This window comes from Tsukamurella sp. USMM236, from assembly GCF_037148755.1.
In the GTDB taxonomy this organism is placed as follows: Bacteria; Actinomycetota; Actinomycetes; order Mycobacteriales; family Mycobacteriaceae; genus Tsukamurella.
The window spans coordinates 224891-280111 of the sequence record NZ_JBBCSS010000003.1 but is presented as its reverse complement, the minus strand read 5'-3'; the positions used below and the strand labels follow the sequence as shown (position 1 = coordinate 280111).

Sequence of the window (55221 nt, the reverse complement as noted above, 5' to 3'; positions counted from 1 at the left end):
TCATCGCGACCGACGCGATCGAGGTCGGCGTCTCGTGCGGCGTCGAATCCATGAGCCGCATCCCGCTGGGCGCGAACCGGCCGGAGGGCCTCGGCACCTCCCGGCCCCCGTCGTGGACCATCGACATGCCCAACCAGTTCCTCGCCGCAGAGCGGATCGCCGAGCGCCGCGGCCTCACCCGCGAGGACATCGACGCCTTCGGCCTCGCCTCCCAGCGCAAGGCCCTGCAGGCCTGGCAGGAGGGTCGGTTCGACCGCGAGGTCGTCTCGCTCAAGGCGCCCGCCATGGCCGACGGTGCGCCCACCGGCGAGACAATCGAGGTCTCCCGCGACCAGGGCCCGCGCGAGAGCACCGCGGAGGGGCTCGCCAAGCTCAAGCCCATGCTCGACGGGGGCAGGCACACCGCGGGAACCTCCTCCCAGGTCTCCGACGGTGCCGCCGCCGTTCTGCTCATGGACTCCGACCGCGCTGCCGCGCTCGGCCTGACCCCGCGCGCCCGGATCGTCTCGCAGGCCCTCGTCGGCGGAGAGCCGTACTACCACCTCGACGGCCCGATCCGCGCCACCGAGCGCGTGCTCGAGCGCTCCGGCCGCTCGCTGAGCGACATCGACCTGTTCGAGGTCAACGAGGCCTTCGCCTCCGTCGTCCTGTCCTGGCAGCAGGTCATCGGCCCCGACCCGGACAAGGTCAACGTCAACGGCGGCGCCATCGCGCTCGGCCATCCGGTGGGCTCCACCGGCGCGCGCCTCATCACCACCGCGCTGCACGAGCTGGAGCGCCGCGACGCGTCGACGGCCCTCATCGCGATGTGCTGCGGCGGCGCGATGGCGACCGGCACCATCATCGAGCGGATCTGAGCCGATGCGCGTAGCAGTCACCGGCGCGGCCGGATTCGTGGGCGGGAACCTCCTGCAGCAGCTCGTCGAGCAGGGGCACGAGGTCGTCGCGATCGACCGCACCAGCTCGCCGCACGCTCCGGAGGGCGTGCGCTGGGTGCAGGCCAGCGTGCTCGAGCCCACGGAGATGCGTGCGGCGTTCGAGGGCGTGGAGGTGGTCTACCACCTGGTCGCCATGATCACCCTGCGGATGCAGGACGAGGCCGCGTGGCGCCTGAACACGGAGGGTGTGCGCGTTGTCGCGCGCGCGGCGCTGGACGCGGGCGTGCGGAAGATGGTGCACCTGAGCTCCATCCACGCCTTCGACCAGGATCTCGTCGACGTCATCGACGAGACGGCGCCGCGGTCCGAGCGCCCCGAGATCCCCGTCTACGACCGGTCCAAGTGGGCGGGCGAGCAGGAGCTCCGCAAGGTCATCGACGACGGCCTGGACGCCACCGTCTGCAACCCCACCGGTGTGTGGGGGCCCGCCGATCACGGTGCCGCGCTCTCGCGCCTGAACCGCCTCGCGCACACCGCGGCCCGCGGCCGGATGCCCGCCTTCGTCTCCAAGGCCGGCTTCGACCTGGTCGACGTGCGCGACGTGGCGACGGGCGTGATGCTCGCGGCCGAGAAGGGCCGCACGGGCGAGAACTACCTCCTGGGCGGCGAATTCGCGCCGATCATCGATGCGATGCGGCTCTCGGCGCAGGCCGCCGGCAAGTCCGGGCCGAGGGTCGCGGTGCCGATCGGGGCGCTCGCCGCGATCATGCCCGTCCTGGAGCCGATCAACGCCCGGCTCGGGTCGGACGTGCTGTCCAAGGCGGCCCTCGGCCCGCTCTTCGCGTCGCCGCTGGTCGATATCAGCAAGGCCCGCAACGAACTCGGCTACGCACCGCGCACGATGGCGACCACCGCCACCGAATTGGTGCGGTTCTTCGCGGAGTCCGGCCGGCTCGACTGACCCCACAGACTCGGCACACCCCCTCGCCGAGACGCGGCCGGCCGCGCGGAGATCCCCTCCCGCGCGGCCGGCATCGTCGTTTCCGGGGCTCAGGCCCCGTACACGGGCTCCGGCGCCGGCCCCTCGGCGATCAGCTCGCGCACGACGGTACCCAGCTCCGACGGCGCCCAACGGGCGCCCTTGTCGCGCTGCGGGCCGTGCCGCCAGGCCTGCGCGACGGACACCTTGCCGCCCTCGACCTCGAACACCCGGCCCGTGACATCGGCGGACTCGACGCTGCCGAGCCACACCACCAGCGGCGAGATGTTCTCGGGCGCCATCGCGTCGAAACCGCCCTCGGGCGCGGCCATGTCGTCGGCGAAGGTCACCTCGGTCATGCGGGTGCGCGCGGCGGGCGCGATCGCGTTGACGGTGATGCCGTAGCGCCCCATCTCGGCGGCGGCCTGGATCGTCATCTCGGCGATGCCCGCCTTGGCGGCGGCGTAGTTGCCCTGGCCCACACTGCCGAGCAGGCCGGCGCCGGAACTGGTGTTGATCACCCGGGCGTCGGGCTGCCGCCCCGCCTTGGACTCGTCGCGCCAGTAGCCCGCCGCGTGGCGCAGCATGGCGAAGTGCCCCTTGAGGTGCACCCGGGTCACCGCGTCCCACTCCGCCTCGGACATGTTCACCAGCATCCGGTCGCGGAGGAAGCCCGCGTTGTTCACCAGCACGTCCAGCCGGCCGAACTCGTCGATCGCGCTGCGCACCAGCGCCTGCGCGCCGTCCCAGTCCGCGACGTCGGAAGCGTTCGCGATCGCGCGGCCGCCCGCGGCACGGATCTCATCCACGACCTGCTGGGCGGGGCCCGACGAGGCGTCCGCGCCGTCGAGCCCGACGCCGTAGTCGTTGACCACCACGGCCGCGCCCTCCGCGGCGTAGGCGAGCGCGTGTGCGCGGCCGATGCCGCGGCCCGCGCCGGTGACGATGACGACACGACCGTCGACGATTCCTGTCATTGTTCTTCTCCTCGTTCGTGGTTCGGATCTACCGCGCGTCGCGCTCGGCGTTCGCCGCGGCCAGGAAAGCGGGGCGCTCGCCGCCGCCGTGGACGAGCAGTGTCGCGCCGGTGACGTAGGACGCGAGCGCCGAAGCCAGGAAGGCGGCGCACGCCCCCACCTCCTCGGGGTCGGCGAGCCGGCCCAGGGGCACGGTTGCGCCGATCGCCGCGATCCCGGCGTCGTCGCCGTAATGCTGCTCGGCCGCCTCGGTGCGCACCATGCCCACGTCGAGCGCGTTCACCCGCACGGCGGGCGCCCACTCCACCGCGAGGCTCGCGGTGAGGGAGTCGAGACCGGCCTTCGCCGCCCCGTAGGCGGCGGTGCCGGGCGACGGGCGCGTGGCGCTGACGCTCGAGACGTTGACGATCGCCCCGCTGCCGGCCTCCTGCATCACCGCGTTCGCTCGCTGCGCGACCAGCAACGGGGACAGCAGATTGAGCCCGACGACCTTCTCGTGGAACCGGGGCGACGCCGTGGCCGCGTCCGAGAAGGGCGCTCCCCCGGCGTTGTTGACGAGCACGTCGAGCCGGCCGTGCCGCTCGACGATGCCCGCGATCAGGGCGTCGACCTGCTCGGGCTCGCGGACGTCGGCGGCCACGAATTCGGCGACGGCACCGTCGGCCTCGACCGGGCTCTCGGGTTCCCTGCGTGCGCACACCACCACCGTGGCGCCCTGCCGGAGGAAGACACGGGCGATGCCCGCGCCGATCCCCCGGACGCCGCCGGTGACCAGCACCACCGCGCCGTCGAGTCCGAGATCGCGCCCCGCAGGTGCGTTCGCCACAAGATTCACCACTTCCCATTCCGGTCGGCCGGGCTTCGGTGGTAGCGTACCAAGCAATTGCTAGGTTTAGATCACGTTCTACCTGCCTACCTCGAAGGAGTCGGTGTGCCTTCACCGATCACGACCACCGTCGACGAGCCCGGGATCCACACGATCACCGTCGACGCACCCCCCGTCAACGCCCTCACCGTGCAGGGCTGGTTCGACCTCGCGAGCGCCATCACCGAGGCCGGACGCGACCCGTCGTGCCACGTCGTGGTGGTCCGCGCGGAGGGCCGCGGCTTCAACGCCGGCGTCGACATCAAGGAGATCGACGCGGCGCAGGCCGCCGGCGACGGCTACGGCGCCCTCATCGGTGCGAACCAGGGCTGCGCCGCGGCCTTCTCCGCGGTCTACGACTGCGCGGTGCCCGTGATCATCGCCGTGAACGGCTTCTGCCTCGGCGGCGGCATCGGCCTCGTCGGCAACGCGGATGTCGTGGTCGCCTCCGACGATGCGACCTTCGGCCTGCCCGAGGTGGACCGCGGCGCGCTCGGCGCCGCGACGCACCTCGCCCGGCTCGTGCCGCAGCACCTGATGCGCACCCTGTACTTCACCGCCGGGACGATCACCGCCCAGCAGCTACATCATTTCGGCTCGGTGTACCGCGTGGTGCCCCGCGCCGAGCTCGACGGCGCCGCCCTCGAGGTGGCACGGGCCATCGCCGCCAAGGACACCCGCGTGATCCGCAAGGCGAAGGAGGCGATCAACGGGATCGACCCGGTGAACGTCCACACCAGCTACCGGTTCGAGCAGGGCTTCACCTTCGAACTCAATCTCGCGGGCTACTCGGACGAGCACCGCCGCGAGTTCGTCTCCACCGGCCGCACGGTCGGCGAGGCGTCCAGCGCCGGGAGCGAAGCGAGCGGGCGACCTGTTTCCGACGACGCAGCACAGGAGAACGCATGACCGACAAGACCATGACCGCCGAGCAGGTGGTCGCCGAACTCGAGGACGGCATGACGCTCGGCATCGGCGGCTGGGGCTCGCGGCGCAAGCCGATGGCCCTGGTGCGCGCGATCCTGCGCTCCGACCTCAAGGACCTGACCGTGGTGTCCTACGGCGGGCCCGACGTGGGCCTGCTCGCGGCGGCGGGGAAGATCCGGAAGCTGGTGTTCGGCTTCGTCACCCTCGATACGGTGCCCATCGACCCGAACTTCGCGCGCGCCCGGCAGTCCGGCGCGATCGAGGTCGCCGAGTGGGACGAGGGCATGTTCGCCGCCGGCCTCAAGGCGGCGGTGCAGCGCCTGCCCTTCCTGCCGATCCGCGCCGGCCTCGGCTCGTCGGTCATGGACGTCAATCCGGACCTGCGCACCATCGTCTCCCCCTACGCCGACGGCGAAGAGCTGGTGGCGGTTCCGGCATTGCGGCTCGACGCCGCACTCGTGCACATGAACCGCGCCGATGCCCGGGGGAACGCCCAGTACCTGGGCCCCGACCCGTACTTCGACGACGACTTCGCGCTCGCCGCCGACCGTTGCTACGTCTCGTGCGAGCGGATCGTGACCACCGAGGAGCTGGTGGCCGGCGGGCCCGTGCAGTCGCTGATCATCAACCGCAGCGCCGTGGCCGGCGTGGTGGAGACGCCGAACGGCGCGCACTTCACCACCGCCGCCCCCGATTACGGGCGGGACGAGAAGTTCCAGCGGCACTACGCCGCCAGCGCCAAGGATCCCGCCGCGTGGGCCGCGTTCGAGCAGCGCTTCCTCTCCGGCGACGAGGCGCACTACCAGGCTGAAGTGGCCGCGTGGGCGGCGGAGGAGACGACCAAATGACCGACATCACCCGCGCCGAGGTGTGCGTGACCGCGATCGCCGACCTGTTCCGCGGCGACGGCGAGATCACCGCCAGCCCGATGGGCCTGATCCCGTCTCTGGGTGGGCGCCTCGCCCGATTGACCTTCGCCCCCGACCTTCTGCTCTCCGACGGCGAGGCCTACCTCGTCGCCGACGCGGCGAACCCGTCCGCCGGCATCGAGGGCTGGCAGCCCTTCAAGAAGGTGCTCGACGTGGTGGTCCCGAACGGTAAGCGCCACGTCATCATGGGCGCCAGCCAGATCGACCGGTACGGCAACCAGAACATCTCCGCGATCGGCGAGCACCGGGCACCGTCGCGCCAGTTGCTGGGCGTGCGCGGCGGACCCGGCAACACCGTGAACAACCGGACCTCGTACTGGATTCCGAAGCACTCGACGCGCGTCTTCGTGGACGCCGTCGACGTCGTCAGCGGCGTGGGCTACGACCGCGCCCGGGCGGCCGGGCCATCGGCATCGCGGTTCCACGACATCCACCGCGTGGTCACAGATCTCGCCGTCCTCGGCTTCGGTGACGACGGTGCGATGACGCTGCTGTCGGTGCATCCGGGCGTCACGGAGGACCAGGTGCGCGAGGCCACGGGCTTCGCGCTGGCCGGCTCCGACGTGCCGGAGACCAGGGTGCCCACCGCCGAGGAGCTCGACCTCATCCGCACCGTGGTGGACCCGAAGGACCTGCGCAGCAAGGAGGTCCCGGCATGACGCTGCGGACCCCGTTCACCGAGCTGGTCGGCGTCGAGCACCCCGTCGTCCAGACCGGCATGGGCTGGGTCTCCGGGGCCCACCTGACCGCGGCCACCGCGAACGCCGGCGGGCTGGGGATCCTCGCCTCCGCGACGATGACCTACCCCGAGCTCGAGTCCGCGATCCTCAAGACCAAGGAACGCACCGACAAGCCCTTCGGCGTCAACCTGCGCGCGGACGCGGAGGACGCGCAGCAGCGCGTGGATCTCCTCATCCGCGAGGGGGTCAGGGTGGCCTCGTTCGCGCTCGCGCCGAAGCGGGACATGATCGCGAAGCTCAAGGACGCCGGGCTCGTCGTGATCCCGTCGGTGGGCGCGGCGCGACACGCGGAGAAGGTGGCTTCCTGGGGCGCCGACGCCGTGGTCGTGCAGGGCGGCGAGGGCGGCGGCCACACCGGTGGCGTCGCCACCACGCTGCTCCTGCCGTCGGTCCTCGATGCCGTGGACACCCCGGTGGTCGCCGCCGGCGGCTTCTTCGACGGCCGCGGCCTCGCCGCGGCGCTCGCGTACGGTGCGTCCGGCGTCGCCATGGGCACCCGCTTCCTGCTCACCCGGGACAGCCGGGTCCCCGAGTCCGTCAAGGCCGAGTACCTGCAGCGCGGGCTCGGCGACACCGTGGTCACCACCAAGGTCGACGGGATGCCGCACCGGGTCCTGCGCACCGCGCTGGTGGACGCGCTCGAGCGCTCGCACGGCGTGGCGACGCTCGCGCATGCCGCCCTGAACACCGTCCGCTTCCAGGCGCTGACCGGCGTCTCCTGGAAGGGCCTGGTCGGCGAGGGGCTCGCGATGAAGAAGAGCGGCGACCGCTCGTGGAGCCAGCTCATGATGTCGGCGAACACGCCGATGCTGTTGCGCGCCGGCCTCGTCGAGGGCAACACCGACGCCGGGGTCCTCGCCTCGGGCCAGGTGGCCGGGATCATCGACGATCTCCCGACGGTGGCCGACCTCATCGAGCGCATCGTCGCCGACGCGGAGTCGCGGCTCGACGAGCTCGCGCGACTGCGCGCCTGATCCCGCCCCGGCCGCAGCGACGCGGCCGGGGAACGGAACCCGGGCCGGCGGCGGATTCTGCGGAGGACCCCCGCCGCCGGCCCGGTCTCGACATCAGGCGAAGCGCATGACCTCGCTGTAGACGGTCTTGGAGTCGTCGAAGGTCCGCGACGAGACCTTGAGCGTCGCGTACGCGACCGCGTCGACGCTGCCGATGCAGCCCTCGATGCTCACCCGCTTCTCCCCGAACCGCACGCCGAACGTCTCCCCGGCCTTCGGCTTGTCGATATCCTTGGTGCCCACCGGCAGGTAGACGATCGCGCCCGGCGCGGTCTTGATGACCTGGTTCTGGGTCAGGCCCAGCGACCCGCCGACACCGACGAGGGCCGCGCCCGCCGCCGGGATACTGCCCGCGAGTGCGCCCGCGGCGCCGATGGTCTGATTGCTCCCGATCCACGACTCGAAGCCGCCGTCCTTGACGCCGCACGCGACGACGTACCCGACCTCGACGGACGCGGCATCGGAACTGCCCGCCTGGATCGTGCCCTCCGCCTTGCCGTCCACGTACGCGAGCCGCGACTTGTTGTCGCCCGCGAGCGGCGGGAACAGCTTCGCCTTCAGATCCTTCAGGGCGATCTTCGCGCGCAGCCCCTCCGGCGAGCTCAGGCTCTGGGTCGCGCCCTTCACCGGCCCGGACGGGTTCTGCGGGGTGATCTGGGCTGCGGCCTGGCCGGCGACGGCCGCCGACATCATCGCGGTCACCGTGACGGCCCCCGCTGCGACGACGCTGAAACGTCTCACTCTTCGACTCCTTCGTGTCCACTCGTTCGAGATGACTCACCGAAGCACGCCGTCGAACTATTCACCAACACGAATCTTTACTATCGCCGCCGCTTGCGACAGAAGTCGGCGGCCCGCGGCCGTTCTGCAACAATCTTCACGCGCTCGACACCGGAACCGCCATCTCGCCATGAACGGCCTGTCCTGTGCGAATCAGGCAGCCTTTCGAGAACATCCGTTCACTTGGCGTCAGGGTCGCTTCTCCGCCGGAATCCATCCGAGCAACCTCGGGCGACCACCCCGTCGAACCATGACATCGCGTAGCAAAGGGGAACATGGGTATAGTCACTTTGCTATCTCGCACTGATCGAGGAGGTTGCCCAGTGCAGATCCTGTACCTCACGCCGACACCCGGGGACCGAGTTCGGCGAGGCGGTGACTCCCTTCGCGCACTCGGGCATCAGGTCACGGAATCGGCGCTGGCATCGCCGCTCCCCGCACCCGCCCTCGCGGCCACGGATGCCGTCATCGTCGCCGCGGACGGCGCGGCGGGGACCGACGCGTGCCGCGATGTCCGGCGCGCGACGGGCGTCCCCCTACTCGTCCTCGCCTCCCGGCACGACGAGGTCGACACCGTCGCCGACCTCGCCGTCGGCGCGGACGACGTGGTCGCGCTGCCGGTCACCGGCCGGGAGATCGACGCGCGGCTCCGAGCGATCCTGCGCCGTTCGCGGACGGCCGGCGCCGTCTGCTCACTCAGTTGCGATACGCACGAGGGGTCCGGTTCGGAGATCGTGGTCGAGCCCAGCGGGCTCCGCATCGACGTCCGCCGGCAGACCGTCAGCCGGGACGGGCAGCCGATCCCGCTCACCGCCACCGAGTTCCGACTGCTGATCGCGCTCGCCGAGCGGCGCGGCGTGCCCCAGTCGCGCGAATCGCTCCTGACGCTCGCGGGGGGGCACGGCTTCCACGGCAAGTCGCGGATCGTGGACAACGCGGTCCAACGCCTGCGCGGGAAGATCGACACCCCGGGGTGGTGCCATGTGCACAGCGTGCGCGGGTTCGGCTACGTGCTCCGCTAGATCCGTTCGATGATGGTGACGTTGGCGGTGCCACCGCCCTCGCACATCGTCTGCAGGCCGTACCGGCCGCCGCGGCGCTCGAGCTCGTGCAACAGCGTGGTCATCAGCTTCGCCCCGGTGGCGCCCAGCGGGTGCCCCAGAGCGATCCCACCGCCGTTGACGTTCACCTTGTCGTGCGGGATGCCCAGCTCGTCCATCCAGGCCAGCGGCACGGAGGCGAAGGCCTCGTTGCACTCGAAGAGGTCGATGTCGGCGACGGTCAGCCCCGTCTTCTGCAGTGCGTACTGCGTGGCGGGGATCGGGCCCGTGAGCATCCACACCGGGTCCGCGGCGCGCACCGAGATGTGGTGGATCCGCGCCCGGGGCCGCAGGCCGTGGCGCTGGACGAAGTCGGCGGAGGCCACCATGACGGCGGCCGCGCCGTCGGCGATCTGGCTGGCGACGGCGGCCGTGATCGCCGATCCCTCCGCGAGCGGGGCGAGACCGGCCATCTTCTCCAGCGTGGTCCCCCGACGGGGCGTCTCATCGATGGCGAAGTCCCCGACGGGGGCGATCTCCGCCTCGAACCGGCCCGCGTCGGTAGCGGCGATGGCACGCTCGTGGCTGGCGAGCGCGAACTCCTCCATCCGGGTGCGGGAGACGCCCCACTTCGTGGCGATCATGTCGGCGCTGGTGAACTGCGAGACCTCGACGTCGCCGTAGCGCTCGCGCCAGCCGACCGAGCCGGAGAACGGATCGTCGAACCCGTACTCGCGGCCCGCGAGCATCGCCGCACTGATCGGGATCGCGCTCATGTTCTGCACACCGGCGGCCACGACGGCGTCCGCGGTGCCGGAGAGGATCGCCTGCGCCGCGAAGTGGACGGACTGCTGGCTCGAGCCGCACTGCCGGTCGACCGTGACCCCGGGGACGTGCTCCGGCAAGCCGGCGGCGAGCCAGGACGTGCGGGCGATGTTGCCGGACTGCGGGCCGATGGTGTCGCAGCAGCCCATGATCACGTCGTCGACGAGCTGCGGGTCGACGCCGGAGCGCAGCACGGAGGCGCGCAGCACGTGTGCGCCGAGGTCGGCGGAGTGCACCGTCGACAGGGAACCGCCGCGCTTGCCGGACGGGGTGCGCACCGCGTCCAGGATGTAGGCGCCGGGGGCGAGATCGGTCATGACTGCTCCTTGTCAGGGCTGGCGATCCCGTGCTCCAGGATCGTGAGGTACTGGTCGGCGACCGCGCCCACGGACAGCTGCCCGCCGGGTCGGTACCAGCGGACCGCGACCCAGACGGTGTCGCGGAGGAAGCGGTAGGTGACGTCGACGTCGAGATCCGCTCGGAAGTCACCGGATTCGATACCACGCGTGATGATGCCGCGCCACATGGAGCGGAACTCCTGCAGGAAGTCGGCGATGTACGCGAAGCGCTCCTGCTGCGCGAGGCCGCGCGCCTCCGCCTGGTAGATCGCCACGGCGTCGGGACTCGCGTCGATCGCCGCGAAGGAGGCGATGACGCAGCCGCGCAGCTGGTCCCGCGGGGCCAGGGTGGTCGCCAGCACGGCGCGGTACTCGCCGAAGAGGCGGTCGAGGAAGTCCCGGAGGATCTCGTCGAGCATCGACTCCTTGGAGTCGAAGTGGTGGTACAGGCTCCCCGAGAGGATCCCCGCGGCGTCGGCGATGTCGCGCACGGTCGTCGCGCGGTAGCCGTTCTCCGCGAACAGCTTCGCGCTCAGGGACAGGACCTCCGCGCGGCGCGCGGACGGGTCCGGCTTAGGCATGCTGACTGCTCACCGAGACCACCTCGAGGGGCATGGAGGGAGGACACGGACTACGCATGCTGACTGCTCACCGAGACCACCTCGCCGGTCATATAAGAACTGTAATCGGAGGCGAGGAAGACGATCACGTTCGCGACCTCCCAGGGCTCGGCGGCGCGCCCGAAGACCTCGCGGCGAGAGAGCTCGTCGAGCAGCTCGTCGGAGGTGACCTTCGCGAGGAAGGCGTGCATCGCGATGCTGGGCGAGACGGCGTTGATCCGGACGCCGTGCGGCGCCGCGTCGACCGCGGAGCAGCGGGTCAGAGCCATCACGCCCGCCTTCGCGGCGGCGTAGTGCGCCTGCTCGGCCTGCGCGCGCCAGCCGATCACGGAGGCGTTGTTGACGATGACCCCGCCCCCGCCCTGCGCGATGAACCGGTTGATGGCGGCGCGGGTGGCGCGGAAGGTGCCGGTGAGGGTCACGTCGAGCACGCGCGACCACTGCTCGTCGGTCATGTCCTGCACGGCGACGCTGCCGCCGAGGCCGGCGTTGTTGACCAGCACGTCGATCCGGCCGTAGCGCTCGGCGGCACCGTCGAGCAGGGCCTGCACCTGCTCCTCGACAGTGACGTCGCAGGTGATCGCGTGCACCCGGTCGCCGAACTCGGCGGCGAGCTCGTCGCGCTTCTCGCCCAGTCGCCGCTCGTGCCAGTCGGAGATGACGACGCGGGCGCCCTCCTCGAGGCAGCGCCGCGCGGTCGCGGAGCCGATGCCGGTGCCGGCGGCCGCGGTGACGACGACGACCTTGTCCTCGACGAGGTTGCGTCCCTGGGGGTACGGGGGTGCGGGGATGGCACTCACGGGCGGGCCTCTCTCGGCAGGCCGAGCACGCGCTCGGCGATGATGTTGCGCTGGATCTCGTTGGAGCCGCCGTAGATCGTGTCGGCTCGGGTGAACAGGTAGAGGCGCTGCCAGTCGTCGAGCTCGGGGTCGGCGAGCAGTCCGGCGGCGCCGCGCACCGTCATCGCGATCTCGCCGAGCCGGCGGTGCCAGTTGGCCCACAGCAGTTTCGCGACCTCGGCGGTGCCGGTCTCGGCGGAGCCGAGCGTGCGGAGGGCGTGCGCCCGCATCACGTCGAGCTCGGTCCACGCGCGACGCAGGGCGTCGGCGACCTCGGGGCGGTCGGCCGCGCCGGTGTCGAGGGCGAGGTCGGTGAGGGTCTGCAGCTCGCGGCGGAAGCCGATCTGCTGGCCCAGGGTGGCAACGCCGCGCTCGAAGGCGAGCGTCCCCATGGCGACCCGCCAGCCCTCGCCGGGCTCGCCGACCACGTTGGCGGCGGCGGTGCGGGCACCGTCGAAGAAGACCTCGTTGAACTCCGAGGTGCCGGTGAGCTGGACGATCGGCCGGACCTCGACGCCCGGCTGGTCCATCGGGACGAGCAGGTAGGACAGGCCCTTGTGGCGGGCGGAGCCGGGCTCGGTGCGGGCGACCACGAAGCACCAGTCGGCGACGTGCGCGAGGGAGGTCCAGACCTTCTGTCCGGAGATGACCCATTCGTCGCCCTCGAGGCGCGCCGTGGTGCTGACGTTCGCCAGGTCGGAGCCGGCGCCGGGCTCGGAGTAGCCCTGGCACCACAGCTCGCGGACGTCGCGGATGGCGGGCAGGAAGCGCGCCTTCTGCTCGTCGGAGCCGAAGGCGATGAGCGTGGGCCCCAGGAGCTCCTGGCCGAGGTGCGAGACCTTGGCGGGCGCGCCGGCGCGGGCGTACTCCTCGTGGAAGATCACCTGCTGCGCGATGCTGGCCCCGCCGCCGCCGTTCTCGGCCGGCCAGCCGATGCAGTTCAGCCCGGCGGCGGCCAGGTGGCGTTCCCAGGCGACGCGCTCGTCGAAGAACTCGTGCTCGCGCCCCGGGCCGCCCGCGCCGCGGAGTCCGGCGAACTCGCCGGACAGGTTGGTCGCGAGCCAGTCGCGGATCCGCGCCCGGAATTCCGCGTCCGTCTCGCCGCTCGCCGTGGCCACGGCACTCCCTTCGCCATTCCACCAAGCAATTGCTTGGTGGAATCAGGTTACACAGACTCGACTCGCACTGTAACGTGTTCTACCAAGCACTTGCTAGGCAGAAGGGTTTGCGCATGTCACGCACCATCGCAGCGGCGCTGCGCGACGCCGCGGAGCGCTTCGGCGAGCACACCGCCGTGGTCGACGGAGACCTGCGGATCAGCTACGCGGATCTGCACCGTCGCGCCCGCGACGTCGCCCGGGCGTTCCTCGCGGAGGGGATCCGACGGGGCGACCGCGTCGCCGTCTGCGCGCCGAACGGACACGAGTGGATCGAGGCGGCGCTCGGCGCCGCGTACATCGGCGCCGTCCTGGTCCCCGTCAACACCCGCTACACGGGTCCGGAGATCGTCGACCTGCTGGTGCGCACGCGGGCACGGGGCCTCGTCGTGGCGGGCCCGTTCCTCGGAGTGGACCGGCTCGAGCTCGTCATCGCGACCGCCGGCGGCCTCCCCGGCGACATCGCCGCCGTCCTCCGCCTGCCGGAGTGGGACGGTGTCGCGGCACGGGGTGCACGGATCGCCGACACCGAGCTCGACGGTGCCGCCGCCGCGGTCACACCCGACGACCCGTCGGACATCTTCTTCACCTCCGGCACCTCCGGCCGCAGCAAGGGCGCGATGAGCACCCACGCGCAGACCCTGGCGAACGCCGCGAACTGGGCGGAACTGGTGGGCGTCACGGAGGCGGACCGCTACCTCATCGCGAGCCCGTTCTTCCACATCTTCGGCTACAAGGCCGGGGTGCTCGCCGCGCTCCAGTTCGGCGCGACCATCTACCCGGCGCAGACCTTCGACGTCACGGCGGCCTTCGATCTCATCCAGCGGGAACGGATCTCGATCCTGCCCGGCGTGCCCACCGTGCACCAGATGCTGCTCGACCACCCGGATCGCGCGCAATACGACCTGTCGAGCCTGCGCGCCGCCACCACCGGCGCGGCCACGATCCCCGTCGTCCTGATCGAGCGCATGCGCGCCGAACTGTACGAGCGCGTGCTCACCGCCTACGGCCTCTCGGAGGCCCCCGTCGTGACGATGTGCCGGGCGGACGACGGCCCGGAGGTGATCGCCACGACCTCCGGCCGGGCGGTGCGCGACATGGAGGTGCGGATCGCGGACGACGGGGAGATCCTGGTGCGCGGCCCCAACGTGATCGCCGAGTACTTCGAGGATCCCGAGGCGACGGCCAAGGCCTTCGACGCCGACGGCTGGTTCCACACCGGCGACGCCGGATCGATGGACGATGCGGGGAACCTGCGGATCACCGACCGCATCAAGGACATGTTCACCAACGGCGGGTTCAACGTCTACCCGGCGGAGATCGAGCAGGTGATCGCCCGGATCCCGGGCGTCGCCGAGAGCGCCGTGGTCGGCGTCCCCGAGCCGCGCCTCGGCGAGGTCGGCAAGGCCTTCGTCGTGCTCACCGCCGGACGTGAGCTGACCGAGGACGCCGTGATCGAGCACTGCCGGGAGTTCCTGGCCAACTTCAAAGTCCCCCGCAGCGTGGAGTTCGTGAGCGAGCTACCGCGCAACGCGACCGGAAAGGTGCTCAAGCGCGTCCTGCGCGGCGAGCCCGCCCCTGCAGCAGGAGAGAAGCGATGACCGACAGCACGCCCGCCCCCGACGCGAACACCGAGGCGGAGGTGGTGACCTATGAGGTGCGCGGCCCCGTCGCCGTGGTCACCCTGAACCGTCCCGAGTACCGCAACGCGCAGAACTCGGCCATGACCTACGCGCTCGACGCCGCCTTCGTGCGCGCGGTGGAGGACCCGGCGGTCAAGGTGATCGTGCTGGCGGGCAACGGGAAGCACTTCTCGGCCGGGCATGACATCGGCACGCCGGGCCGCGACGTCGACCAGCACTTCGAGAACAAGGCCGTGCTCTGGTGGGATCACGTGGGTCGCGAGGGCGGCGACCAGCGCTTCGCGCGCGAGTCCGAGGTGTACCTCGGCATGTGCCGGCGGTGGCGGGAGATCCCGAAGCCCGTGATCGCCTCGGTGCAGGGGGCCTGCATCGCGGGCGCGCTGATGCTGGCGTGGAGCTGCGACCTCATCGTCGCCTCGGACGACGCCTTCTTCTCGGACCCGGTGGTGCGCATGGGTATCCCCGGCGTCGAGTACTTCGCGCACCCGTGGGTCATGGGTCCGCGGGCCGCCAAGGAGTTCCTGTTCACGGGTGACCGCTTCTCGGCGCAGCAGGCCAAGGAGTGGGGCATGGTCAACCGCGTCGTGCCCCGCAGCGAGCTCGAGGAGGAGACGCTCGCGCTCGCCGAGCGGATCGCGGACATGCCGAGTTTCGGCCTGGCACTGACAAAGAAGGCCGTCAACCAGTGCGAGGACCTCATGGGCATGCGGGCCGGCATGGACTCGGTGTTCGGCCTGCACCACTTCGCGCACGCGCACAACGCCGAGGTCTCCGGCGGCGACTCCCTCGGCGGACAGAGCGCCAAATCGATGGCGTCCGGAGCGCGCAGCGCGACCGGCGACTCCGCGCGGAAGGCCGAATAGTGGACCTCGAGTTCGACGACGCCGACGTCGCCTTCCGCGACGAGGTGCGCGCCTGGCTCGCCGCGAACGTGCCGGCCGAGCCCCTCCCCTCCTTCGACACCACCGAGGGCTTCGCCGCGCATCGCGCGTGGGAGGCGAAGCTCGCCGACGCCGGGCTGGCCGCGGTCTCCTGGCCGGCCGAGTTCGGCGGGCGCGACGCGACGATGCTGCAGTGGGTGATCTTCGAGGAGGAGTACTACGCCGCGGGTGCACCGCTGCGGGTGAACCAGAACGGCCTGTTCATGCTGGCGCCCACCCTCTTCAGTCACGGCACCGACGAGCAGCGCGCCCGGATCCTTCCGGCGATGGCCCGCTCGGAGCGGGTGTGGGCGCAGGCCTGGTCGGAGCCGGAGGCGGGCAGCGACATCGCCTCGCTGCGCTCGACCGCGACGCGCGTCGACGGGGGCTGGAAGCTCTCGGGTCAGAAGACGTGGAGCTCCCGCGCCGCCTTCGCCGACGGTGCCTTCGGCCTGTTCCGCAGCGAGCCCGGGTCGGAGCGCCACCGCGGTCTGACCTACCTGATGTTCGACCTGCGTGCGCCGGGGGTGACCGTGCGTCCGATTCCCCAGCTCGACGGCGAGCCCGGCTTCGCGGAGATCTTCCTCGACGAGGTCTTCGTGCCCGACGCCGACGTGATCGGCGAGCCCGGCCAGGGCTGGCGCGTCGCGATGACGACGGCCAACAACGAGCGCGGTCTCTCATTGCGCAGCCCGGGTCGCTTCCTCTCGGCCGCCGACGCCCTCGTCGACCTGTGGGAGCGCGAGGACGGCGACACCTCCAGCGCCGACGCGCAGCGCGTCGCCGACGCCTGGATCGGGGCGCGCGCGTACCAGCTGTACACCTTCGGCACCGTGACCCGCCTGCAGGACGGCGGCGAGCTCGGCCCGGAATCGAGTGTGAACAAGCTGTTCTGGAGCCACCTGGACGTGGCGCTCAACGAGACCGCCCTCGACCTGCTCGGCCCGCGCGGCGAACTCACCGGCGAATCCGCTCCCGACGAGGGGCGCTGGCCGGCCGGCTACCTGTTCTCGCTGGCGGGCCCCATCTACGGCGGCACCGACCAGATCCAGCGCAACACCATCGCCGAGCGTCTCCTCGGCCTACCTCGGGGAGCCCGATGAGATTCGCACCGTCGCAGGAGAACGCGGCCTTCACGGAGTCGCTCGACGATCTGCTCTCGCGGGCCGGCGTGGTGGCCGCGGCCCGCGCGTGGGCCGACGGCGACAACAGCCCCGGCCGGAAGGTCTGGGCGGCGCTCGCCGACCTCGGCGTGACCGGCCTCGCGATCCCGGAGGAGCACGGCGGCGTCGGCGGCGACCCCGTCGATCTCGCCGTCGCCTTCCAGGCCTTGGGCTATCACGGCGTGCCCGGACCGGTCGTCGAGTCCATCGCCGTGCTGCCCGCGCTGCTCAGCGACCCCGGGCACCTTCGTTCCCTCGCGGACGGCGCGATCGGCACCGTCGCCCTCGCGCCGCGCACCCCGTTCCTGCTCGACGCCGACGTCGCGGACCTCCGCTTCGTCGTGGGCGCCGACGGCGCGATCGCGACGGTGGAGGCACCGTCGACCGCCCCTCTGGGCTCGGTCGACCGGACCCGGCGCCTCTTCCCCCCGCAATTGAACGACGTTCTGGAGGGAGAAACCCCAGGTCGCAATCTCCAGAACGTCGTTCAATCGGGCGAGGTGGCGGGGGCGTTCGCGGTGGCGGCGCAGCTGCTCGGCGCCGGGCGGCGGCTGCTGGACGACACCGTCGAGTACGCGAAGGCCCGCGCCCAGTACGGCAAGGCGATCGGCGAGTACCAGGCGATCAAGCACCTCCTCGCCGACGTGGCGACGCGGCTCGAGCTGGCGGCGCCACTCCTGAGCGGAGCGGCCGTGGCGCTGTCGGGCAACGCCTCCCGCGGCGTCGATCTCGATCCCGCGCGCGACGTCGCGGCGGCGCGGGTGGCCGCCGCGGACGCCGCCTACCTGGCCGCGCGGACCGCGCTCCAGGTGCACGGCGCGATCGGCTACACCGCGGAGTACGACCTCGGCCTGTGGATCACCAAGGTCCGGGCCCTGCAGTCGGCGTGGGGAACCCAGGCCGAGCACCGCGCGACGGTGCTCGACGCGGTCCGGAAGGCGGCGCGATGAGCTCGGAACTGGACGATCTGGCGGCCGCGGTCCGCAGCGTCATCGACCGGCGGTGGTCGCCGGCGGCGCTGCGCGCCGCGATCGATTCCGCCGAGGGCTACGACCGCGGCCTGTGGTCGGTGCTGTGCGAGCAGGTCGGCGTCGCCGCGCTGGCGGTCCCCGAGGCGCACGACGGCGTCGGCGCGGGGGTGCGCGCGCTGCAGACGGTGGCGGAGGAACTGGGGCGACACCTGGTCCCGTCGCCCTTCCTGGGCTCCGCTGTGCTCGCGACGGCGCTGCTGGCCGACACCGACGAGGCCGAGCTGTTGACCGGTCTCGCGAGCGGCGAGCGGATCGCCGCCGTCGCCTTCGCCGGCGACGACTTCGCCGCACGCCCGATCACCGCGACCGACGGGCGACTCACCGGGACCGCGCGATTCGTCCTCGACGGTGACTGCGCCGACGATCTGCTCGTCGTCGCGGGCGACGAGCTGTACCTCGTCGACGGCTCCGCGACGACCCGCAGGCACACCCCGGCGATGGACCCGACCCGGCGGTTCGCGAAGGTGGCCCTCGACGGTCCACCCGCCCGCCTCCTCCGGGACGGCGCGCGCGCCGCACTGGTCCGCGCGCTCGACGTCGCGTGCGCGGTCCTCGCGGCCGAGCAGGCCGGCGCGGCGGCGCAGGCCCTCGCGATCACCGTCGAGTACGCGGGCTCCCGAGTGCAGTTCGGTCGGCCGATCGGCTCCTTCCAGGCCCTCAAGCACCGGATGGCGGACATGTTCGTCCTCGTCGAGTCGGCCCGGTCCGCGGCCCTCGCGGCGGGCGAGGCCCTCGACCGCGGCGACGAGGACGCGGCCCTTGCGGTCGCGACGGCGAAGGCCTACTGCTCCGAGGCGTTCAGCGCCGTCGCGGCCGAGATGATCCAGCTGCACGGCGGGATCGGCATCACCTGGGAGCACGATGCGCACCTGTACTTCAAGCGCGCGCACTCCTCGTCGCAGCTGTTCGGCGATCCGGCGCACCACCTGGCCCGCCGGGAGCTGGCGCATTCCTGAAACATGTTCTTGCCGGACCTCCGGACGCAAGGTACTTTCGTAGACGAACTACTTGTGAAAGGAAACGCGGATGTCGGACACCACGCGCACGGACGGCGACACCTGGACCATCACGACCAGCGTGGGCTTCACGGCCCTGCTGGTCGCCGCGGCGCGGGCCGTGGAGACCGAGCGCGCCGACGCGCTCGCGCGCGACCCGTTCGCGCGGGTCTTCCTCGAGGCCGCGGGCGATCCCCGTGCGATCGCCCTGGCCGACGCCGGTGACGGCGCGGGCAATCCGATGGCCGCGACTCGCCATCTCGGCGTGCGCACCCGCTACTTCGACGACTTCGTGGCGGCCGCGGTCGCGGCGGGCGTGCGGCAGATCGTCATCCTCGCGGCGGGACTGGACTCCCGCGCCTACCGGCTCGACCTGCCCGCCGGCACCGTCGTCTACGAGCTCGACCAGCCGGAGGTCCTGGCGTTCAAGGAGTCGACGCTCGCCGAGCGCGGCGCGGCGCCCGCGGCCGGGCTCCGGCACGTGCCCGTCGACCTGCGCGACGACTGGCCTGCCGCGCTGCAGTCCTCCGGGTTCGACGGTGCCGCACCGACGGCGTGGCTCGTGGAGGGCCTGCTCCCCTACCTGCCCGCCGCAGCGCAGGTACTGCTCTTCGAGCGGATCGTGGAACTCTCCGCGCCGGGGAGCCGGGTCGCCGTGGAGGGCCAGAACGGACCGCTCGACCTCGACGGCTTCCGCGCGATCACGGAGAAGTACTCGCAGAAGGGGAATCCCCTCGGCGACTTCGACGTGACGTCGCTGTTCGTCGCCGACGAGGACCGTTCCGATCCGGCCGAATTCCTCACCGCGCAGGGCTGGACCGTCACCCGGGCGGGGAACCCGGTGGAACTGGGCCGCAGCTACGGCGTGCAGGACACCGTCCCCGCGGACGCGTCGCTCATGGCCGATACGATCGGCTACTTCACCGCGGCGCTGCCCGCCGACTGAGTCACCGTGCGGCGGAGTGGTACTCCGAGTTCGGCCGCATGTCGATCGCCGAGGCGAGCCGGTTGGTCATGTTGAAGAAGGCCGCGGTGTTGGCGATGTCGTAGACGTCGCGGTCGGTGAACCCGGCGTCGCGGAGCCGCTGCCGGTCGGGCTCGTCGATCTTCGACGGGGCCTCCGTGAGCTTCTCCGCGAATTCGAGCATGGCCCGTTGCTTCGCCGGCAGCTCGGCCGCACGGAAGTTCATCACCAGCATCTCGCCGAGGACCGGGTCGCCCGACAGCTCCCGCACGGCCGCGCCGTGCGCGGTGAGGCAGTAGAAGCATTTGTTCACCGAGGACACGACGACGGCGATCATCTCGCGCTCGAGCTTGCTCAGGCCCGAGTCGCCGAGCATGAGGTCGTTGTAGGTGTCGCTGAAGGCGCGCAGTTTGGCCTCGTCGAAGGTCAGCGACTGCAGGACGTTCGGCACCATGCCGAGCTTCTCGCGGCAGATCTCGAAGTACTTCCGCGTGCCCTCGCTCAGCTCGCCCGCGGGCAGGTCGAGCGCGGTGATCCGCTCCGTCATGTCATCTCCTCGTACGAACGCCAGTGCCCTTCCTGACTACCAGGAAGGGCACTGCGCCACGGCGGGTTCGGGTCAGATCCAGTCGTCGCCGACGGGCCAGGTGAGGAACGAGTCCAGCGACAGGGTGCGCGGGAGGGCCTCGCCGGGATCGGTCACCGTCTGCGTGTAGCGGCCCTTGTAGAAGAGCAGCGGCCGCCCGGCGTTCGGCGCGCTGAGCTCGAGCACCCGGCCGATCACGATGTGGTGGTCGCCGCCGTCGTGCACCGTCTCGACGGCGCAGTCGATCCAGCTGAGCGCACCGTCGAGCAGCGGCGAACCGGTGCGCGAGGGCTTCCACGCGACCGCCCCGAACTTGTCCGGGTGCCGAGAGCCGAAGACCGAGCTGACGTCCTGCTGGCCCTCGCCGAGCACGTTGACGGCGAACCGCCCGGTGCGCTCGATGGTGCGCCACGCGCCCGAAGTCTTCATGGGGCAGAACAGGACCAGGGGCGGGTCGAGGGACAGCGCCGAAAAGGACTGGCAGGCGAAGCCCACCGGCCCCTCGTCGTCCGCGGCGGTGATCACCGTGACGCCGGTGCAGAAGTGCCCCATCGCGGTGCGGTAGTCGAGCGGTTCGATCACGGGGGCGGTCATCACTGCTCCTTGAAGCCGATGGAGAAGTCGTGGCCCCAGAGGCTGACCGCGGTCGACTCCCGTGCGATCCAGTCGTCGTTCTCGACTTCGAGCCCCTCGCAGCCGAACTCGATGTCGAAGCCGCCCGGCGTCTTCATGTAGAAGGACAGCATCTTGTCGTTGATGTGCCGGCCGAGGGTGGCGGACATCTTGACCTTCTTGCGGTTCGCGCGATCCAGCGCCAGGCCGACGTCGTCGGAGTTCTCCACCTCCACCATGAGATGGACGATCCCCGTCGGGTTGGGCAGGGGCAGGAAGGCGAGCGCGTGGTGGCGCGGGTTGCAGCCGTAGAAGCGCAGCCACGCCGGGTCGCCGTCCGCGGGGCGCCCCACCATCTGCGGGGGCAGCCGCATGGAGTCGCGGAGCCGGAAGCCGAGCACGCCCTGGTAGAACTCCTGCGCCGCCGCGTCGTCCGTGCAGGTGAGCACGACGTGGCCGAGCCCCTGTTCGCCGGTGACGAACCGGTGGCCGTACGGGCTGACGAAGCGTCGGCCGAGGTATTGCGCACCGTGGAAGGCCTCGAGCGTGTTGCCCGCCGGATCCTGGAAGCGGATCAGGCCCTCGACGCGGCGCTCCGTCTTCTCGTCCTTGGTGCCCTCCTCGAAGGCGACGCCCGCGGCGCTGAGGGTGTCGCGGAGCTCCTGGAGCCCGAGGGCGTCGGTGACCTCCCAGCCGGAGACCAGCAGCCGGTCCTTCTCGCCGGGCACGATCACCAGGCGGGCCGCGAAGTCGTCCATGCGCAGGTAGAGCGAATCGGGGTCGTTGCCCGTTCCCTCCATCATCCCGAGCACCTTGAGCCCGTACTCGCGCCAGGCCGCCATGTCGGTGGCCTCGATGCGCATGTACCCGAGGGCCTTGATCGCCATCTACCTGTTTCTCCTTGTCAGCCGGCCAGGAAATCGGCCGTGAGCCGGTTGAACTCGTCGAACTTCTCGAGCTGCGCCCAGTGGCCGCACTGCCCGAAGACGTGCAGCTGGGCGCGCGGGATCTGCTTGAGCGCGAGCAGGGCACCGTCGAGCGGATTGACCCGGTCCTCGCGGCCCCAGATCATGAGCACGGGCTGGCGCAGCTTGTAGGCGTCGCGCCAGAGCATGCCCTTCTCGTAGTCCGCGGACGCGAAGGATTTGCCCATGGCCTTGAACGCGGCGATCGCCTCGGGGTCGAGCGCGAGCTCGAAGCGCTCCTCGACGAGCTCGGGCGTGATCATCTTCTGGTCGAAGACCATGATCCGCAGGAAGTCCTCGAGCCGCTCCTTGCTGGGAGCGGCGTAGAACTTCTGCAGGGTGCGCAGGCCCTCCGTGGGGTCCGGCGCGAAGGTGTTCACGCTGAGGCCGCCCGGGCCCATGAGCACGAGCCGGCCCGCCCGCTCCGGGAAGTCGAGAGCGAACCGCACCGAGGTGCCGCCGCCGAGCGAATTGCCCACCAGGTGTACGCGTCCCGTGATGCCCAGCGTGTCCAACAGGCCCGCGAGCGCCGTCGCGCTGTGCACGAAGTACTGCGGGTGCTCGGTCGGCTTGTCGGACCGGCCGAAGCCCGGCTGGTCGACGGCGAGCACGTGGAAGCGCTGCGCCAACACCGGGATGTTGCGCCCGAAGTTGCTCCACGAGGAGACGCCGGGGCCGCTGCCGTGCAGCAGCACGACGGTGCCGTTGGCGCGGTTCTCCTCGCCGGCCTCGTGATAGTGCAGCGTGAGGCCGGCCGCCGTGGTGGCGAACTTCCCCTCCTTGAGGACGTCCACGTCCGTGTCCGGCATGCCTAGACCATCCCGTCCATGACGGGCAGGCCGAACTCGCCGGTGCCGAACATCTTGTAGGCGCGCTCGGGATCGTTCGCGGCGTGCACCCGGCCGGCGTGGGCGTCGCGCCAGAACCGCTGGATCGGCGTGCCCTCGGCCAGCGCGCGGCCGCCCGAGTTCTCGAACATGCGGTCCACGGCGAAGATCGCCCGCTCGGTGCCGCGCACCTGGTCGCGACGGACCTTGAGGCGCAGGTTGAACGGGATCTTCTCGCCGGCCTTGACCAGCGCGTACTCCTCGTTGATGTTGGAGATCAGCTGGAGCCACGCCGCGTCGATCTCGCTGCCCGCCTCCGCCACGCGGACCATGGCGAACGGATCCTCCTTCGCGGACTCGCCCGCGTAGGCGGCGCGCACACGCTTGCGCTGATGCTCGACGTGGGCGTCGTAGGCGCCCTGCGCCATGCCGATGATCGGGGCGGTGATCGTGGACGGGTGCACCGAGCCGAAGGGCAGCTTGTAGAGCGGGCTGGTGTTGACCTCCTGGCCCGGCCCCTTGCACTTGCTGACCAGCTGGAAACTGAGGGCGCGGTGCGCCGGGACGAAGACGTCGTCCACCACGATGTCGTTGCTGCCGGTGCCGCGGAGGCCGACGGTGCGCCACACGTCGTTGATCGTGTAGTCACTGATCGGCACGAGGTAGGTCAGGAAGTCGACCGGCTTGCCATCCTTGAACGCGGGGCCGCCGAGCAGCGCCCAGGTGCCGTGGTCGCAGCCGGAGGAGAAGCTCCACTTGCCCGAGAGGCGGTAGCCGCCCTCGACGATCTCCGACTTGCCCATCGGGGCGTACGACGAGGAGATCAGCGTGTCCTGGTCCTCGCCCCACACCTCCTGCTGCGCGCGGTCGTCGAAGAGGGCCACGTTCCACGGGTGGATGCCGAGGATCGAGGAGACCCAGCCGGTGGAACCGCAGGCGCTCGCCAGCATCTTGACCGCGGTGTAGAACGCCACCGGATCGGCCTCGAAACCGCCGTAGCGCTTCGGCTGCAGCAGGCGGAAGAAGCCGCTCTGCTGCAGCGCCTTGATGGACTCGGCCGGGATCCGGCGCGCGTCCTCCGTCTCCTGCGCCCGGTCCCGGAGGGTGGGCAGCAGCTCCGCCACCTCAGCCAGCACCGCGTCGACGCTCTGATCGCTCATCTTTCCTCGCCTCCTGAAGACCCTCTGGCGAACCCCGAAGCCCGCCGTTGGAATCGATACTAGAACACGTTCTCATTTTCTGACGCGAAACGCTACATCAAAGGTTCGGATCCACCTATCTTGCTGTTGTAACCGGTTTCGAGACCGTCCGAGGAGAGCCATGCCCGAGAGCCGCCGCCCCGTCCCCGCCGCCGACGTTCCGACCTGGGATCTGGAGGCCGACGTGGTGATCGCCGGGTACGGCATCGCGGGCGTCTGCGCCGCGATCGAGGCGGCCCGCGCCGGCGCCGACGTCCTCGTCCTCGACCGCACCGGCGGTTGGGGCGGGGCGGCCGCCCTGTCCGGCGGGTGGATCTATCTCGGCGGCGGCACCCCGCTGCAGCGAGCACTCGGCTTCGAGGACAGCGCCGAGAACATGGAGACCTTCCTGACCGCCGCGCTCGGGCCCGGCGTCGACAGGGCGAAGATCCACGCCTACGCCCACGGCAGCACCGAGCACTACGACTGGCTGACCGGCTGCGGCGTGGTCTTCAAGGAGGAGTTCTGGGGCGAGCCCGGCTGGGAGGTGCCGCACGACGAGGGGCTCGGCTTCTCCGGCGGGGAGAACGCCGCACCCTTCAGCACGATCGCGGCGCCCGCGCCCCGCGGGCACGTCCCGCAGATGGCGGACAAGCGGACGGGCGTGCGCGGGGCGGGCTACATGCTGATGAAACCGCTGGTCGAGACCGCGGAGGCGCTCGGGGTGCGCGCCGAGTACGACGTCCGCGCGCGGGCACTGGTGACGGGCCCGGACGGCCGGGTCGAGGGCCTCGTCGCCCGCCGGTTCGGCACGGACCTGCACGTGCGGGCCCGACGGGGCGTCGTCCTCGCCACCGGCAGCTTCGCCTACAACGCGGAGATGATCGAGACCTACGCGCCGCGGCTGATCGGGCGCCCGGCCGCGGCGATCGAGGAGCACGACGGGGCCGGGATCCTCATGGCGCAGGCCGCGGGCGCCGCGCTGGCCCACATGGATGCGACCGAGGTCGCCTTCTTCGGCGACCCCCAGATGATGGCCCGCGGGATCCTCGTCAACGGCCGCGGCCAGCGGTTCATCGCCGAGGACACCTACGGCGGGCGGATCGGCCAGGCCGTGCTGATCCAGCAGGACAACGCGGCGTACCTGGTCATGGACATGGACGCGCACGAGGAGGCGCTCGCCACCGAGACCTCGACGCCCTACTTCCGGCAGCCGCCGACCTGGGCCGCCGAGACGGTCGCGGAGCTCGAGTCCGACATGGGCCTCCCCGCCGGCGCACTGACCGGCACCGTCGACACGTACAACCGGCACGCGGAGAACGGCACCGATCCCCTCCTGCACAAGAAGCAGCAGTGGGTGCGGCCGCTCGCCGGGCCCGTGGCCGCCTGGGACATGCGCGGCTTCACCGCCGGATTCACCCTGGGCGGGTTGCGCACGGACGTCGAGGCGCGGGTGCTGCACGTCGACGGTGCGCCGATCCCCGGCCTGTTCGCGGCCGGACGGTGCACGTCGGGGGTGTGCGCGGGCGGGTACGCCAGCGGGACGAGCCTCGGCGACGGGAGCTTCTTCGGTCGTCGCGCGGGCATCGCAGCCGCAACCGGATAGCGGTTCGCTTTGCAGTAACCCGCGCTCCTGTTGCCCTTCGACCTGGACGTTGTCGCGATCGCGAACGAATTCGGCGATCCGCGTTCGCGGACCACGGACACGGGATCGAATTCGCTGTGTGCCAACCACACTCGCGCTGGTGCGGTTCTCCCGAAACAAGCCGCGGGCTGCGAAGATGGTGCGATGACTGCGACAGCGTCCGCCGCGTCCGCGAGCAACCGGGACCGGTGCACGACATGACCCACCGGGTGAACTCCTCGAGCTCCGCACGCCTCGGCGGCTTCACCGGCCGGGTGCTCGCGATCGCGGCCGCGACGGCACTCTGCGTCGCGGCGATCGCCGTCAGCGTGAGCATGTGCAGCGGCCCGTCGACCGACCCGCGGCCCGTCGTGGCACCGTCGGGTTCGCTCAGGTCGACCGAGATCGCGCCGAGCGCCTCCCCGTCGTCCACGGCACCGTCGAGCCCGGCGCTCGCGAGCACGACCGCGCCGTCGGCGCCGAGCCCCACCCCTCCGCCGACGACCGTCGCGCCGCCCGAGCCCGTCACCACCGCGCCCGCGCCCGTGCGGACCGCGCCGCGGGTCACCACTCCGGCCCCGACGCCGCGGTGCACGCCGCAGCCCAAGTGGGTCTTCCGTCCCAGTACCGGGACCTACGAGCGGATCACCATCCCCTGCTGATCGCCTGACGATCGACCTCCTCGGCGGCGGCGCCCGCGTGGCGCCGCGGCCCGATCACCGCTGAACCCTGGCGAGTGAAACGTGTTCTAGTCTATGCTGCAGTTGTAGCGCGTACCTGCTGCCCATCGGCGCAGGTGAGGCTAGAGAACTTGTTTCATCAGCGAGGAGAGTCGATGACGGCGGAGACCACCGAATACGACGTGATCGTGGTGGGTAGCGGCGCAGCGGGCATGACCGCCGCGCTCAAGGCGGCGGACAGCGGGCTCAGCGTGCTGGTCGTGGAGAAGGCGGCGCACTACGGCGGGTCCACCGCCCGCTCCGGCGGCGGAGTCTGGGTACCCGGCAACGAGTCGCTGATGAAGGCCGGGATCAAGGACACCCCCGATGAGGCGCGCAAGTACCTGCACTCCATCATCGGCGACGTGGTGCCGGCCGAGCGGATCGACACCTACATCGACCGCGGCCCCGAGGTCATCTCGATGGTGCACCGGATGAGCCCGCTGGAGCTCACCTGGGTGCCGGGCTACTCCGACTACTACCCGGAGGCGCCGGGCGGCCGGGCGCACGGCCGCTCCTGCGAGCCGAAACCCTTCGACGGCAAGCAGCTCGGCGACGAGCTGAAGAACCTCGAGCCCGACTACACCAAGGCCCCCATGAACCTGGTGGTCACGCAGGCCGACTTCAAGTGGCTCAACCTGATCATGCGCCACCCCAAGGGGCCGCTGCGCGCGCTCCGGGTGGCCGGTCGCTACTACGGCGCCCGGGTTCGCGGCAAGCACCTGCTCGGACGCGGCCAGGCACTGATCGCCGCGCTGCGCGTCGGCCTGCAGCGCGCGAACGTGCCGCTGTGGCTGAACACCTCCCTCGTCGGGCTCACCGAGGAGGACGGCCGGGTCACCGGCGTCACCGTAGACCGCGACGGCACGCAGGTGCACCTCACCGCCCGGCGCGGCGTGATCCTGGCCGCCGGCGGCTTCGAATCCAGCGCTGAAATGCGCGCGCAATACCAGCGCGCCCCCATCGGCACCGAGTGGACCAACGGCGTCCCCGCCAACACCGGCGACGCGATCCGCGCGGGAGCGGCCGTGGGCGGCGCCCTCGAGTTCATGGACGACGCCTGGTGGGGCCCCTCCATCCAGCTGCCGAAGATGGCCTGGTTCGCCCTGTCCGAGCGCTCGCTGCCGGGCAGCGTCATGGTGAACACCGCGGGCGAGCGCTTCGTCAACGAGTCCGCGCCCTACGTGGAGGCCGTGCACGCGATGTACGGCGGCCGGTACGGCCAGGGCGAGGGCCCGGGCGAGAACGTGCCGTGCTGGCTGGTCTTCGACCAGCGCTACCGCAACCGCTACATGTTCGCCGGCCAGCCCCCGCGTCAGCCGCTCCCCAAGCGCTGGTACGAGTCCGGCAACATGGTCCGCGCGAACAGCCTGGCCGAACTGGCCGAGAAGATGGACGTCCCGGCGGAGGCGCTGACCGCCACCGTCGACAAGTTCAACGGCTTCGCCCGCGCCGGGCGCGACGAGGACTTCCACCGCGGCGAGAGCGCCTACGACCACTACTACGGCGACCCCCGGAACAAGCCGAACCCCAGTCTCGCCGAATTGACCACCGGGCCGTTCTACGCTGCACGTATGGTCCCCGGCGATCTCGGCACGAAGGGCGGCCTGCGCACCGACGTCGCGGGCCGGGTCCAGCGCGCCGACGGCACCGTCATCGACGGCCTGTACGCCTCCGGCAACACCAGCTCGCCCGTCATGGGCCACACCTACGCGGGCCCCGGCGCCACCATCGGCCCCGCCATGGTCTTCGCCTACCTCGCAGTCGAGGACATGGCGGGTAAGGAATCGATCCCCGCGGCGGCAGCCCCCGTCCGCGCGGAAGAGGAGATCGCATGAGTACTGAGACCGAGGCGACAGCCCGCCTCATCGACAGCGGCACGGCACCCACCCGCTACGCCCGCGGCTGGCACTGCGTCGGCCTGCTAAAGGACTTCGCCGACGGGAAGCCCCACTCCGTCGAGGCCTTCGGCACCAAGCTCGTGGTCTTCGCCGGCGAGGACGGCAAGATCAACGTCCTCGACGGCTACTGCCGGCACATGGGCGGCGACCTGACGCAGGGCACCGTCAAGGGCAACGAGATCGCCTGCCCGTTCCACGACTGGCGCTGGGGCGGCGACGGCAAGTGCAAGGCCATCCCGTACGCCAAGCGCGTGCCGCTGCGGGCCCGCACCCGCACGTGGCCCACCATGGTCGAGAACGACCAGCTGTTCATCTGGCACGACGTGGAGAACTCCAAGCCGCCTGCGGAACTGGACATTCCCAAGATCGACGGTGACGTCGACGGGCCCGAGTGGTCCAACTGGGTGTGGAACGAGATCATCATCGAGGGCAGCAACTGCCGCGAGATCGTCGACAACGTGGTCGACATGCCGCACTTCTTCTACATCCACTACGGCCTGCCCACGTACTTCAAGAACGTCTTCGACGGGCACATCGCCTCGCAGTACCTGGATACCAAGGGGCGCAACGACGTCACCGACATCGGGCTCTCCGGCGGCGACGACGTGCTGCTCAAGTCCGAGGCGCACTACTTCGGGCCGTCGTACATGATCAACTACCTGCACAACGACTACAAGGGCTTCCAGATCGAGAACATCTTGATCAACTGCCACTACCCGATCGATCAGCACTCGTTCAAGCTGATGTACGGCGTGAAGGTCAAGAAGCTGCCCGGTTTCGACGACGAGAAGTCCGACTACCTGGCCGGCAAGTTCGCCAAGAACGTGGGCCTGGGCTTCCTGCAGGACGTGGAGATCTGGAAGAACAAGACCCGCATCGACAACCCGCTCCTGTGCGAGGAGGACGGCCCCGTCTACCAGCTGCGCCGGTGGTACGAGCAGTTCTACGTCGACGCCGCCGAGGTCTCCGAGGACATGACCCAGCGCTTCGAGTTCGAGATCGACACCACCCACGCCGTCGAGGCGTGGGAGGCCGAGGTCGCGCAGAACATCGCGCGCCAGGAGTCCGAGAAGGCCGCCGCGGACGCATCCGGGGCAGGGGCCTGATCCCATGTCCCCCACGGTGACGATGTTCGGCGAGCCGGTCGTGCTGCCGTCGACGGTGTCCGATCGGGAGGGCTTCCTCACCGACGGTTTCACCCCGCTGAACTGCGGCACCTGCGGCGTCGCGGTGCAGGTCCGCAAGAACAGCCGGGAGCACACGTCGATCCAGTGGTGCGGTTCCGCGCGCGAGTGCACGGTCTTCGCCACCGACGGTGCCGGGTCCGCCCTGCGGGCCACCTGCCCGCGCCTGATGGAATCGATCACGCGCGCCGCGAAACTCGGCGAGGTACCCGTGCCGACGGACGTCGCTCCGCCGGACACCGACTAGGAGAGTGACGAAGAAGTGAGCATCCACCGACTACTCGTCGCCAAGGTGGTCTCGGAGACGCACGACGCGCACTCCATCGAGTTCGAGGTGCCCGCCGAGCTGGCGGATCAGTTCACCTACAAGCCGGGCCAGTTCCTCACGCTGCGCGTGCCGAGCGACGAGACCGGCTCGGTGGCGCGCTGCTACTCCCTGTGCAGCGCGCCCCACGACAGCGGCCCCCTGCGGGTGGCCGTCAAGCGCACCGCGGACGGCTACGCCTCGAACTGGTTGTGCGACAACGCCACCCCCGGCATGGAGGTCGACGTGCTGGTGCCCGCGGGCATCTTCACGCCGAAGTCCGTCGACGTGGACATGCTGCTCTTCGCGGGCGGCAGCGGCGTCACGCCCATCCTGTCGATCCTGCGGTCGGTGCTGGAGACCGGCACCGGCTCCGTGACGCTGATCTACGCGAACCGCGATGCGCAGTCGGTGATCTTCGCCTCCGCGCTCGCCGAACTGACGCGCACGTACCCCGACCGCCTTGTCGTGGTCCACTGGCTGGAATCCGTGCAGGGCCTGCCGAGCGCCGCCAACCTCGCCGCGCTCGCCGCTCCCTACGCCTCCCGCGAGGTCTTCGTGTGCGGCCCCGGGCCGTTCATGGACGCGGTCTCCGAGGCCATGACCTCGCTCGGCAAGGGCCGCCGCGAGGTGCACATCGAGAAGTTCCGCTCCCTGCCGCGCAACCCCTTCGAGGTGGAGGCCGCGCAGGAGGAGGCGGAGGAGAAGGCCGCGATCGCCGAGGCGGAGGATCTGCCCGTCGACGACGCACCGGCGCCCGCGGACGACGGGGGCACCGTCACCGTCGAGCTGGACGGGACGACCACCGAGCTCGCGTGGCCCGCCGAGAAGAAGCTGCTGGACGTGATGCTCGAGGCCGGCCTCGAGGCGCCGTACTCCTGCCGCGAGGGCGCGTGCAGCGCCTGCGCCTGCCGCATCGTCGAGGGCGAGGTCGAGCTGGCCCACAACGAGGTGCTCGACCAGGAGGACCTCGACGACGGGCTCATCCTGGCCTGCCAGTCGATGCGCCGCACCCCGTCCGTGCACATCACCTACGAATAGCCCGTCACCGTCCTACTGCCTAGGGAGATCCATGCCCATCGACCCGTCGGTCGCGATCGGTGCCGAGCTCGGCACCGCCGAGTTCTCCTGGAGCACCTCCGACGTGCTGCTCTACCAGCTGGCGCTCGGCGCGGGGGCGGACCCGCTCTCGACCCGCGAGCTGCGCTACGCCACGGAGCAGGACATCGTCGTGCTGCCGACCTTCGCGACCGTGGCGCAGAACTTCCACGCCACCGAGCCGCCGAAGGTCTCGTTCCCCGGCGTTGAGATCGACCTCGCCAAGGTGGTGCACGGCAGCCAGTCGGTCACCGCGCACCGTCCGCTGCCCGCCTCCGGCACCGCGGTGGCCCGCACCCGGATCAGCGACGTGCACGACAAGGGCAAGGCCGCCGTGATCTGGCAGGAGACCGAGGTGGTCGACGGGGCCGGAGAGCCGCTGTGGACCGCGCGGTCGTCCATCTTCGCCCGCGGCGAGGGCGGTTTCGGCGGGGAACGCGGGCCGTCGGAGAAGGTCGAGCTGCCCGAGCGGGACGCCGACGTCACCGTCGACGTGCCGACCCTGCCCCAGCAGGCGCTGCTCTACCGGCTGTGCGGCGATCGCAACCCGCTGCACTCGGATCCCGCGTTCGCGAAGGGCGCGGGCTTCGACGCGCCGATCCTGCACGGGCTGTGCACCTACGGCATCGTCGCCAAGGCCGTGACCGATGCGGTGGTGGACGGCGACGCCTCCGCGGTGGGCTCCTGGTCGGCGAAGTTCGCCGGGATCATGCTGCCGGGCGAGACGCTGCGCGTGCGAATCTGGCGCGACGGCGATCGCCACCTGGTGACCGCGGAGTCGGTGGAACGAGCCGCCCCCGTGCTCGCGGACGCGGTGTTCACCGCGCGCTGAGCCGGCTCCCGTTCCACACCACTGACCCGTCCGTGAATCCACGGCTGAGGTGAACAGACAGCCAGATCTGGCCTCCTGTCGAGCTGAGCCGTGGATTCACAGACCGGGGACCGAGTGTTCAGACCGGGCGAGCGGTGGCCATGGCGCGGTCGACCTCCCAGAAGGCGCGGAGCGCCTCGATCTTCCCCGCGTCATCGACCTTGTAGGTGAAGACGCCCTCGGCGTCGATGACGTGCCCGCCGATGACCGTGCGGATGAGGCCGGTGAACGCCACCTCGTTGCCGCAGGCGAAGCCGTCGTCGAAGAGGAACTCCAGGGACTCCGCGACGCCGATGGTCTTGTCGTAGAAGGCCGCGATCTCTTCGCGACCGTGGTGTCCCTTGCCCTCGGGGTCGAAGCCGGAGGGGCCGACGGGGTCCTCGACCACGCAGTCGGCGGCGAACAGGTCGAGCCACTCCTCCTTGCGGTGGCCGCTCGCGGCGGACTGGGAGGCGCGGCCGGCCAGCACTGCGGGGTGATCGTCCTTCATGAGGCCTCCTAGAACTTGCTGATGACGGAATCGGCGTAGCGGCGCAGGTGGTCGATCTTGGGCTGCAGCGGCTCGGTGTCCGGGCCCAGCTGGTAGGGCAGCCGGAAGCCGACGATCACGTCGGTGACGCCCTTGTCCTCGAGCCGCTTGATGCCGTCCACGGTGTAGGCGTCCAGGGAGATCACGTGGATCTCGAACTCCTTCTTGTCGTGCTCGGCGCGGAGCTCGTCGATCCGCGCGAGCATGCGGTCGAGCTCCTCGCCGTCGCCGCCGGCGTGCATCCAGCCGTCGCAGAGGCGCACCGCGCGGCGCAGCGCAGCGTCGGCGTGGCCGCCGACCAGGATGGGCAGCGGCTCCGTGGGCACGGGGGCGATCTTGATGGACGGGATGTCGAAGAACTCGCCGTGGTACTCGAAGTACTCACCGGTCGAGAGGCCCTTGATGATCTCGATGCACTCGTCCATGCGCTTACCGCGGCGCTCGAAGGGCACGCCCATGATCTCGAAGTCCTCGGGCCACGGGCTGATGCCCACGCCGAGCGAGAAGCGGTTGCCGCTGAGGGAGGCCAGCGACGCTGCCTGCTTGGCGACCAGCACCGGCGGGCGGATCGGCAGCTTCAGGACGAAGGGCGTGAAGCGGAGGGTCTTCGTCGACGCCGCGAGTGCCGAGGCGAGCACGAAGGTCTCGACGAACTCCTTGCCGTCGAGGAACTCCCGGCTGCCGTCGGGGGTGTACGGGTACGTCGAGTCCGAGACCTCGGGATACGCGATGCTGTCGGCGACGCACATGCTGTGGTAGCCGGCCTCCTCCGCCGCCTGCGCGAGCGGGACGTAGTACGACGGATCCGTCATCGCCTCGGCGTACGTGAATCGCATGGTCACCCTTTCGTCGAACTGCTTGCGAGCGTTCACTCCACTTGCTAAAAATAGAACACGTTTCACCGTTTGTACGCGGTATCGAGATCAGGAGTGCGCGTGGACTTCCGTCCGGACGAGAACCAGGTGGCCGTCGCCGGCCTCGCGGCCGACGTGCTGGGGCACGCCGCCGCGCGCGAGAGCGGAGGCGCCGAGACCGGGGACGCCTGGCGCGCGACATGGGCGGACCTCGCCCGGGCCGATCTCCTCGGCCTCCCCGCCCCCGAGAGCCTCGGCGGCGCCGGACTCGGCGCCGAGGAGGTGGCCGCCGTGCTCACCGAGGCCGGCCGGCTCGCGATCGCCGCCCCGCTGCTCCCCGCCCTCGCGCTGGGCATCCTGCCCGTCGCGACGCACGGCACCGTCGAGCAGCGCGAGCGGCTCCTGCCCGCCGCCCTGACCGGCGACGAGCTGATCGTGGGCGCGCTGGGCGAGGCCGGGGCCGCCGTGCCGTCGGCACCGTCCACGCGCGCCGTGCGCACCGCGAGCGGCTGGGCGCTGACCGGCCGGAAGGTGGCCGTCGGGTATGCGCAGCACGCCACGCACCTCCTGGTCAGCGCCGCCACCGACGACGGCGCCGCGGTCTTCGTGGTGCCCGCGTCCGCGCCCGGCGTCACCGTCTCCCCCAGCCCCACGTCCGCCGGGACGCCGGAGGGCACCGTCGACCTCGCCGGTGTCGAGGTGCCGGCCGAGGCGGTGCTGGGCGGGTCCACCGACGGGACCGTCGCGCAGGCCGTGCGCGAGTGCGGGCTGGCCGGCGCGGCCGCCGTCGCCGACGGTGCGCTCGCCGGGGCCCTCGCGCTCACCGTCGACCACCTGCGCAAGCGCGAGCAGTTCGGGCGCCCGCTGGGCGCCTTCCAGGCCGTGGCGCAGCAGATCGCCGACGTCTACATCGCCTCCCGCACGCTGCACCTCGCCGCGGTCTCGGCTGCGTGGCGGATCGGCACCGGCTCGCCGGCCGAGGAGGCCACCGCGCTCGCGGCGCACTGGCTGGCGGCGGAGGCACCGTCGGCCGTGCGGACCTGCCACCACCTGCACGGCGGCATCGGCGTGGACGCGACGTACCCGCTGCACCGGTTCTACTCGGCGATCAAGGACCTCACCCGGTTCGTGGGCGGCGTCCCCCAGACGGTGCGGGCGCTGGCCACCGCGCACCGCGACGACGCGACGAGCGCGGACGAATCGGGCCGCTTCCTCGCCCTCACCACCGCGCAGCGCGCCCTGCAGGCCGAGCTGCGCGACTACTTCTCGACCCTGATGACGCCGGAAGAGCGCACCGCGATGCTGGTGCAGCGGCACGGCGACGTCTTCCGGGACGTGGTGCTGCGCATGGGCCGCGACGACCGGCTGGGCGTCGGCTGGCCCACCGAGTTCGGCGGCAAGGGCTTCGGGCCGATCGAGCAGTACCTGTTCGTCAACGAGGCCTCCCGCGCCGACGTGCAGCTGCCCTCGGTGACGCTGCAGACCGTCGGGCCGACGCTGCAGGCCTTCGGCACCGAGGAGCAGAAGGCGAAGTTCCTGCCGAAGATCCTCTCGGGCGAGGTGCATTTCGCGATCGGTTACACGGAGCCGGAGGCGGGCACCGACCTGGCGTCGCTGCGCACCACCGCGGTCCGCGACGGCGACCACTACGTGGTCAACGGGCAGAAGATCTTCACCACCGGCGGCCACGACGCCGACTACGTGTGGATGGCCGTCCGTACCGATCCGGATGCGCCCAAGCACAAAGGCATCTCGATCCTCATCCTGGACACGAAGGACCCCGGCTACAGCTGGACGCCGATCATCACGGCCGACGGCGCGCACCACGTGAACGCCACCTACTACAACGACGTCCGCGTCCCGGTGGACATGCTCGTCGGGGTGGAGAACGAGGGCTGGAAGCTCATCACCACCCAGCTCAACCACGAGCGGGTCATGCTCGGCCCGTCGGGCCGGATCGGCGCGCTCTACGACCGGGTCGACGCCTGGGCCCACGAACAGGAGCTGTTGGGCGTGCCCGACGTCGCGGAGGCGCTCGCCCGCGTGCGCGCCGCGGAGCTCATCAACGAGCTGCTCAACTGGCAGGTCGCGGCCGCGGAGGCCGGCGGCCCCGTCGACGTGGCGGACGCCTCCGCCACCAAGGTCTTCGGCTCCGACCGGATCCAGGGCCTGACCGCGCTGCTCGAGGAGACCGTCGGGACGCACGGCGACCCGGCCGAGCCGGCCACGGCCGAGCTGCTGCACTGGCTCGACGTACAGGCCAAGCGCCACCTGGTGCTCACCTTCGGCGGCGGCGTCAACGAGATCCAGCGCGAACTGATCGCCCTCATGGGCCTGCAGCTGCCGCGGGTGCCGCGATGACCGCGCCCGACACGACGGCGGACACGACCGCGGCCGTGCTCGCCGCGGCGGAACGCATTCGCGCGCTCGGCGATTCCGCGCCGCGCGCCGGCCGGGATCCCGTGAACCAGCCGATGATCAACAACTGGACCGAGGCGATCGGCGACGCCAACCCGCTGTACTCGGACCCCGCGTTCGCGGAGCAGTCGGTGTTCGGCGGGCCCGTGGCGCCGCCCGCGATGGCGCAGGTGTGGTCGATGCGCGGGCTGCACGGGGTGCGGGCCGACGACGACCCGATGGGGCTGATGTCCGCCGCACTCGACGACGCCGGCTTCACCTCCGTCGTCGCCACCAATTCCGACCAGACGTACCACCGGCACGTGCGGCCGGGCGAGGTGATGACCTCCTCTTCTCGGCTCGAGGACGTGGTGGGCCCCAAGAAGACCGGGCTCGGCGAGGGCTGGTTCTTCACCACCCGGACGCTGTGGCGCGTGGGCGAGGAGGTCGTCGCCGAGATGACCTTCCGGATGCTGAAGTTCCGCCCGCCGTCGGCCGACGCGCCGTCGGAGGGCACCGTGCCCGATGCCGGGCCGAGCGGCCGGATCGTGGACGCCTCCGCCTACGCGGGCGGCGTACTGCGGCCCGTGATCTCGCGCGACACCGCCTTCTACTGGGACGGCGCCAAGGCCGGGGAGCTGCGGATCCAGCGCTGGGGCGACACGCTCCGCCACCCGCCGGGTCCGATGGACCCGGGCGGCGACCTGGGGCTCGTCCCCGATTACGTGGTCTCCCCCGGCACCGGCACCGTCTTCAGCTTCGTGGTGCACCACCACCCCAAGGTCCCCGGCAAGCGCCTCCCCTTCGTGGTGGCGCTCGTGGAGCTCGACGAGGGCGTGCGCGTGCTCGGCGAGCTGATCGACGTGGATCCCGCCGCCGTCGAGATCGGCATGCCCGTGCGGAGTGTGTTCCTGCGCGTCGACGACGACCTGACCCTGCCCGCCTGGGAGGCACGATGACGTACCCCACCACCCTGCGCGCGGACGCGGTCACCGTCGGGACCGCGCTGCCGCCCATGACGATCCACGCGAGCACCACCTTCGTGGCGACCACGGCCATCGCGACCCGCGACTTCCAGGACGTGCACCACGACCGCGACGCGGCGCACGCCCGCGGTAGCAAGGACATCTTCGTCAACATCCTCACCGACAACGGCCTGGTCCAGAAGTACGTGACCGACTGGGCGGGCCCGGAGGCCTTCGTGCGGAACATCTCCATCCGGCTCGGCGCGCCCTGCTACGCCGGCGACACACTGCACTTCTCGGGCGCGGTCACCGCGGTCGACGGTGCCGCCGTCACCATCGCCGTGACCGCGAAGGACAGCCTGGGTGACCACATCTCGGGCACCGCGACCGTGGTGCTGCCGGCATGAGCGGGCTGAGCGGCAGGGCCGCGATCGCCGGTATCGGCGCCACCGAGTTCTCCAAGGACTCCGGCCGCAGCGAGTTGCGCCTGGCGGTGGAGTGCGTGCGGGCGGCGCTCGACGACGCCGGCCTCACGCCGCAGGACGTCGACGGCCTGGTGACCTTCACGATGGACACCAACTCCGAGATCGCCGTGGCGCGCGAGCTGCGGATTCCCGAGCTGAAGTTCTTCAGCCGCATCAACTTCGGCGGCGGCGCCGCGGCTGCGACCGTGCAGCAGGCGGCGATGGCCGTCGCGACCGGCGTCGCCGACGTGGTGGTGGCCTACCGCGCCTTCAACGAGAGGTCCGGGCACCGCTTCGGACAGGTCTCGAACGCCGCCGCGCAGCAGGTGAACACGAACGGCATCGACAACGCCTTCCACTACCCCGCCGGGATCGCCACCCCGGCGGCGACGGTCGCGATGGCGGCGCGCCGCTACATGCACGACTTCGGCGCCACCAGCGAGGACTTCGGCCGGGTCGCCGTGCTCGACCGGGCGCGGGCCGCGACCAACCCGAAGGCCTGGTTCTTCGGCAAGCCGGTCACGCTGGAGGAGCACCAGGCGTCGCGGTTCGTCGCCGAGCCGCTGCACCTGCTGGACTGCTGCCAGGAGTCGGACGGCGGTGTGGCGCTGGTGATCACGAGCGCCGAACGCGCCCGCGACCTGAAGCAGACTCCCGCGGTGATCGCCGCCGCGGCGCAGGGCAGCGGACCCGACCAGTACGTCATGACCAGCTACTACCGCGACGGGCTCACCGGCCTGCCCGAGATGGGCGTCGTCGGCGGGCAGCTGTGGGCGCAGGCGGGGATGGCACCGTCGGACATGGACCTGGCCGTGCTCTACGACCACTTCACCCCCTACGTGCTCATGCAGCTCGAGGAGCTCGGCTTCTGCGGGCGGGGCGAGGCGCCGTCGTTCCTGGCGGCCGGGACCGGCGAGCTCGACGGGGCCCTGCCGCTGAACCCGCACGGCGGACAGCTGGGCGAGGCGTACATCCACGGGATGAACGGCATCGCCGAGGCGGTACGTCAGCTCCGCGGAACGGCCGCCAATCAGGTCGCCGGCGCGGAGCGGGCCGTGGTCACCGCCGGGACCGGGGTTCCGACCAGCGGTTTGGTCCTGAGTAAGGTCTGACGGATGAGCGACTCGGATTCGGACAAGGTGGACCTGCGGAGCGAGATCCCGCGATTCCGAGAGGCCACGCCGCCGCCCGCGTTCGGCGACTTCGTCGAGAACATGCGGCGCCTGCAGGACCTCGCGGTGTGCGTCGACGCCCCCGACGAGGTGTACGCGGCCGCGCGGGACAGAGCAGCCGAACTCGTCGAACTGCTGGCGCCGTACGCGGCGCGGGAGGGCAAGGGGCCCGCGAACCGCAGCATGTCGCTGCCCGGGCGCGGCAGCCTGCTGATGCCGCCCTTCCACGTCGAGAAGTTCGACGAGGAGTCCGTGGTCGCCCGCGGCGTGCTGCGCCGGTACCACCTGGGCGGCGGCGGCGTCGCGCACGGCGGCGTGCTGCCGCTCATCTTCGACGACAACTTCGGCAACGTCGTCTACGCGGCGAAGCGGCCCATCAGCCGCACCGCGTACCTGCACGTGAACTACCGCAAGGTGACGCCGCTCGACGTGCCGCTCGTCATCGAGGGCAAGGTCGACCGGGTGGACGGGCGGAAGACCTTCATCACCGCGCGCCTCACCGAGGAGGACGGCACCCTGCTCGCCGACGGCGAGGGCCTCATGGTGCAGCTCCTGCCCGGCCAGCCCTGACCCGCAATCCCTGACACGACGAACGGCGCGGCCCCTCGGGTCCGCGCCGTTTCGTGTGGAGCCGCTACTTGCCGGACAGGGCGGCGTCCATGCCGCGCACGTCGCTGATCTTCCAGTCCTGCTTGGTGTCGATCGTGAGCGTGTAGGTGGCCGTCGACGGGATGCCCTCGGGGCGCTGCGTGCTCTTGGTGATCATGTTGACGAAGACGTTGACCGTGATCAGGCCGTCCTTGGTGGACGCGACGATCGTCCCGAGCGGCGTCGCGGTGGACTGCCACTGCAGCGGCACGACGACCTGCTCGAACTGCGTGGACGCCTCGCGGAGCTGGTTCGCGAGCTCGTCGGTGGTGCCGGCCGTGAGCGCGGTGCGCCACGCGGCCAGGTTCTGGTAGTCGATGGTGGCGGCGCCGATCGCGTACTTCTTCGCGATGTCCTCGGCGCGCGCGTCCGTCTCCTGCGTCGCGGTGACGGCGGCGAGCTGATCGCGCGCGTCGTCCCGGTCGGACGCGGCCGACTGCCAGAGGAAGCCGAACGCCGTGGCGGCCACGGCGAGGAGCACGACGACGGCGGACAGCGCCAGCATGAGCGGCGTGACGACGATGCCGCGCGGCGCCTCGTCGGCCTTCTCCGCCGCCGGGCGGGCCTTCGCGGCCTTCGGCGCGGGAGCCTTCGTAGTGGTGATCTTCGCCGTGGTCTCGGCCGCCTCGGTCTCGCTCGCGCCGGCGCCGGGCTCGTCGACGGACTCGACGGTCACGTCGTCGGTCTCGGGCTGTGATGTCGCCATGGTGCTACCCCTCTCCCGCAGCGCCGTCGGAAAAGCCCAGGCAGGACAGCTCGACGCTCACGGTCTCGTGGGCAGAACTGTAACACGTTCCAGTTTCGCGGGGGCCGTTCGCGCGCGATTGCGCGAGCGGGACGTCACCGTCGAACGACGACCGAAGGCTACCCGGCGCGCCGGTGCTGCGCCGCCGGATCGTCGAAGACGGCCGTGGACTGCGCGGCGGCGATGCGCCAGGCACCGTCGTCCTTGGACAGCACGTACAGCGGCGCCGCGTCCGGGACCGCCGGGTGCGGCGCACCGTCGGGCCCCAGGGGCCGGACCCGGACGCTGACCGCGGCCACGTCGGGGCGGATGAACAGGACCCGCTCGACGACGTAATCGGCGGCGCCGCGCGCCATCGAGCCGTGGACCGTGCGCGCGAGGAAGGCGTCGATCGCGGCGCGGCCGTGCAGGCGGCGTCCGTGCGCCGTGGTCCAGACCGCGTCGTCGCGGAACAGCGAGCGCACGCGCGGGACGCTGCCCGCGCGCTGCGCCTCGAGCACCTCGGAGACGAAGTCCACGATCGCCGTGGCGTCGCCGGGCGCGCCGTCGCCGAGGATGTCCGGAAGGTCGCGGGCAGGGTTCCGCGAGAGGTCGTCAGCCATGCCTCCAGGCTCGCTTATCAACCCCGGTTGAGGTCAAGCCTTCGGTTCAGCGCGATTCGATCGGAAGACGGTCGACGCGGCGGTAGTACAGCTCGTTGACCAGGCGCAAGAGCAGCAGCACGCCCGTCACGATCAGCAGGAAGGTCATGGCTCGGAACGCTATTACCGGCCCCGTCCGGCGGGAAGGGCCGTTGACGGGACCCTGACGCGTCCTTGACGTCGCGAACGAAAAACTGATATCACTTACTTAAGTGATATCAGAATAAGGAGGGGTGATGACAGGCATCGTTCAACCCGAGGACACCCAGGTGGCGATCACGGAGCGGGCAGCGTGGCACGCCGGGGCCGGCGCCGCGGTAGCCGCGTTCTTCGGCTTCCTCGCGCTCATCGCCGGGGCCGTCGGCCTCGTCGTGCTGTCGATCTCGGCGAAGGCGCCGGCGCTCATCGTGGTCAGCGTGCTGCTCGGCATCGCGGCACTGCTGCTCATCAGCATGGTCGTCGTGGTCGCGCCCGGGCACACCCTGGTGGTGCAGCTCTTCGGCCGGTACGTCGGCACCGTGCGCACCCAGGGCCTCGGCCTCGTGCTGCCGCTGACCACGCGGCAGCGGGTCTCGGTGCGCGTGCACAACTTCGAGACCGCCGAGCTCAAGGTCAACGACTCGACCGGCAACCCGGTGAACATCGCGTCGATCATCGTGTGGCAGGTCGCGGACACGGCACGCGCCACGTTCGCGGTGGAGGACTACGAGGAGTTCATCGTCTCGCAGGCGGAATCGGCCCTGCGGCACGTGACCACGAGCCACCCGTACGACGCCGACGACGCGGTCGCCGGCGCGACGTCGCTGCGCGGGTCCACCGATCAGGTGGCCGCGGAGCTGGCCGAGCAGGTCGCCGCCCGCGTCGAGCTGGCCGGCCTGGAGATCCTCGAGGCCCGCATCTCGTCGCTGGCCTACGCCCCCGAGATCGCGCAGGCCATGCTGCAGCGGCAGCAGGCCTCCGCACTGCTCGCGGCCCGCGAGAAGATCGTCGAGGGTGCCGTCGGCATCGTCGAGAACGCGCTCACCCGGCTCGAGGACAACGGCACCGTCGAGCTCGACGACGACCGGCGCGCGGCGATGGTCTCGAATCTGCTGGTGGTGCTGTGCTCCGACAGCCGCACCACCCCCGTCGTGAACACGGGGAGCCTGTACAGCTAGTGGGCTCGACCGACTCCCCCGAGCGCCCCGCCGCGGGCGACCGTCCGGAGCGGGGCCGCAAGGCGGTCCCGCTCCGGATCGATCCCGCCGTCTATCAGGCGCTCGCGAAATGGGCCGCGGACGATCTGCGCAGCGTCAACGCGCAGATCGAGTTCCTGCTGCGCCGGGCGCTCGATGACGCGGGCCGGATGCCGCGGAAGGCGCAGCCGATGCGCGGCCCCGGGCGGCCACCTGCAAACCCTGACCAGCGCTAATCACTGTTGTCTCATGCAGTAAGGCGAGCGTAACCTTCCCTCTCGCGATCCTCGCGATGCCCGCGGGGAGGAAGGAAACCCCGAACCCATGAAGCTCCCCCTGGCGCGCGTGACGCTCGCCGCGCTCACGATCGGCGCGCTCACCGCGTGCGGCAGCGGCGCACCGTCGGACACGGCGACCGGCAGCAGCGCGGCCGCCGGCGGATTCCCGCGGACCGTCGAGCACGCGATGGGCAGCACGACCATCCCGAGCCAGCCGCAGCGCGTCGCCGCGCTGGACGCCTCCTTCACCGACGCGACCCTGATGCTCGACACCAAGGTGGTCGCGTTCACCGAGTACAACACGTTGGGCAGCAAGCTCCCCGACTACCTCGGGGCGTCCGCGACGAACTACGGCGCCGAGGCGCAGAGCGTGGGCAAGCTGGCCGCGCCGTCGCTCGAGAAGATCATCGCCACCAAGCCCGACCTCATCGTGAGCGCCAAGGTGCGGCACGCCAAGGAGTACGCGCAGCTCACCGGCATCGCGCCGACGGTCTTCAGCGAGACCACCGGCCCGACGTGGAAGGACAACATCCGGCTGCTGGCGAAGGCCCTCGGCAAGGAGACCCTCGCCGACCAGCGTCTCGCCGAGTACGAGGCGCAGGCACGCCGCGTCGGTGACGCGGTGAAGGCCAAGTCCGGGCCCGACACCACGATCTCGGTGGTCCGCTTCCTCGACGGCCCCACCCGGCTCTACGCGAAGAAGTCCTTCTCCGGCATCGTGCTGCAGGACGCCGGCCTGGCGCGGCCGGCGTCGCAGAACATCGACGAGTTCATGACCGAGATCAGCGCCGAGCGCATCCCCGAGGCCGACGGCACGAAGATCTTCGTGACCACCAACGGCGACAAGGGCGTCGACTCGCTCAACACCTACCGGCAGAACCCGCTGTGGGCGCCGCTCGAGCCGCGGACCGTGGAGGTCAAGGACGCCGAGTGGATGAGCGCCGTGAGCGTGCAGGGTGCGTACCACATCCTCGCGGACATCGCGAAGGCCTTCGACGTGCCCGGGCCCGCGATCCCCTCCTGGATCTCGGGGAAGTAGTCCGACGGTGCCGGGGCGGGCGTACGGTCCGCCCCGGCGCCTATGACATCGTGACCGCACGTGACAGATCGGACATCGTCAGGCCGGTCATCGGCACTCGCCGGCGCGACGCCAGGGGGCCGGCGCTCAGTAGCATCAGGGCATGACGACGGTGCCCATCCTCGCGGAAGCCGGTTTGAGCGAATGCGCGCGGATGCCCGAGGTCCCCATGTGCAAGGAACTCAACGACGAGATGTTCCTGGTGTTCCTCCTGATCATCGGACTGCCTGCTCTGCTCATCGCCATGGCCGTCTGGATTCTCTCCGCTCGCAGCGCGACGGCATCGATCCGGCCCACCGCGATGTCGCCCCGCCGGAAGCGGGCATGGAGTAGGGCGTCCTGGATGGTCCCGGTACTCGGCCCCATCGTCTGGGGGATCCGGCAAGTTGTGGCGCCTGCGCCACTGGCACCGCCTCCTGACGCCTGGTCACCGTCGCCGCGGGAGCGGGTGCGATGACGCAGCCGACCATCGGGCGCACGACCCTCGACGCGCAGATACGCGAACAGTTCGAGACCTTCCTCGACGAGCACCGCGCCAGGCTCGCCGCGACGCTCGACGGACTCACGGAGGAGGAGGCGCGAGCCTCACTCGTGCCGTCGCGCACCACCTTGCTGGGCCTGGTGAAACACGGCGCGTTCGTCGAAAAGGTGTGGTTCGACTCCGCACTCACGGGCCGGACGCGCGCAGAGATCGGCATCCCGGAGAACCCCGACGAGTCGTTCATCCTCATCGACGCCGACGACATCGCGTCGGTGCGCGCCACCTACGCCGACGTGTGCGCCGCATCGCGCAGGGCGACCGCCGACCTCGCGCTCGACGACGTCCTCCCCGGACACCGTCTCGGCCCTCTACCGCTGCGGTGGGCCTACCTCCACGTCCTGCGCGAGCTGGCGCAGCACCTCGGGCACGCCGACATCCTCCGGGAGCAGGTACTGGCGAGACGTACCAGCTGAGCGGTGCATTTGGTGGTCGACGGGGCGGTCAGTACACTTGGTCCTCGGTCACGCATCCGTGCGGGGCCACGCTGCCTTAGCTCAGTCGGTAGAGCGCTTCACTCGTAATGAAAAGGTCGCGAGTTCGATTCTCGCAGGCAGCTCACGAGAAACGCCAGGCCGGACGACACGTCCGGCCTGGCGTTTCTGGTTTCTCGGGCTACCGCGGGATGGACATCTGCTTGCCGGCGGCGACCGTGATGCGCGTCAGCGACTGGGCGAGCGTCCGGATCCCGGGGCGGCGCTGCGGGGTCTTGCCTGCGGCGATCTTGTGCAGCTGGTTGTTGTGCCAGGCCAACTCGAGGTATCCGTTCGCGGGCCGATACCCCACGCGCGGCGCGCTCTTGGGGAGCGCGGGGGCGTGACAGTCGAGCAGGTGTCGCGGGTAATCCGGGACGAAGGTGAGCGGTCGTCCCACGCCGATCACGTCGACGACGCCGGCGCCGAGGATCTCGTCCATGACGGCGGGGTCGCGGAGGCCGCCCGTGAGCATGATCGGCACCGTCGAGGCGGCGCGGATCCGCTGCGCGAAGTCGAAGAAGTAGCCGCGCCCATCCGCCCCCGTGGCCTGTCCCGCCGCGACACCCGTCATGGCGGGCTGTTCGTAGCCCCCGCCGCTGATCTCGAGCAGGTCGATACCGGCCTCCCCCAGGGTGAGCGCCACGGCGAGCGCCTGCTCGGAATCGAAACCACCGCGCAGGAAGTCGGTCGCGTTCAGCTTGACCGAGACGGGGACGCCGTTGCCGACGGCGGCGCGCACCGCCGCGACGGTCTCCAGGAGCGCCCGCATGCGCCGAGTCTCGTCGCCGCCCCACTCGTCGTTGCGCTGGTTGGACAGCGGCGAGAGGAACTGCGAAAGCAGGTAGCCGTGGGCGGCGTGCACCTGCACTCCGTCGAAACCGCCTGCCACGGCCAGCTCGGCGGTCCGGGCGTACTTGGCGATCATGTCGCCGACCTCGCTCGACGAGAGCTCCCGCGGCTTGCGGATGTTGTAGCCGGGCACCGTGCTGCGTCGTGCCGAGGGGGCGACGGGGCGACGATCGAACGGCGAGACCGCGACCTTGCCCGGGTGGTTGATCTGGGCCCAGATCTTGGCGTCGGTGCCCGACGTGGCGCCCGTCCAGGCGCGGATCGCCTCCAGGCCGCGGGCGTCGTCGAGGATCACGTTGCCGGGCTCGGTGAGGGCGTCCCGATCGATCATGATGTTCCCCGAGAGCAGCAGGCCGGCGCCGCCGCGGGCCCAGACGGCGTACAGGCGGCGGAGCTCGTCGCTCGCGGTGCCGTCGCGCTTGGCCAACTGTTCGCTCATGGCGGCCTTGGCGATGCGGTTAGAGATGGTCTGCCCACAGGGCAGGACCAGGGGTTCGGACAGGAGGGATTCGGTCATGATGCTCACAGCACTCTCGGTCGCAGGCGGGTCAGGGAGAACAGAGGGGTCAGGGGGCGCAGCGGGATCGGGGGGATCCCGGCCGACAGATCCACCCGATGCAGGCGGGCGTCGACGACCTCGCCGAGGCCCATCCGGTCGATGGGGTCGCGATCCGACCCGGCGATGCGGAACTCGTCGAGGTGCACCGCGCGGGTCTCGATCGGATGCTCGCCCGGTGTGAATCCGACGATCCGGGGCACGGCCACGCCGAGGGTCCCGGTCACGTTGCGGTGCGGCCGGCCGAGGATTGGCGGTGCGCCCTCGATCACCTCCCCGAGGCGGCCGCTCATGGCGATCACCTCGGTTCCCCGGCGGGCGGCCTTAGCGGAGATGCAGGGCTCCTCGAGGTTCCACTCGATCTCGCCGAGCTTCTTCGGATAGCCGAGCAGCTCGCGGCCGAGGATGAGGGCGACGTCGTCGTCGAGGATCATCCACGGACAGTGGATACCGGTGCGCCCGCCGATCGTCTTGATGTGGACGAAGATTCCGGCCTCGTGATACACCGAGCCGTAGGTGCAGTCCGGAAACCAAGCGGTGAAGACGTCCGCGCGCCCCGGGGTCACCGCGTGGACGCCCGCGGGGAGCCAGGACTGCATCGTCGGCACGTCGACCTCGACGGTCGCGGTGAAGTAGTGCGCGTCCCGGTACAGCATGCCGCGCGGGGGCGCGAGCTCGAGCACCTGCCGCACGCTGCCGCGCAGGCTGTACTCCGATCCGCGGCCCCTCATCGGAGATCCCCGTAGGCCTTGCGGAGGATCGGGTTGAGGATGGTGCGCGGCGCGTACTTGCCGCCGAAGTCCTGCAGCTTCGCGGTCGCGCCCGGAACCACCCGGCGGCGACCGGCGGCGGCGCCGCGGACGGCGGCCTCCGCCGCGGCTTCCGCGGTGACCCAGGCGAAGCCGGGGAGGCGCTGCTCGATGGCGCCGAGGTTCGAGACCTCGGCGAACTCCGTTCGCACCGGCCCCGGGGCGAGCAGCGTGCAGGTGACGCCGGTGCCCGCGAGCTCGCCGTGCAGCGATTCGGAGAGGGCGTTCGCGAAGGCCTTGCTCGCCGCGTAGGTGGCGTTGTTCGGGCTGGGCTGGTTGCCGGCGGTCGAGCCCGTCACCAGGACCACTCCCGAGCCGCGGGCGACCAGGGCGGGCAGGAGGCCGACGAGGATGTCGTGGACGGCTACCACGTTCAGCTCGACCTGCTCACGCTCCCGGTCGGCGTCCAGCTCGACGATGCTGCCGTAGGTGGCGAAGCCGGCGTTCAGGCAGAGCCCGCTGACCTCCACGTTGCTGAGGCGGCGGATCAGCTCGGCGCGTTGGGTCGCGTCCGCCAGGTCGCAGGGCTCGACATCGACCTGCACCACGTAGCGGCCGGCGAGCCGCTCAGCGAGGGCCCGCAGCCGATCCTCACGGCGCGCGACGAGGATCAGGGAATACCCGCGGCGGGCGAAGGACTCGGCGAGCGCCTCACCGATTCCGCTCGAGGCGCCGGTGACGACGATCCGGGAATCCGGTGTGGGAGTGGGAAGACTCATGACGGGATGCTCTCCTTGGGTGTGGAATCGACACGCGCGGCGTGCTGGGGCGCGGCGGCCGGTGGGGTCGGATCGAGCGGGACGGGTGCGGTGAACGGCTGCGGCGCGGACGACTGCGGAGCAGGGGCCCGGAGCCCGGGAGTCTGAGGGCGGAGCACCGACTTCGCCACCAGCAGTCGTATCGCCTGGCGCAACAGCCGGACGCGGCCGAGGATCTCCGCCGAGCCGGCGAGCATCGTCGAACGCGCCGGAATCCAGCGAGCGACGACATCGGAGAGCGGCTCGGCGAAGTGTGCCTGCGCCGGGATCGCCTCGGCGAGGAAGGCGGAGCCGTGCGAGATGATCCGTCCCGCGCCGGAACGCGGGGCAACGAGGCCCATCAGGTAGAGGTTGGCGAACCGGGGCGCGAGCACGTGCTCGATCAGCAGCGGATCGCCGTTCTCCCAGACGAACATCGACTCGTCGAGCATGGGGAATCGCGTGCGGAACCCGGTAGCCCAGACCAGGGTGTCGTAGTCGGCCGAGGTGCCGTCGGTGAAGTGCACCGTGGCACCGTCGAACCGTTCGATCTCGGGCCGCGGCCGCACCTTGCCGTGCTGGAGCGCGTACATCAGTGAGGTGTTGACGGTGACGTCGCGGGTGAACAGCTTGTGGTCGGGCCGCTGGAGGCCGTAGCGCTTGTAGTCGCCGTAGCTCAAGCGCAGCATCATCTTGAAGCCCGCGCGCTGCAGGGTCATCGGCCACCACACCCGGTCGAGTTCGGAGACCGGGATGCCGAACATGGCCTTGGGAATGAACCAGTAGCCGCGGCGCATGGAGATATCGGCCGTTCCGAAGGTCGCCGATGCCTCGACGGCGATGTCGCTGGCGGAGTTGCCCGCGCCGACCACCAGCACCCGGCCGCCCCCGGCGAAGTCCGAGGGCCGCTTGTAGTCCTTCGAGTGCAGTTGCGTGCCGGTGAACTCGCCCGGGTACTGCGGCAGGTTGCGCTCCCAGTAGTGGCCGTTCGCCACGACCACGGCGCGGTAGCGTCGCACCTCGCCGGAGGCCAGCTGCACGATCCAGCCCGCCATGCCGTTGGCGTCCACGGGACGGACGTCGACGACCTCGGTGCTGAACTCGATGTGCTCCGCGAGCCCGTAGTGATCGACGTAGGACTGCAAGTAGGCCAGCATCTGGGCCCGGCTGGGGAAGGTCGGGTAGTCGGCGGGCATGGGCAACTCGACGTACTGGGTCGACGACTTCGAGCTGATCAAGTGTGTCGAGTCGTAGACCCCGTGCGACCAGTTGCCGCCGATCCGGTCGGTGGCCTCGATCTGGTCGTAGGGCACTCCGGTCCGCTTCAGGGCGCCGGCGACACCGTTTCCGACGTAGCCGGCCCCGATCACGCAGACGCGATCACTTCGGTTGTCCACTGCACCAACTCCTCGTTCGATGAGCCGAACACCGTTCGGCCGTATCCGGCGGATCCGGGCGTGGGAGTCGTGATATCGACCGATCTCCCAAAGTTACATTCACTGTAGCTACAGACAATGTAGCTTCGATCGCTGTAGCTACACAAGCCGTAGGATTGCCCGAGATTCCCGACACGACCGAACGAGAGGGGCGGCGTGATGACAGATGTGGCGAAGGCGGAGGCCAAGCGCCCGTACGCCCCGAGGATGACGCCGGAGGAGCGCCGGGAGCACCTGCTGGACGCGGTCCTCCGCGTGGTCGTCGAGCGCGGCGTGCACAAGGTGTCGATCGAATCCGTGGCCGAGGCCGCCGGGGTATCGCGTCCGGTGGTCTACAAGCACTTCGACGATTCCCCGGCGCTCCTCCGGGCATCGCTGGAGCGGGAGGAGCGCCGCGCGATCGCCCAGTGCTACGACGCTGCGGCGCGGGCGAAGACCCAGGAGAACCGGGCGAACCTCGCCATGGCGCTGTACGCGAATCTGCTGGAGATGTTCGACACCTCGCCCGACCTGTGGAGCGCGATCCTGCAGCTCGTCGACAGCGCGACCCCGGAGTTCCGCAGGACGGTCGACCGCGGGCGCGACCAGGCCGCGGAGATGGTGACCCGCATGCTGTCGATGACCGCGGGCGAGGAGGCCACGCACGACCCGCGTCGCGATCACGAGCTGTACGCCCGGATGATCGTCGCCCTGGTGATCGAGTCCGGCAGACTGCTGCTGTCGCAGCCGGAGGTGTTCACCCGCGCGCGCCTCATCGCCGGCGCTCGCATCGCTATCGAATCCTTCGGAGCCTGAACCCGACGAGACGGCGCATGGTCTAACGTCTGGACGCATGTCCAGCCCGACCGACCTCCCCCGCAGGCGACTGTCCCCCGCCCAGGCCGAGACGGTGTCCAAGCTGTGCGCTGCGGTGCCAGCAACGCTGGCCGAGCACGGCGTCGACGGGTTCACCGTGCGCCTGGCGGCGCGGGCCGCGGGCGTCTCGCCCGCGACGGCGTACACGTACTTCTCGTCGAAGAACCACCTGATCGCCGAGGTCTTCGCGCGACGGGTCGAGGCGGAGCTCGTCGAGCCCGACCCGGCGGCCCCGCCGCGGGAGCGGGTCCTGCAGGTGCTCACCGGCCTCGTCGAGCTGGTGCTGATCGATCCGCAGTTCGCGACCGCGGTGAACACCGCGCTCCTCGGGCACGAGGCCGACGCCCAGACCGCGCGGCTGCGGGTCGGCCTGCTCATCCGCGCCCGGCTGACGGAGGCCCTGGGGCGCGGCGCACCGTCGGGCCTGGTGGAGTCGGTCGAGCTCGCGTACTCCGGCGTGCTCGTCCAGGCCGGCATGGGGTACCTCGACCTCGAGGCCTCGAAGGCCGCGCTGACACGCGCCGTCGACCTGATGATGTCGCACTGACGAACAAGAACCTGTTCCCTTTCGAACGCTTCTGGACTACTGTCTGGACACATGTCCAGCTTGATTCTCGATCCGTACTCCTACGCCTTCCACGACGACCCGTACCCGGTCTTCGAGCGGCTGCGCGCGGAGCAGCCCGTGTACTACAACGCCGAGCGCGACTTCTGGGCGCTGTCGCGGTACGACGACGTCCGCGCCGCCTTCCGCGACACCGAGCGCCTCTCCAGCGCGTGGGGCGTCACGCTGGAGCCGGCGGCGTACACCCCCGACGCGGAGTACGCGATGAGCTTCCTCGCGATGGACGACCCGCGGCACCTGCGGATCCGCCGGCTCGTCGCCAAGGCCTTCACCCCGAAGCGCGTCGCCGCGCTGCGGCCGTGGATCGAGCAGCGGGTGCGCGAGCACTGGGCGGCGTGCCTGGACCGGACCGAGTTCGACTTCGTCGCCGACTTCGCCGCGCTCGTCCCGATGGAGGTGATCTCCGAGATGATGGGCGTCCCGATCGCCGACCGCGACGAGCTGCGCCGCCTCGGCGACGTCCTGATCCACCGCGAGGACGGGGTTTTCGACGTGCCCCAGCCGGCGGCCGAGGCGTTCTTCGGGCTGTACCAGTACTACGTCGACCTGGTGGCCGCGCGTCGCGCGCGGCCGGCCGACGACCTGATCTCCGCGCTCATCGCCGCCCAGGTCGAGAACGACAGCGGCGCAAGGGAATCGATCACCGACGCGGAGATCGTCGGGATCCTCATCCTGATGATCGTCGCCGGGAACGAGACCACGACGAAGCTGCTGGGCAACGCCATGTACTGGGGTGCACGACATCCCGACGAGGGCGCGAAGCCCTTCGGCGCACCGTCGGCCGTGCCGGATTGGTCCGCGGAGACCCTGCGCTACGACACGTCGACGCAGATGCTGTTGCGGCGCGCGGCCGTCGACGTGGAGTTCGCGGGAACCGTGATCCCCCAGGGAGATCGGGTGCTGCTCCTGGTGGCGTCGGCGAATCGCGACGGGGAGGTGTTCGACGATGCCGCCGCCTACCGGATCGGACGCGATACCTCCGCCTCACTGAGTTTCGGCTTCGGCAGCCACTTCTGCCTCGGCTCGCACCTGGCGAAGCTGGAGGCGGACATCGCGCTGGGCGAGGTGGTATCGACGGTGCGGAGCTACGACGTGGACTTCGAGAACATCGAGCGGGTGCATTCACTCAACGTGCGCGGACTCTCGTCGCTGCCCGTCCGCGTCGCGCGAAGGTGACCGGCCGCCTCTAGTCGACCAGAACGCGCCACCAGTCGTCGGACAGATGTCGGCAGCGGTTCGTACCGCAGCGATCCGGGGAACTCCCGTCGGGACGGTACTCGAGCGTCGTGATGCTGAAACCCCCGCCGAAGATGGAGAAGGTGACCACTCCGTCGACCTTGGCGGTGTTGTACACCTCCTGCGTGCCGATCCGGCGGTCGCCGTGGTCGTAGAACTCCGTCCGCGGATCGGCCAGCACTGTTTGCGCTGCTGCGGTGAGCCGGGGTTCGTCGTAGGCCCACCGCGCCTTGTGCGGCAGACCGGTGAACGCGGCGGCGATCCCGAGCAGGCCGATCGCCGGGATGATCAGCAGGTGCCAGGCGAACCGCTTGCGGCGGGCCGCCCAGGTCGCGAGGTAGATGAGCCACACCACAACGAGCACGCCGCCGACCAATAGAGAAAACGCCTGCCACAGCAGGTCAGTGCCGACGGTCTGACCCCACAGCCAGGCCAGCACCTCGACCACGACGAGGACTGCCAGAACCGCGCCGACGACGCCGAGGGGCGTCGCCCGCCGAGCAACGACCTGACCGGAATCCGCATCCATCATGTCAGGATAGCGATCGATGAATCTCGGCTAGCGGATCAACCGCGGGATCAGGCGGACGAAGAGGACCATCACCACCAGCTCGACGAGGGTCTGCGTGACCACCACCAGCGGCGCCAGGGCGTACTCAGCGGGGAGGGCGAGGACCAGCGGCAGGATCACCAGCGAGTTCCGCGTGACACCGCTGAAGACCACGCTGCGGCGGCTCGGCACGTCGAGCCCGGCGAGTCGGCCCGCCGCCGCGCCGACGGGCGTCATCACCGACGCGAACAGTACGTACACCGGGACCGTGAGCAACAGCAACGAGAGCTGGTCGCGCACGCCCGCGATCTGCGAGGCCACCACGACGGCCAGCGTCAGCACCATGATCGGCACCATCGCGCCGGCCACCCCCGCTGCGAGCTCAGCGCCCCATCGGGTCCGGGCCGCCGCCCACTGCGTCGCACCCGCGAGCAACAGCGGCACCACGATCACCCACACGAAGGCCTCCCCGAACGGCCCGTACTCGACGGTCCGCACCACGTCCGCGCCGACGAACAGCCACAGGTACAGCGGCAGCAGCACCATCTGCACGAGCATGAGCAGCGGCGCGGCGGCGAGCAATCGGTCCTTGGCGCCGCCCGCGAGGCCGCTGAACACGATCACGTAGTCGACGCACGGCGTGAGCAGCACGAACAGCACCCCGACGAGCAGCACCCGGTCGTACGCGACGATCCGCGACAGGGCGAAGACCACGACCGGGACCGCCACGAAGTTCACCGCCAGCACCGTGCCGAGAAACCGCACATCCCCCAGCGCCTCCCCCATCCGCGCGAACGGGATACCGAGGAAGGTCGCGTAGAGCAGCAGCGCGAGCACCGGGTTGATGACGGCCTCGGCGGGGCCCGCCACCGTCGGGACGCAGAGCCCGAGCGCGGCCCCGAAGCCGAGGCCGGCCAGGTAGAGCGGGACCTGGTGGTCCTCCGCCCAGCCGACCACCCGCATTCGCGCCACGCGCACACCCTAGTTCGGGCGGCGGGTCAGTAGGGTTCCTCCCATGGGTGCGCCGACGGAACAGAGCTGGCCCGAGCCCTCGGACCGGGTGAAGGAACTGATCCGCCGCGCCGCGGAGGTCGCGAGCAACGCGCCCGAGGAGTGGGTGACCGCGCTGCAGGACGCGACGCTGACCGGCGTCATCCTCTCGCCGATCGCCTCCGACCCGACCCTCGCCGAGCTGGTCCGCAACTCCGACACCGCCGTCATGCTGCACTGGGCGGCGCACAACCTGGCCCAGCCCGGCCGACGGGTGCCGCCGAACATCGACTCCGCCGACGCCCTCGCCGTCGCTCGTGACCTGGTCCGACGGGGCCTCGACCTGCACGGGATCGACACCTACCGCAAGGGCCTCAACACCGCCTGGACGCTGTGGATGAACGTCTGCTTCGAACTCACCGACGACCCCGCCGAGCTGCGGGAACTCCTCGCGGTGACGTGGGCGTCGATGTCGACGTACGTCGACGACACCATCGACGCCATCACGATCCGGATGGCCGGCGAACGCGAGCAGCTGACCACCGGGACCAACGCGGACCGTCTGGCCGCGGTCTCGCTGATTCTCGAGGGCGCCCCCATCACCCGGCCCCGCGCCGAGCAGCAGCTCGGCTACCGGCTCACCGGACCGCACACCGCGGCCGTCATCTGGACCACCGGCACCGTCGGCGACCTCGACGCGGCAGCCCACGCCCTGGCCCGCCGCGCGGGCACCCCGCGGCCGCTGACCGTGGTCGCGAGCGCCTCGGCACTGTGGCTGTGGCTGCCGGGCACCGTCGACCTCGATTCCGGCGACCTCGCCCGAGAACTGGCCGACCACCCCGAGGTCCGGGTCGCGATCGGGCGGCCGGGCGAGGACCTGGACGGCTTCCGGCGCAGTCACCTCGACGCCGGCACGACGCAGCGCCTGATGGCGCGGCTGCGCACCCGACGGCGCGTCGCGCGGTACGAGGACATCGCGCTGATCTCCCTGGTCACCAGCGACACGGGCAAGGCCGACGAGTTCGTCCGCGACACTCTCGGCGAGCTGATGGACGCCGATCAGGAGACCCGGGAGACCGTCGCCGCGTACGTCGACGAGCAGTTCAACACCTCGCGGACGGCGGAGCGCCTGTACACCCACCGCAACACCGTGATCCGCCGCCTGACCAGGGCCGACGAGTTGCTGCCCCGCCCCCTGGCCGACAACCCCACGGGGGTGGCGGTGGCCCTGGACGTGCTGCGCTGGCTCGGGCCCGACGGCCCCGCGTGACGATCTGCACCAGACCGGGAGGCAACCGGGTGCACTCTGCGCTGGCCGCGACGGGCCGTCGAGCGAGAGAGTAAGTCATCGGTTCTATCACTGAGCCCAGCCGATCCGTCGGAGACCAGGAGAGACAGCATGACGAGCACCACGCCCGAGCACCTCGACATCATCGTGATCGGCGCCGGCATCTCCGGCATCGGCGCCGGCCACTACATCACCACCGAGCTGCCCGGGAAGTCCTTCGCGATCCTCGAGGGACGCGCGACCTTCGGCGGCACCTGGGACCTGTTCAAGTACCCCGGGATCCGCTCGGACTCGGACCTGCACACCTTCGGCTACGAGTTCAAGCCGTGGGAGTCGAAGGACTCGATCGCCGACGCGCACAAGATCCTCGACTACCTGCACGAGACCATGGAGGAGAACGACCTCCTCGACAAGGTCCGCTACGACCACAAGGTGGTCTCCGCCGATTGGTCGAGCGAGGACGGCCGCTGGACCGTCCAGGTCGACCACGCCGGCGAGCGCATCGCGCTCACCGCGAACTGGGTCCTCTTCGGCAGCGGCTACTACGACTACGAGCAGGGCTTCACGCCCGAGTTCGCCGGCCGCGAGACCTTCGCCGGACAGATCATCCACCCGCAGTTCTGGCCCGAGGACCTGGATTACAGCGGCAAGAAGGTCGTCGTCATCGGCTCCGGCGCGACCGCGGTGACCCTGGTCCCGTCGCTGCTGACCAGCGAGAAGCCTGCCGGGCACGTCACCATGCTGCAGCGCACGCCGACGTACATCATGCCGGTGCCCAAGCAGGACCCGATCACGAACACCCTGCACAAGGTCTTCGGCCACAAGATCGGTCACGACCTGAGCCGCAAGCGGTTCATCTGGCAGCAGCGCGGCGTGTACGTCTTCGCGCAGCGCTTCCCGGACCTCGCCCGCAAGATCATCCGCAACGAGAACGCCAAGCGCCTCCCCAAGGGCTACCCGGTGGACGTGCACTTCAACCCGCCGTACAACCCGTGGGACCAGCGCCTGTGCGCCGTGCCCGACGGCGACCTGTTCAAGGCCATCCGGTCCGGCAAGGCGGACGTCGCGACCGACAAGATCGCGACCTTCGACGAGACCGGCATCGAGCTGGCGAGCGGCGAGCACCTCGACGCCGACATCATCGTGACCGCGACCGGCCTCAAGCTGAAGCTGCTCGGCGGGGTGACCCTGTCGGTCGACGGCCGCGACGTCGACGTGCCGAACGCCGTCATCCACCGCGGCGCCATGCTCTCCGGCGTCCCGAACGCGGCACTCGCCATCGGCTACACGAACTCGTCGTGGACGCTCAAGGTCGGGATGCTGTGGAAGTACATCACCCAGCTCATCTCGACGATGGACGCGAAGGGCCTGGACACCGCGGTCGCCGTCGCCGATCCCGACATGGCGACCCGCCCCGCCCTCGACTTCGAAGCCGGCTACGTCCAGCGCGCGCTCAAGGAGCTCCCCCGCCAGGGCGAGGCCGACGACTGGCGCATGTCCATGAGCTACTTCGAGGACGCCAAGCGCCTGAACAGCGAGCTGTCCCTCGGCGAGGAGTCCGGCCTGCGCCTGAGCTCCAGCAAGCACGCCAAGGTCACCGTCTGACCTGCAACGATCGCCGCTGCCGCCCGTCTACCGCTACCGTTGACTCGGTGCGGCCGACGGGCGGTCGCGTTTTGAGGGAGCGGATGAACGAGCAGCAGATCGCGGGCTACCGGGTGGTCCGCAAGCTCGGCGGCGGCGGAATGGGCGAGGTCTACCTGGTCCAGCACCCGCGCCTGCCCCGGCAGGACGCGCTGAAGCTGCTGCACACCTCCGTCAGCAGCAACCCGCAGTAC

General features: G+C 70.7%; 58 protein-coding genes and 1 tRNA gene (2 of these 59 only partly in view). 37 read left to right on the top strand and 22 right to left on the bottom strand.

What is annotated here, in order from left to right:
* Both WFK95_RS12430 and WFK95_RS12425 read left to right on the top strand, forming a co-directional pair.
* Positions 1 to 857 carry the 3' portion of a steroid 3-ketoacyl-CoA thiolase gene (locus tag WFK95_RS12430; protein WP_336670908.1) on the top strand. It extends 304 nt beyond the left edge of the window, so 857 of the gene's 1161 nt are visible here — the last part of the coding sequence; the start codon falls outside the window, past its left edge; its stop codon occupies positions 855 to 857.
* A 4-nt stretch (positions 858 to 861) separates the two neighbouring features.
* Complete coding sequence (locus WFK95_RS12425) at positions 862 to 1839, top strand: NAD-dependent epimerase/dehydratase family protein (protein ID WP_336670907.1); 978 nt, start codon at positions 862 to 864, stop codon at positions 1837 to 1839.
* Positions 1840 to 1928: 89 nt separating this feature from the next.
* Here WFK95_RS12425 and WFK95_RS12420 read toward each other — a convergent pair whose 3' ends face one another.
* A complete protein-coding gene (locus WFK95_RS12420) occupies positions 1929 to 2834 on the bottom strand; it encodes an SDR family oxidoreductase (RefSeq protein WP_336670906.1) in 906 nt (301 codons plus the stop codon).
* Positions 2835 to 2862: 28 nt separating this feature from the next.
* A complete protein-coding gene (locus tag WFK95_RS12415) occupies positions 2863 to 3660 on the bottom strand; it encodes an SDR family oxidoreductase (protein ID WP_336670905.1) in 798 nt (265 codons plus the stop codon).
* A 105-nt stretch (positions 3661 to 3765) separates the two neighbouring features.
* Between WFK95_RS12415 and WFK95_RS12410 the strand changes: the two genes are divergently transcribed.
* From WFK95_RS12410 to WFK95_RS12395, 4 genes are read left to right on the top strand one after another with little or no spacing between them, the layout of a single operon-like run.
* Complete coding sequence (locus WFK95_RS12410; protein WP_336670904.1) at positions 3766 to 4608, top strand: enoyl-CoA hydratase family protein; 843 nt, start codon at positions 3766 to 3768, stop codon at positions 4606 to 4608.
* Positions 4605 to 5474, top strand: a complete 870-nt coding sequence (locus WFK95_RS12405) for a CoA transferase subunit A (protein WP_336670903.1) — start codon at positions 4605 to 4607, stop codon at positions 5472 to 5474. The genes WFK95_RS12410 and WFK95_RS12405 overlap by 4 nt, the downstream gene beginning before the upstream one ends.
* Complete coding sequence (locus WFK95_RS12400; protein WP_336670902.1) at positions 5471 to 6214, top strand: CoA-transferase subunit beta; 744 nt, start codon at positions 5471 to 5473, stop codon at positions 6212 to 6214. Before WFK95_RS12405 ends, WFK95_RS12400 begins: the two co-directional genes overlap by 4 nt.
* Complete coding sequence (locus tag WFK95_RS12395) at positions 6211 to 7269, top strand: NAD(P)H-dependent flavin oxidoreductase (protein ID WP_336670901.1); 1059 nt, start codon at positions 6211 to 6213, stop codon at positions 7267 to 7269. Before WFK95_RS12400 ends, WFK95_RS12395 begins: the two co-directional genes overlap by 4 nt.
* A gap of 93 nt (positions 7270 to 7362) precedes the next feature.
* On the opposite strand, the gene WFK95_RS12390 is transcribed toward WFK95_RS12395, so the two are convergent.
* Positions 7363 to 8049, bottom strand: coding sequence for an MspA family porin (locus tag WFK95_RS12390; protein ID WP_336670900.1), 687 nt, complete (start codon positions 8047 to 8049; stop codon positions 7363 to 7365).
* A gap of 362 nt (positions 8050 to 8411) precedes the next feature.
* Between WFK95_RS12390 and WFK95_RS12385 the strand changes: the two genes are divergently transcribed.
* Positions 8412 to 9110: a response regulator transcription factor gene (locus WFK95_RS12385; protein ID WP_336670899.1), complete on the top strand. Its 699-nt coding sequence runs from the start codon at positions 8412 to 8414 to the stop codon at positions 9108 to 9110.
* Here WFK95_RS12385 and WFK95_RS12380 read toward each other — a convergent pair.
* The 4 genes from WFK95_RS12380 to WFK95_RS12365 are packed head-to-tail and all read right to left on the bottom strand — an operon-like array spanning position 9107 to position 12868.
* Positions 9107 to 10270 (bottom strand): acetyl-CoA C-acetyltransferase, encoded by a 1164-nt coding sequence (locus WFK95_RS12380; protein ID WP_224645368.1) that lies wholly within the window; start codon positions 10268 to 10270, stop codon positions 9107 to 9109. The genes WFK95_RS12385 and WFK95_RS12380 overlap by 4 nt on opposite strands.
* Positions 10267 to 10872, bottom strand: coding sequence for a TetR/AcrR family transcriptional regulator (locus tag WFK95_RS12375; protein WP_336670898.1), 606 nt, complete (start codon positions 10870 to 10872; stop codon positions 10267 to 10269). The genes WFK95_RS12380 and WFK95_RS12375 overlap by 4 nt, the downstream gene beginning before the upstream one ends.
* A gap of 50 nt (positions 10873 to 10922) precedes the next feature.
* Entirely contained in the window at positions 10923 to 11711 is a 789-nt protein-coding gene (locus tag WFK95_RS12370) for an SDR family oxidoreductase (RefSeq protein ID WP_336670897.1), read from the bottom strand.
* Complete coding sequence (locus WFK95_RS12365) at positions 11708 to 12868, bottom strand: acyl-CoA dehydrogenase family protein (RefSeq protein WP_336670896.1); 1161 nt, start codon at positions 12866 to 12868, stop codon at positions 11708 to 11710. The genes WFK95_RS12370 and WFK95_RS12365 overlap by 4 nt, the downstream gene beginning before the upstream one ends.
* A gap of 113 nt (positions 12869 to 12981) precedes the next feature.
* Between WFK95_RS12365 and WFK95_RS12360 the strand changes: the two genes are divergently transcribed.
* The 6 genes from WFK95_RS12360 to WFK95_RS12335 all read left to right on the top strand — a co-directional run bounded on the left by WFK95_RS12360 (position 12982) and on the right by WFK95_RS12335 (position 19605).
* A complete protein-coding gene (locus tag WFK95_RS12360; RefSeq protein ID WP_336670895.1) occupies positions 12982 to 14508 on the top strand; it encodes a FadD3 family acyl-CoA ligase in 1527 nt (508 codons plus the stop codon).
* Positions 14505 to 15413: an enoyl-CoA hydratase gene (locus WFK95_RS12355; RefSeq protein WP_336670894.1), complete on the top strand. Its 909-nt coding sequence runs from the start codon at positions 14505 to 14507 to the stop codon at positions 15411 to 15413. The genes WFK95_RS12360 and WFK95_RS12355 overlap by 4 nt, the downstream gene beginning before the upstream one ends.
* A complete protein-coding gene (locus WFK95_RS12350) occupies positions 15413 to 16573 on the top strand; it encodes an acyl-CoA dehydrogenase family protein (RefSeq protein ID WP_336670893.1) in 1161 nt (386 codons plus the stop codon). The genes WFK95_RS12355 and WFK95_RS12350 overlap by 1 nt, the downstream gene beginning before the upstream one ends.
* On the top strand, positions 16570 to 17583 hold the full coding sequence (locus tag WFK95_RS12345) for an acyl-CoA dehydrogenase family protein (protein WP_336670892.1): 1014 nt from the start codon (positions 16570 to 16572) through the stop codon (positions 17581 to 17583). Before WFK95_RS12350 ends, WFK95_RS12345 begins: the two co-directional genes overlap by 4 nt.
* Entirely contained in the window at positions 17580 to 18620 is a 1041-nt protein-coding gene (locus WFK95_RS12340) for an acyl-CoA dehydrogenase family protein (RefSeq protein WP_336670891.1), read from the top strand. Before WFK95_RS12345 ends, WFK95_RS12340 begins: the two co-directional genes overlap by 4 nt.
* 70 nt (positions 18621 to 18690) lie before the next feature.
* Positions 18691 to 19605, top strand: coding sequence for a class I SAM-dependent methyltransferase (locus WFK95_RS12335; RefSeq protein ID WP_336670890.1), 915 nt, complete (start codon positions 18691 to 18693; stop codon positions 19603 to 19605).
* A gap of 1 nt (position 19606) precedes the next feature.
* Here the strand turns inward: WFK95_RS12335 and WFK95_RS12330 are convergent, their stop codons facing one another.
* The 5 genes from WFK95_RS12330 to hsaA form a co-directional block, all read right to left on the bottom strand.
* Entirely contained in the window at positions 19607 to 20170 is a 564-nt protein-coding gene (locus WFK95_RS12330) for a peroxidase-related enzyme (protein WP_336670889.1), read from the bottom strand.
* 72 nt (positions 20171 to 20242) lie between these two features.
* Positions 20243 to 20803, bottom strand: coding sequence for a 3-hydroxy-9,10-secoandrosta-1,3,5(10)-triene-9,17-dione monooxygenase reductase subunit (hsaB, locus tag WFK95_RS12325; protein WP_224645380.1), 561 nt, complete (start codon positions 20801 to 20803; stop codon positions 20243 to 20245).
* A complete protein-coding gene (gene hsaC, locus WFK95_RS12320; protein ID WP_224645381.1) occupies positions 20803 to 21708 on the bottom strand; it encodes an iron-dependent extradiol dioxygenase HsaC in 906 nt (301 codons plus the stop codon). The genes hsaB and hsaC overlap by 1 nt, the downstream gene beginning before the upstream one ends.
* Before the next feature lie 17 nt (positions 21709 to 21725).
* Positions 21726 to 22595, bottom strand: a complete 870-nt coding sequence (gene hsaD / locus WFK95_RS12315; protein ID WP_224645382.1) for a 4,5:9,10-diseco-3-hydroxy-5,9,17-trioxoandrosta-1(10),2-diene-4-oate hydrolase — start codon at positions 22593 to 22595, stop codon at positions 21726 to 21728.
* A 2-nt stretch (positions 22596 to 22597) separates the two neighbouring features.
* Positions 22598 to 23773, bottom strand: coding sequence for a 3-hydroxy-9,10-secoandrosta-1,3,5(10)-triene-9,17-dione monooxygenase oxygenase subunit (gene hsaA, locus WFK95_RS12310; protein ID WP_224645383.1), 1176 nt, complete (start codon positions 23771 to 23773; stop codon positions 22598 to 22600).
* Positions 23774 to 23933: 160 nt separating this feature from the next.
* Between hsaA and WFK95_RS12305 the strand changes: the two genes are divergently transcribed.
* The 7 genes from WFK95_RS12305 (at position 23934) to WFK95_RS12275 (ending at position 31453) form a co-directional block, all read left to right on the top strand.
* Entirely contained in the window at positions 23934 to 25397 is a 1464-nt protein-coding gene (locus tag WFK95_RS12305) for an FAD-dependent oxidoreductase (RefSeq protein WP_336670888.1), read from the top strand.
* 236 nt (positions 25398 to 25633) lie between these two features.
* The gene (locus WFK95_RS12300; RefSeq protein ID WP_336670887.1) at positions 25634 to 26077 is read left to right on the top strand and encodes a hypothetical protein; all 444 of its coding nucleotides are present in this window, start codon (positions 25634 to 25636) and stop codon (positions 26075 to 26077) included.
* A gap of 173 nt (positions 26078 to 26250) precedes the next feature.
* On the top strand, positions 26251 to 27972 hold the full coding sequence (kstD, locus tag WFK95_RS12295) for a 3-oxosteroid 1-dehydrogenase (protein WP_336670886.1): 1722 nt from the start codon (positions 26251 to 26253) through the stop codon (positions 27970 to 27972).
* Positions 27969 to 29141 (top strand): Rieske 2Fe-2S domain-containing protein, encoded by a 1173-nt coding sequence (locus WFK95_RS12290; protein ID WP_224648545.1) that lies wholly within the window; start codon positions 27969 to 27971, stop codon positions 29139 to 29141. Before kstD ends, WFK95_RS12290 begins: the two co-directional genes overlap by 4 nt.
* Before the next feature lie 4 nt (positions 29142 to 29145).
* A complete protein-coding gene (locus tag WFK95_RS12285) occupies positions 29146 to 29466 on the top strand; it encodes a hypothetical protein (protein WP_224648543.1) in 321 nt (106 codons plus the stop codon).
* 15 nt (positions 29467 to 29481) lie between these two features.
* The gene (locus WFK95_RS12280) at positions 29482 to 30564 is read left to right on the top strand and encodes a ferredoxin--NADP reductase (protein WP_336670885.1); all 1083 of its coding nucleotides are present in this window, start codon (positions 29482 to 29484) and stop codon (positions 30562 to 30564) included.
* Positions 30565 to 30595: 31 nt separating this feature from the next.
* Complete coding sequence (locus WFK95_RS12275) at positions 30596 to 31453, top strand: MaoC/PaaZ C-terminal domain-containing protein (RefSeq protein WP_336670884.1); 858 nt, start codon at positions 30596 to 30598, stop codon at positions 31451 to 31453.
* Positions 31454 to 31571: 118 nt separating this feature from the next.
* Here WFK95_RS12275 and WFK95_RS12270 read toward each other — a convergent pair whose 3' ends face one another.
* Positions 31572 to 31982: a nuclear transport factor 2 family protein gene (locus WFK95_RS12270; protein ID WP_336670883.1), complete on the bottom strand. Its 411-nt coding sequence runs from the start codon at positions 31980 to 31982 to the stop codon at positions 31572 to 31574.
* A gap of 8 nt (positions 31983 to 31990) precedes the next feature.
* Positions 31991 to 32857 (bottom strand): TIGR03619 family F420-dependent LLM class oxidoreductase, encoded by an 867-nt coding sequence (locus tag WFK95_RS12265; protein ID WP_336670882.1) that lies wholly within the window; start codon positions 32855 to 32857, stop codon positions 31991 to 31993.
* A 99-nt stretch (positions 32858 to 32956) separates the two neighbouring features.
* On the opposite strand from WFK95_RS12265, the gene WFK95_RS12260 reads away from it, so the two are divergent.
* The 5 genes from WFK95_RS12260 to WFK95_RS12240 are packed head-to-tail and all read left to right on the top strand — an operon-like array spanning position 32957 to position 38443.
* Entirely contained in the window at positions 32957 to 35236 is a 2280-nt protein-coding gene (locus WFK95_RS12260; RefSeq protein WP_336670881.1) for an acyl-CoA dehydrogenase, read from the top strand.
* Positions 35233 to 36231 carry a bifunctional MaoC family dehydratase N-terminal/OB-fold nucleic acid binding domain-containing protein gene (locus WFK95_RS12255; protein ID WP_336670880.1) on the top strand — a complete coding sequence of 333 codons (999 nt, stop codon included), beginning with the start codon at positions 35233 to 35235 and terminating at the stop codon, positions 36229 to 36231. The genes WFK95_RS12260 and WFK95_RS12255 overlap by 4 nt, the downstream gene beginning before the upstream one ends.
* Positions 36228 to 36644 (top strand): MaoC family dehydratase, encoded by a 417-nt coding sequence (locus tag WFK95_RS12250; RefSeq protein WP_304941285.1) that lies wholly within the window; start codon positions 36228 to 36230, stop codon positions 36642 to 36644. The genes WFK95_RS12255 and WFK95_RS12250 overlap by 4 nt, the downstream gene beginning before the upstream one ends.
* Entirely contained in the window at positions 36641 to 37813 is a 1173-nt protein-coding gene (locus WFK95_RS12245; RefSeq protein ID WP_336670879.1) for a lipid-transfer protein, read from the top strand. Before WFK95_RS12250 ends, WFK95_RS12245 begins: the two co-directional genes overlap by 4 nt.
* A gap of 3 nt (positions 37814 to 37816) precedes the next feature.
* A complete protein-coding gene (locus WFK95_RS12240; protein WP_224648509.1) occupies positions 37817 to 38443 on the top strand; it encodes a PaaI family thioesterase in 627 nt (208 codons plus the stop codon).
* Between the two features lie 64 nt (positions 38444 to 38507).
* Here the strand turns inward: WFK95_RS12240 and WFK95_RS12235 are convergent, their stop codons facing one another.
* On the bottom strand, positions 38508 to 39227 hold the full coding sequence (locus WFK95_RS12235) for a hypothetical protein (protein ID WP_336670878.1): 720 nt from the start codon (positions 39225 to 39227) through the stop codon (positions 38508 to 38510).
* A gap of 158 nt (positions 39228 to 39385) precedes the next feature.
* On the bottom strand, positions 39386 to 39868 hold the full coding sequence (locus tag WFK95_RS12230) for an SgcJ/EcaC family oxidoreductase (RefSeq protein ID WP_224648505.1): 483 nt from the start codon (positions 39866 to 39868) through the stop codon (positions 39386 to 39388).
* Positions 39869 to 40143: 275 nt separating this feature from the next.
* Here WFK95_RS12230 and WFK95_RS12225 point away from each other — a divergent pair, with 275 nt between their 5' ends.
* From WFK95_RS12225 to WFK95_RS12200, 6 genes are all read left to right on the top strand, one after another.
* On the top strand, positions 40144 to 41064 hold the full coding sequence (locus WFK95_RS12225; protein WP_224648493.1) for an SPFH domain-containing protein: 921 nt from the start codon (positions 40144 to 40146) through the stop codon (positions 41062 to 41064).
* Positions 41064 to 41318 (top strand): hypothetical protein, encoded by a 255-nt coding sequence (locus WFK95_RS12220; RefSeq protein ID WP_224648491.1) that lies wholly within the window; start codon positions 41064 to 41066, stop codon positions 41316 to 41318. Before WFK95_RS12225 ends, WFK95_RS12220 begins: the two co-directional genes overlap by 1 nt.
* A gap of 88 nt (positions 41319 to 41406) precedes the next feature.
* Entirely contained in the window at positions 41407 to 42399 is a 993-nt protein-coding gene (locus WFK95_RS12215) for an ABC transporter substrate-binding protein (protein WP_336670877.1), read from the top strand.
* Positions 42400 to 42541: 142 nt separating this feature from the next.
* The gene (locus WFK95_RS12210) at positions 42542 to 42895 is read left to right on the top strand and encodes a hypothetical protein (protein ID WP_224648486.1); all 354 of its coding nucleotides are present in this window, start codon (positions 42542 to 42544) and stop codon (positions 42893 to 42895) included.
* Positions 42892 to 43392 carry a DinB family protein gene (locus WFK95_RS12205; protein ID WP_336670876.1) on the top strand — a complete coding sequence of 167 codons (501 nt, stop codon included), beginning with the start codon at positions 42892 to 42894 and terminating at the stop codon, positions 43390 to 43392. Before WFK95_RS12210 ends, WFK95_RS12205 begins: the two co-directional genes overlap by 4 nt.
* A 70-nt stretch (positions 43393 to 43462) precedes the next feature.
* A tRNA-Thr gene (locus WFK95_RS12200) sits at positions 43463 to 43535 on the top strand.
* A 56-nt stretch (positions 43536 to 43591) separates the two neighbouring features.
* Here WFK95_RS12200 and WFK95_RS12195 read toward each other — a convergent pair.
* From WFK95_RS12195 to WFK95_RS12180, 4 genes are read right to left on the bottom strand one after another with little or no spacing between them, the layout of a single operon-like run.
* Positions 43592 to 44818 carry an oxidoreductase gene (locus tag WFK95_RS12195; RefSeq protein ID WP_336670875.1) on the bottom strand — a complete coding sequence of 409 codons (1227 nt, stop codon included), beginning with the start codon at positions 44816 to 44818 and terminating at the stop codon, positions 43592 to 43594.
* A gap of 5 nt (positions 44819 to 44823) precedes the next feature.
* On the bottom strand, positions 44824 to 45588 hold the full coding sequence (locus WFK95_RS12190) for an acetoacetate decarboxylase family protein (RefSeq protein WP_336670874.1): 765 nt from the start codon (positions 45586 to 45588) through the stop codon (positions 44824 to 44826).
* Positions 45585 to 46385: an SDR family oxidoreductase gene (locus tag WFK95_RS12185; RefSeq protein ID WP_336670873.1), complete on the bottom strand. Its 801-nt coding sequence runs from the start codon at positions 46383 to 46385 to the stop codon at positions 45585 to 45587. The genes WFK95_RS12190 and WFK95_RS12185 overlap by 4 nt, the downstream gene beginning before the upstream one ends.
* Positions 46382 to 47800, bottom strand: coding sequence for a flavin-containing monooxygenase (locus WFK95_RS12180; protein ID WP_336670872.1), 1419 nt, complete (start codon positions 47798 to 47800; stop codon positions 46382 to 46384). The genes WFK95_RS12185 and WFK95_RS12180 overlap by 4 nt, the downstream gene beginning before the upstream one ends.
* A 198-nt stretch (positions 47801 to 47998) precedes the next feature.
* Here WFK95_RS12180 and WFK95_RS12175 point away from each other — a divergent pair, with 198 nt between their 5' ends.
* From WFK95_RS12175 to WFK95_RS12165, 3 genes are read left to right on the top strand one after another with little or no spacing between them, the layout of a single operon-like run.
* Positions 47999 to 48634: a TetR/AcrR family transcriptional regulator gene (locus WFK95_RS12175; RefSeq protein ID WP_336670871.1), complete on the top strand. Its 636-nt coding sequence runs from the start codon at positions 47999 to 48001 to the stop codon at positions 48632 to 48634.
* Positions 48635 to 48671: 37 nt separating this feature from the next.
* Positions 48672 to 49241, top strand: a complete 570-nt coding sequence (locus WFK95_RS12170; RefSeq protein ID WP_336670870.1) for a TetR/AcrR family transcriptional regulator — start codon at positions 48672 to 48674, stop codon at positions 49239 to 49241.
* 51 nt (positions 49242 to 49292) lie between these two features.
* Complete coding sequence (locus WFK95_RS12165; protein ID WP_336670869.1) at positions 49293 to 50495, top strand: cytochrome P450; 1203 nt, start codon at positions 49293 to 49295, stop codon at positions 50493 to 50495.
* Between the two features lie 10 nt (positions 50496 to 50505).
* Here the strand turns inward: WFK95_RS12165 and WFK95_RS12160 are convergent, their stop codons facing one another.
* Together WFK95_RS12160 and WFK95_RS12155 are read right to left on the bottom strand one after the other, a co-directional pair.
* Entirely contained in the window at positions 50506 to 51084 is a 579-nt protein-coding gene (locus WFK95_RS12160; protein WP_224648466.1) for a hypothetical protein, read from the bottom strand.
* Between the two features lie 30 nt (positions 51085 to 51114).
* Positions 51115 to 52068: an arsenic resistance protein gene (locus WFK95_RS12155; RefSeq protein WP_336671057.1), complete on the bottom strand. Its 954-nt coding sequence runs from the start codon at positions 52066 to 52068 to the stop codon at positions 51115 to 51117.
* A gap of 52 nt (positions 52069 to 52120) precedes the next feature.
* Between WFK95_RS12155 and WFK95_RS12150 the strand changes: the two genes are divergently transcribed.
* From WFK95_RS12150 to WFK95_RS12140, 3 genes are all read left to right on the top strand, one after another.
* A complete protein-coding gene (locus WFK95_RS12150) occupies positions 52121 to 53365 on the top strand; it encodes a PucR family transcriptional regulator (RefSeq protein ID WP_336670868.1) in 1245 nt (414 codons plus the stop codon).
* A gap of 129 nt (positions 53366 to 53494) precedes the next feature.
* Complete coding sequence (locus WFK95_RS12145) at positions 53495 to 54988, top strand: flavin-containing monooxygenase (RefSeq protein ID WP_336670867.1); 1494 nt, start codon at positions 53495 to 53497, stop codon at positions 54986 to 54988.
* A gap of 83 nt (positions 54989 to 55071) precedes the next feature.
* A protein-coding gene (locus WFK95_RS12140; RefSeq protein ID WP_336670866.1) for a serine/threonine-protein kinase crosses the window boundary here: on the top strand, positions 55072 to 55221 show its start. Its footprint extends 1497 nt past the window's final position; 150 of the gene's 1647 nt are visible here — the first part of the coding sequence; it begins with the start codon at positions 55072 to 55074; its stop codon lies off the right edge, out of view.

Coding starts and splice junctions, on each gene's coding strand:
- WFK95_RS12425 (WP_336670907.1), top strand. CDS start 862: ATGCGCGTAGCAGTCACCGGCGCGGCCGGATTCGTGGGCGGGAACCTC.
- WFK95_RS12420 (WP_336670906.1), bottom strand. CDS start 2,834: ATGACAGGAATCGTCGACGGTCGTGTCGTCATCGTCACCGGCGCGGGC.
- WFK95_RS12405 (WP_336670903.1), top strand. CDS start 4,605: ATGACCGACAAGACCATGACCGCCGAGCAGGTGGTCGCCGAACTCGAG.
- WFK95_RS12400 (WP_336670902.1), top strand. CDS start 5,471: ATGACCGACATCACCCGCGCCGAGGTGTGCGTGACCGCGATCGCCGAC.
- WFK95_RS12395 (WP_336670901.1), top strand. CDS start 6,211: ATGACGCTGCGGACCCCGTTCACCGAGCTGGTCGGCGTCGAGCACCCC.
- WFK95_RS12380 (WP_224645368.1), bottom strand. CDS start 10,270: ATGACCGATCTCGCCCCCGGCGCCTACATCCTGGACGCGGTGCGCACC.
- WFK95_RS12375 (WP_336670898.1), bottom strand. CDS start 10,872: ATGCCTAAGCCGGACCCGTCCGCGCGCCGCGCGGAGGTCCTGTCCCTG.
- WFK95_RS12360 (WP_336670895.1), top strand. CDS start 12,982: ATGTCACGCACCATCGCAGCGGCGCTGCGCGACGCCGCGGAGCGCTTC.
- WFK95_RS12355 (WP_336670894.1), top strand. CDS start 14,505: ATGACCGACAGCACGCCCGCCCCCGACGCGAACACCGAGGCGGAGGTG.
- WFK95_RS12345 (WP_336670892.1), top strand. CDS start 16,570: ATGAGATTCGCACCGTCGCAGGAGAACGCGGCCTTCACGGAGTCGCTC.
- WFK95_RS12340 (WP_336670891.1), top strand. CDS start 17,580: ATGAGCTCGGAACTGGACGATCTGGCGGCCGCGGTCCGCAGCGTCATC.
- WFK95_RS12335 (WP_336670890.1), top strand. CDS start 18,691: ATGTCGGACACCACGCGCACGGACGGCGACACCTGGACCATCACGACC.
- WFK95_RS12330 (WP_336670889.1), bottom strand. CDS start 20,170: ATGACGGAGCGGATCACCGCGCTCGACCTGCCCGCGGGCGAGCTGAGC.
- hsaB (WP_224645380.1), bottom strand. CDS start 20,803: ATGACCGCCCCCGTGATCGAACCGCTCGACTACCGCACCGCGATGGGG.
- hsaC (WP_224645381.1), bottom strand. CDS start 21,708: ATGGCGATCAAGGCCCTCGGGTACATGCGCATCGAGGCCACCGACATG.
- hsaD (WP_224645382.1), bottom strand. CDS start 22,595: ATGCCGGACACGGACGTGGACGTCCTCAAGGAGGGGAAGTTCGCCACC.
- hsaA (WP_224645383.1), bottom strand. CDS start 23,773: ATGAGCGATCAGAGCGTCGACGCGGTGCTGGCTGAGGTGGCGGAGCTG.
- WFK95_RS12305 (WP_336670888.1), top strand. CDS start 23,934: ATGCCCGAGAGCCGCCGCCCCGTCCCCGCCGCCGACGTTCCGACCTGG.
- WFK95_RS12300 (WP_336670887.1), top strand. CDS start 25,634: ATGACCCACCGGGTGAACTCCTCGAGCTCCGCACGCCTCGGCGGCTTC.
- kstD (WP_336670886.1), top strand. CDS start 26,251: ATGACGGCGGAGACCACCGAATACGACGTGATCGTGGTGGGTAGCGGC.
- WFK95_RS12290 (WP_224648545.1), top strand. CDS start 27,969: ATGAGTACTGAGACCGAGGCGACAGCCCGCCTCATCGACAGCGGCACG.
- WFK95_RS12285 (WP_224648543.1), top strand. CDS start 29,146: ATGTCCCCCACGGTGACGATGTTCGGCGAGCCGGTCGTGCTGCCGTCG.
- WFK95_RS12275 (WP_336670884.1), top strand. CDS start 30,596: ATGCCCATCGACCCGTCGGTCGCGATCGGTGCCGAGCTCGGCACCGCC.
- WFK95_RS12270 (WP_336670883.1), bottom strand. CDS start 31,982: ATGAAGGACGATCACCCCGCAGTGCTGGCCGGCCGCGCCTCCCAGTCC.
- WFK95_RS12265 (WP_336670882.1), bottom strand. CDS start 32,857: ATGCGATTCACGTACGCCGAGGCGATGACGGATCCGTCGTACTACGTC.
- WFK95_RS12255 (WP_336670880.1), top strand. CDS start 35,233: ATGACCGCGCCCGACACGACGGCGGACACGACCGCGGCCGTGCTCGCC.
- WFK95_RS12250 (WP_304941285.1), top strand. CDS start 36,228: ATGACGTACCCCACCACCCTGCGCGCGGACGCGGTCACCGTCGGGACC.
- WFK95_RS12245 (WP_336670879.1), top strand. CDS start 36,641: ATGAGCGGGCTGAGCGGCAGGGCCGCGATCGCCGGTATCGGCGCCACC.
- WFK95_RS12240 (WP_224648509.1), top strand. CDS start 37,817: ATGAGCGACTCGGATTCGGACAAGGTGGACCTGCGGAGCGAGATCCCG.
- WFK95_RS12235 (WP_336670878.1), bottom strand. CDS start 39,227: ATGGCGACATCACAGCCCGAGACCGACGACGTGACCGTCGAGTCCGTC.
- WFK95_RS12230 (WP_224648505.1), bottom strand. CDS start 39,868: ATGGCTGACGACCTCTCGCGGAACCCTGCCCGCGACCTTCCGGACATC.
- WFK95_RS12225 (WP_224648493.1), top strand. CDS start 40,144: ATGACAGGCATCGTTCAACCCGAGGACACCCAGGTGGCGATCACGGAG.
- WFK95_RS12215 (WP_336670877.1), top strand. CDS start 41,407: ATGAAGCTCCCCCTGGCGCGCGTGACGCTCGCCGCGCTCACGATCGGC.
- WFK95_RS12210 (WP_224648486.1), top strand. CDS start 42,542: ATGACGACGGTGCCCATCCTCGCGGAAGCCGGTTTGAGCGAATGCGCG.
- WFK95_RS12205 (WP_336670876.1), top strand. CDS start 42,892: ATGACGCAGCCGACCATCGGGCGCACGACCCTCGACGCGCAGATACGC.
- WFK95_RS12195 (WP_336670875.1), bottom strand. CDS start 44,818: ATGACCGAATCCCTCCTGTCCGAACCCCTGGTCCTGCCCTGTGGGCAG.
- WFK95_RS12190 (WP_336670874.1), bottom strand. CDS start 45,588: ATGAGGGGCCGCGGATCGGAGTACAGCCTGCGCGGCAGCGTGCGGCAG.
- WFK95_RS12185 (WP_336670873.1), bottom strand. CDS start 46,385: ATGAGTCTTCCCACTCCCACACCGGATTCCCGGATCGTCGTCACCGGC.
- WFK95_RS12175 (WP_336670871.1), top strand. CDS start 47,999: ATGACAGATGTGGCGAAGGCGGAGGCCAAGCGCCCGTACGCCCCGAGG.
- WFK95_RS12170 (WP_336670870.1), top strand. CDS start 48,672: ATGTCCAGCCCGACCGACCTCCCCCGCAGGCGACTGTCCCCCGCCCAG.
- WFK95_RS12165 (WP_336670869.1), top strand. CDS start 49,293: ATGTCCAGCTTGATTCTCGATCCGTACTCCTACGCCTTCCACGACGAC.
- WFK95_RS12160 (WP_224648466.1), bottom strand. CDS start 51,084: ATGGATGCGGATTCCGGTCAGGTCGTTGCTCGGCGGGCGACGCCCCTC.
- WFK95_RS12155 (WP_336671057.1), bottom strand. CDS start 52,068: ATGCGGGTGGTCGGCTGGGCGGAGGACCACCAGGTCCCGCTCTACCTG.
- WFK95_RS12150 (WP_336670868.1), top strand. CDS start 52,121: ATGGGTGCGCCGACGGAACAGAGCTGGCCCGAGCCCTCGGACCGGGTG.
- WFK95_RS12145 (WP_336670867.1), top strand. CDS start 53,495: ATGACGAGCACCACGCCCGAGCACCTCGACATCATCGTGATCGGCGCC.